Origin of the sequence: Ochrobactrum sp. BTU2 (assembly GCF_024539785.1) — a bacterium.
GTDB lineage: Bacteria > Pseudomonadota > Alphaproteobacteria > Rhizobiales > Rhizobiaceae > Brucella > Brucella anthropi.
The window spans coordinates 1-57,671 of record NZ_JAHWRG010000008.1; the positions used below are offsets into that span (position 1 = coordinate 1).

Below are 57,671 nucleotides of genomic sequence, written 5' to 3' on the forward strand. Positions count from 1 at the left end.
CCCACCCTTGGGGTTATGAGCGCGCTGCGGTGCGTGCGTATAGAACTCGCTTCCGTGCATCGATATTAGGTCGAACGATCTTCTGCGAGAAGCCGGAGCCAGCTCGCAAAGATACGAACATCGGTTATGCTTGAGAGATTTCGTGTATTTTTGTGGGAATTTGGTTGCGGGGGCAGGCTTCAACCGCTGGCATAAAACCGGGTTGCCTTTGGGTTTCCTCGGCTCTGGCGAAGTCGAGAATGCCGAACAACTCGCCGCGTAGGGTAGCATGAACCTCGCCGCGCTTGGCTCCGGGGGTGAGGACGATTTTCCCGATGAGGCTACGCAACGCCTCCGCCGCCTGCCTGCCGCCGTCTGGATCGCTGAGAACGTCGGACAGGCGCTCGACGCGACGGCGATAGAGGTCGGCAAGGTTGGGGTGAATGTCGGGCATGTCCGCAGGCGCTTGCGCAAGGCGGGCAACGATTTCCGCCTTCTGCCGCTCAAGGTCGTCCATGCGGGCTTTCATGCTCGGCTGATACATGCCGTCCTCGATGGCCGCGATAATCCCGGCGATTGACTTCTCTATCTTGGCAAGCGCCTTCCGGTCTGTCTGCGCCTGTGCGCGGCGGTCCCGGTTCAGCCGGTTCATTTCCTCCGTGTAAGCCTTGACAGCCTCGGCAACCGCTTCACTGGAAACAAGCCGCTCTTTCAGGCCGATCAGAACACGCGCCTCGATCTTGTCGCGGGTGATGGAGCGGCCATTGTCGCAGGTGCCGCGACGGTGATGGTTGAGGCAGGCATAGCGGTTCGGCGTGATGATGCCGACCTTGCCGCCGCAGCACCCGCAGGTGAGAAGGCCGGAAAGCAGATGAACCGGCCTGTTCGCCAAATGCACCCGCTTCATGCGCCCTTCCAGCGTGTTGGCCGGGTTCGGCCCGAAGATGGCGGATATTTGCTTCTGACGGGCGCGGGCGGCATTCCACAATTCATCGTCCACGATTCGCAGGTGTGGAACCTCCGTCCTGATCCATGCGGATTCCGGGTTGATGCGCGATACACGCTTGCCGGTGGACGGGTCCTTGATGAACCGCAGGCGGTTCCAGACAAGCACACCCGTATAAAGCTCGTTGTTGACGATGCCGGTGCCGCGCGAGGCATGGCCGCGAATGCTGGTATCTCCCCATGCTCGTCCAAGCGGGCCGGGAATGCCGTCCCTGTTCAGATCGACGGCAATGGCCTTCGGGCTTTTGCCGGAAGCGAACTCGCGGAAGATGCGGCGGATGCTGTCGGCTTCCTCGCGAATTATTTCCCGGTCGCCCCGGATCGGCTCGCCATTGGCGTCCAGCTTCTTCACGACACGATAGCCGTAGCAAAGCCCGCCGCCTGCCTTGCCCTTCTCGACACGCCCGCGAAGGCCGCGATGGGTCTTCATCGCAAGGTCTTTCAGGAACAGGGCGTTCATCGTGCCTTTCAGGCCGACATGAAGCTCGGAGATTTCTCCCTCGGCCAAGGTCACGATGGTGACGCCTGCAAACTTCAAATGCTTGTAGAGGGTGGCAACGTCGGCCTGATCACGGCTGATGCGGTCCAGCGCCTCGGCCAGCAGGATTTTGAACTCGCCGCGCTGCGCGTCCCGCACAAGACGCTGGATGCCCGGACGCAGGATCGTGCTGGAACCCGATATCGCCGCGTCCTCGTAGGAACCGACGATTTGCCAGCGCTCCCGGCCCGCATGTTCCCGGCAAAGCCGGAACTGGTCTTCTATCGACGCCTCGCTCTGGTTGTCAGAAGAATAGCGGGCGTAAAGGGCTGCGCGGGACACAAGTCGGGACATGGGGCAGTTCTCCGTAAAGATCAATCCTCTTTCGCCCCGCCCTCGTCGTCTCCGGCGCTGCGAGGCACATTGTCATTGGCAGTGGCGGCACGCAGCCGCTCGAAGTCTTCGCGGGCCATTTGCCTGCCGATCAGGCGGGCGATATCGAACACCACTCGGTCCAGCCGCTGCCACGGCGCGATATCTGCATCGGCAATATCGCCGTTGGGCGGGGTATTGCCGTTCGCCGGAATGATGGCTTCCGGCCCTGTATGCTTGTCTTCTGGCATGTCGGTCGCTCCGAAACTGTGGATCGACCTGACAAAAGATGCGGACAAACTCCCGATGGGAAGTACAAAAATCGTGTCGTAGGGCTATCGGCGGTAAATACTTGCGCGTTGCGGTTTTGACGTAGGTCGCAAACGGTAGACTCAAGCCTCTCCCCTTGCCCTTGGCGACACGGCAAGCCCAAGAAAAACCAGCATAGCCTGATTGAGTCGCACTATATCTTCGTCGTCCAGCCGTCCGACTCTCTCGCCGATCTTCGATTTCGGGACGGTAGTGATCTTGTCCACCATCAGGCGGGAAGCCAAGCGCAGGCCATTGCGCTCGTTCGGAGCAACGGGAAGCCGAAACAACGGCGCTTCCGTATCATCCGATGTGAAGGCACAAACGGTGATCGAATCCGTCCCGTCGAAACTGTCGTCCTGCACGATCACGACCGGACGCGGTTTTCCCGCGTAATCCTTGCCGCCCGCGACCGTCCAGATATCCCCCCGCCTCATTCATCGCCGCCATTGTCGAAATCAAGGGCGGAGACAGCATCGATGAACGCCTGATCGTCCGCCGCCTGCGCGCTTGCCGCGACCGCAAGTGACTGACGGTGAGCCTCTGCCTTGAATGAGGACGCCCGCACGTCCGGCACCCAAATCTGGATCGGACGCAGACCTTGGGCGCGCAACCGGGCGCGATGCTCGCCCACCTTTACGCGCGTGGGCTTCGGCCTTGATGCAGAAACCATGTTGTTCTCCTTCTGATTTGGTTACATGTAACCTATCATAGGCATGATCCCATGCCAATGATTTTCTGTCGAAAGCGCCGCTGAAACCGCCACCGGCACCAACTCCGCCGCCCGTTCCGTTCGTCGGACGTGGAGCGCCCTGTGCACCCACTCCCGCCTTATTCGGCTTCCCTGCGATTTGTCGGTGCGGAGACGGGCGGTCAAGGCTGGCGCAGCCACCGCGCAGCGGCTTGGCCTTGAGGGGCTGGCTTCGCTCCGGCATGCTTCCCCGAAGCAGACAAGGCTTTCCTCGCTTCGGCAGGACGTGCCCGTTAAGGCTCGCATTCAGCGGCCGCCCTCGTTGTCGTTGTCGGCCCGCCACGCGACGGGGTTTTCAACCCATCGGTTGATGTCGGATTCCTTCCATCCCGCGCCGTTTATGCTGATCTTGAGTTGGGCCGGGAACGTCCCATCGGCGATCTTGCGATAGATGGTAGACTTGGACAGGCCGGTGCGGGAAAGAACGGTGTTCATGCGGATGATACGGTCTGGTGCGGGCATGGTCACGTTGCCTCCTGCTGGTTGTTACTGACGATTGCAGAGACCAGTGGGAGCAATGAATTATTGTTTTGCAATAGATATTTGGGGCGCGTAGTGCTGTAGCGTGCAATCGACGGTAAAAAGGAAAATCTTACAGTTCGAGACCTCGGTCTCCGCCAAGATTTTGCCGGGTGCGAAGGCGAGTTCTCCGCTGCGACGGCGGCCTGATCGATCTGGATGCCGAGTTCAGCCTTGTCGCTGGTGAGCGTTGCACGATCAACGTGGCAACACTGGCTCAGTGGTGTAAGGTTGTTGGACGTTTCGGGATTTTTGCGACATTGGAGTTTTCTGCACTTGTTGAAGCTAGACCACCTTACTGTCATAGCGCCGACTCTGGCCGAAGGGGTTTCGCATGTCAAAAGCTGCCTGGGCCTCGACGTGCCTTTCGGAGCGCGCCATGATTATATGGGGAGCCACAATCACCGGCTTCAGCTCGGAAATTCCGTCTATCTGGAGATCGTTGCGCTTGATCCGGCGGGGATAGAGCCAGATCGGGCGCGTTGGTTCGGCCTCAACAATCAGGAACAGGTTAGAGCGGATTGGGATGCAGGTCGCCGGTTGCGCGGGTGGGTCGCCAACACGGATGCAATGGACGCCGTTGTTTCAACTCATGGCGAGGCCGTTGGCGAAAAGGTTTCCTTGCCAACCGCGGACCCGACATTCGCTTTCACCATCCCAAAAGATGGCTCGCTTCCCTTGGATGGTGCGGCCCCTTCGATCATCGACCACCGAGGCGACACCAGTTATATCGCCACCATTCCCGATCTGGGAGCGCGTCTCCATTCGCTCATCCTTGAGCATCCGGACCCAGCCGGAATTGCAGTGCTCTATCGGGAACTTGCAATCGAAAATCCGCCCGAGATTGTTCAAGGTCTCAAAGTTCGATACCGGGCGCTTATTGAAACGCCAACTGGATTAAAGGAACTTACGTGACAGTGACTGTCGCGTTTTAGATGAGGAAATTCCTTCGGAGGATTTTGTGAACGCCACTTCCATCTGGTTTTTTATCGTGCCTTTTGCGGCCGCGGCCGCAATTCCCGGTCCTGCGCAAGGCGCGCTAATCGGTCAAGTTCTCTCACGTGGCGGCCGTGCCAATGTTCCTTTTATCGCCGGCATGGTTTTGGGAAACGCTGTCTGGCTGATCGTCGCTACTCTTGGACTGGCCGCCCTTGCTTTGCGGTTTGAGGCCGTTTTCATTGCGGTGAAGTGGCTTGGCATCGCCTACCTTTTGTTCGTCGCCTGGAAGCTCTGGACGAAGGACACCTTGCAGAATGAAATCATACCCGTGTCCGGGCGGTCGGTGGGCCGGGGCGTTCTTACGGGATCGTTTCTCACACTCAGTAATCCGAAAGCGGTGATATTCTTTGGGGCCGTGCTTCCTCACGCTTTCGATATGTCAGCCCTGACATTATCCGAGATTGGGCTAATCATGGCATTGGGAATTGGGATAGATCTTGCGATTCAGCTTGGCTATCTGGCCGCCGCCTCAAAGATTCGGAGCACGGTCCGATCTCCAAAGGCTATGAGGCGGGTGAATAGAACCTCAGCCGGGTTGCTGGCCGGGTGCGCCGGCTGGCTCGCGTTTTCACGATGAGTCGCAATAATCCTAAAACCGGCAACAGGCCGGTTCGCCCTGAAAGATCATGGCTTTTCGTGACGCATGTCTTTGCTGCAAGTGGCGAAACACCTGCAATATGATTTGCGACGGGGAGACGGCGACAAAGAGGACGGTTCTACAATCCGAGATTCTGTCCTCTCCCCCTGCCGAGACCAAGACCGAGGGCAAGGTCGTGGCTGACGCCCATGCCTGATTCAAATGAGATGCCGAGATCGCGCTTGCGGCCTTCGAGTAAGGATTCCAGTTGCGGATCGCGTTCGAGGCCCATGACCATGTTACCCATTTCGGCGCGGATGGACCGGTAGCTGGAGATATCACCCGCCGCATACTGGCGCTCGCTGCTCTGCGTAAGTTCCCGGAACCGTTCGACAAAATGGTCGGCGCGCAGGCTGGGGTTCTGGCGCATCTCGGTTTCCAGTTGCAGGGCGCGCCTTGCCGGCAAGGCTCGGTCCCGATCGCCCGAAGCAGCCTCAGCCGCAAGCTCAGGGTTCCTCTTGTAAACAGTCTCGGCATCATGGGAGCCATGAGGCCGCAACTCGTTGAAGGCCGAGCGGGCCTCGTGCAGTTCCTCGATCTGCTCGGGAGTTGCGGCGATGTCCTGCGCCCGCGCCCTGAAGATCGCGTCCACGGCACGGGCATGGCGAACGAACGCCTGCCCACGCGCGCGGCGTATCGCCTGTTCCGGGTCGATCTCCGCTTCTCGCACCCGTATTGCGGCTTCGCGCTCCGCGTCCTTTTCGGCAATCTCCCTTTCCGGCCGCTGCACGGCATCTGTGCCAGGCACACCATCGCCGGGTGAGCGCAGGCTGTCGATGATGTCCTCGATCCTGTCGCGGACATTCTCCGGCACGAGCTTGCGCATGATCTCGGCCACACGGGTGCGGAAGGTGATGCCGCGCCGCTCGGCATAGCTTTGGGCCGGGTCCATCTGCTGTTCATAGTCGGTCGCCATGTCCTTGGACCGGTCACGTGACAGGGTGTTGATGAGCCTGTCCTGACTGGCGAAGTCGTCGCGGCCAAAATGCAGGTCCATGCCGTCACGGTGGCGTGACAGGGCGACATAGCTGCCGTGAGCGTCTATGCCCGGTGTCGCCAGAACATGGGTGCGGTCCACCGTCATGCCCTGCGCCTTGTGGATGGTCGCGGCATAGCCGTGGTCGATGCGGTCGTAATCCTTCAGGTCGAACGAGACATTGCGGCCATCGTCGGTGCGCACCGTCATGCTCTGCGTGCTGACCTCCTCGATGATACCAAGCGTGCCATTCTTCACACCAAGGCCGCGCTCGTTCTGGAGGAACATCACGCGATCCCCGGCGGCAAAGTGGCGCTCGCCGCGTTCGACCATCAGCCGCACATCCTCACCAAGCTCTCCCGCCTCCCGCATTTTCTCCCGCGCCGCCTCGTTCAACTCCCGCACCTCGGCATTGGTGTGGGTGAGGATGATGCGGCTGCTGTCCGGTGCGGCCTGCCGGTCGCGGTCCCAACGGTCGATCAGATCGTCGCGCGCCTGCTCCCGCGTTTCGGCGGCATGCACCATGCCATGACGGTCATAAGCATGGATCGCATTCCCGGTCCTGCCGGTTGCAAGATCGCGGGTGGCGTCCCGCTGCCAGTTTTCACGCTGGCGGCGAACCTCGTGGATTTCGACGCCGCCATGACGTTCGTGGATCGACCGGAATGCCGCGCCCGCTTCTATTGCTTGTAGCTGCTGAGGATCGCCAACCAGCACCACCTTTGCGCCCGCTTCCTGCGCATGGGACAGCACCCGCTCCAACTGCCGCGTGCCGACCATGCCCGCCTCGTCGATGACAAGCACATCGCGGCTGGTGAGCATGCCGCGCCCGTTTTTCCAGCCATGTTCCATGCTGGCGATGGTGCGCGATGCAATGCCCGATCCGCTTTCGAGATTTTCCGCCGCGATGCCGGACAAGGCAACGCCGCGAACCTCGTAGCCTGCCGCTTCCCAAACCTCCCGCGCCACGCCGAGCATGGCGCTCTTTCCCGTTCCGGCATAACCGACGACAATACCAAGATCACGCCCATCGGTAACATGCGCCAGCGCGTCGGCCTGCTCGCCGGACAGCCTTAGGCTGTTCGCTTCAGCCCGCGCCAAAGCGGCATCTCGATCCTCGTCCCTGACAGCGTGGCGTTCGCGCTCCACCATCAGTTCGGCGGCGCGGTGCAGACGCTGTTCCGTCTCGATCATGTCGCGGGTGGTGAAGCGGTCGTTGCCGAAACTGTCCTTGCCGAGTTCGACAAGATCGGGCGCGTTTCCCATCGCGCCCATGACCGCGTTGAACTGCTCGATGCCGTCGCTGTGACGATGCGCGAACATCGCCATGTCGCGGCGCGTGAAGGTCGATTGCTGATGGATGATGGCGTCGAGTGCGATGGACGGATCGGCAATGATCCGCTCGCCATTGTTGCGGGCGATCTCGCGGTGCATCTCGGCGCGATCCGCAACGGAATCCGTGATACCGGCATCCGCCTCCATGCCTTGCCGTTCGATCCGTTGCGCCGGCGCTCCGACCTGCGTTTGCGGTTCCAGTCCGATGCCTTGCGCCTCAAGGCTGCGATGATCGATGCGGGCGTCAATGTCGAGTTCGGCAAGACGTTCGTTGACATGGCTTGCCCAGCGTTCCCGCCAGCGCTCAACCATCTCCGTGCGGTTCCAGTCGCGGACCTTCTGGCCGAAACCGTTCTCGTCCACGCTGCGCATGGTGAGCATGACATGTGCGTGTGGTTTGGGGCTTCCGTCCTCGGCAAAATCCCAATGCACATTCAGGTCGGCAATCATGCCCTGACCGACAAACTCGGACTGAACGAAGTCACGGGCAAGCTCGATACCTTGGCGCTGTGTCAGTTCGCGGGGAATGGCGAATTCCACCTCGCGGGCAAGCTGGGCGTCCTTGCGAACCTCGAACGCCTCCACATCGTTCCAGAGCCGTTCGCGATCGGACCAGACTTCGGGCGCACCGTCCGGCAACATGACTTCGGAATGGACGACGCCGCGTTTGTTGGAGAAGTCCTGCACGCGGTCGATGCGCTCGTCGCGCAGCCGCGAGGCCGAGCGGTAGGCGGCAGACGCCACCGCACTGCTTCCGGCCTTGCGGCCAATGATCTTGACGTGAAGATGATAGATCGCCATGGCGGCAATCATCAGCACGGAAAGCGCCACGTCGGAACGACGTATAAGCGCGCCCTCCCTCGGAAAAATCTCGGGCGGGACCGGCGCGTGCCACACCGTCCCACACACATTACAGCATTCCGCCATGCGCTGGAATATAATGCCTGCATCGACAACAACGGAAACAATGGAGACCGAAATGAGGAAACCACGCGATTACGACGCAGAACTGAAGGCGCTCGAAGACAAGGCGAAAGAGCTGAAGAACCGCAAGGTCCAGCAACTTGGCGAACTGGTGATCGCTACCGGGGCCGATGCGCTCAGCGCAGACGAGCTGGCCGGCGCGCTGATCGTGCTGGCCGAGACGAAGGATACCGGAAAGCGGGAGGCGTGGGCCAAGCGCGGGGCGGCATGGTTTCGGAGCAAATCACGGCGATCTCAACCGGCAAATGATGATGACGCTGGCAGCGATCAAACGCAATCGGGCGGCGCGCAATCGCCATCAGGCGCAGAAGGCGCGGCATGACATGCGAAGCTGGCAGGTCGAGCGACGAAAGCGCACGCGGCATCTGATCGAGCTTGGCGGTCTTGTCGTCAAGGCGGGCATTGTAGACCTGACGGACGATGATCGCACCGTCATTCTCGGCGCGCTCGTTTGGATGGCGGACAAGCTCAACAGCGAAGACGGTGGCCGGGCGCTAGAACTGTGGGCCGAGAAGGGAAAACAGGCTTTCGCAGCCGAGAGGCGACAGAAGGGTTAGCCTTTTAGCCTCGGCGGGATCGGGCGTGACCGATTTGAAATCATAAAATGCTGTCACGTTTGTCGTCCTCCATTGAGGAGTCTAAACCCAATAAGGAATCCGCAACGTGTGACGGCAGGCAAAGTTCTGTTATTGTCAGAATCAGCTAAGATTAGTGCGCCCGTAAGCTGGATTTATTCGCGGCGTTTTAGGAAAAGGCTTATGGAAGAAATTTCGCAAAAACTTCGTATTGCCGTCCTGTTTGGCGGACGCTCAGCCGAGCACGATGTGTCGGTGCTTTCCGCGACCAATGTCATGAATGCGCTTTCACTAGAAAAATATGATCCCGTTCCAGTCTTCGTCACCCACGACGGGCAATGGCTATTGAGCACTTTTGAGAACGGCGCACTTGCAAAACCGTCGAGCGGAACACAATTGACATTGATGCCCGGGGGCCGTGGTCGGGCAATCGCTTTCCCAAAAGATGGGACACCTCACGAATTACCAAAGATCGATGTACTTTTTCCCGTCTTGCATGGCCTGCATGGTGAGGATGGAGCGGTACAAGGAATGGCAGAAGTGGCGCGTATTCCGCTTGCTGGATGTGGCATTACTGGCTCTGCAAATGCGCTCGACAAGGATTTAGCCAAACGTCTGTTTAAAGAGGCCGGTGTGCCAACTGCACACTCGATTACGATTTCTTACGGGAATATACCGACATTTTGTGAACTTGAGAATGCATTGGGCTTGCCAATTTTCATCAAGCCAGCCCGTCAGGGGTCATCGGTTGGTGTTAGTAAAATCTCTTCAAACAAAGACTACGAAGCGGCAATATCAGAAGGCTTTCGCCACGATAGCAAGTTATTAGCTGAAGAGTTCATTCGTGGACGCGAAATCGAGTGCGCTGTTCTGGAAGACATTGACGGAACACTGTTTGTTTCGCGGACAGGGGAAATCGCACCGGCAGAGGGCCATGGTTTCTACACCTATGACGCCAAATACGTTGACTCAGATGGAGCCGTGTTAAATGTACCCGCCGACTTACCGCAAGACGTTGAGGATGAAATCCGCGCTTTCGCCGCTAAAGCATTCCGGGCGCTTGGCTGCGATGGCATGGCGCGCGCGGATTTCTTCCTAACGTCGGATATGCGAATACTCGTCAACGAACTTAATACCATTCCGGGCTTTACCGACATCAGCATGTATTCGAAGGTGATGGCGGCAAGCGGCATCAGTTATCCCGAAATAATAGACCGCTTGGTTGCACACGGAATGACTCGAGCAAGGCAGTCCTCATGCAATAGTTTTTGTGATGCTCCGCGTTCATAGAGAAGACTGTACGAAGGGAGGGCTACACAGCCCAAGCTCGCCCCCGCCAAGATAGATGCCGTTGTGGAAGGCGATTTCCACGCCAAGACTGAGGTTTGTCTGGAATGCAATGTAAGCTCCTGCTTACCAGTCGAGAGCACGGATTCAAGTTGGGGATCGCGTTACAGGCTTTTCGCCATGTCGCCCATCGTCGACCGCTTTACCTCGTAGCTCGGACATATCCCGTCCGCATAGTAGTTGTATTGGCTGACGTGATCGGGCTTTTACTAGTCCCTCTACGAAACGGCCACTCGAAGCGCGGGGTGCTGCCGTATCTCGGTTTCCATCTGCAGGGCCCGTCTGGCAGGCGCGGCACGGTCTGGACCGCTTGACGTGAGCGCCGCCGAAAATTCAGGGTTTCGTTTGTAAACGGCTTTGGCTGGCTTTGGCATCGTAAGAGCGTAACAGCCGTGAAAGCGAAGTTCGTCAAGGCGGCACGCGCCCATGCGCAGTTCCTGCACCCGTTCCGCCGTTGCGGCAATATCTTGCCTCCTGCACTCGGAATATCGCATGGGCGGCGCGACGGCGGAGAATTGTGGCGCGGAAAACGGAAGGAGGCGTTCGGATCAATAAAGCGATTACCCTTTGTCAAGCGAGGACGCCAAGACTGTTTTGATCAATGACCGATATCGCACGGGAACATCATAGCGCGTTTCCGCTATCTTTGATACGATCTGTCATCTCGTTTCCGCCAACATTTGTCTGTTCCTCCAACGGCTTGCGAAATCGCGCCTAATGGGATAGCGGCCAGCGGATCACGAATTTAAGCTGCAATTCCCAATTTGGTAGATTAGCTACAATTGTGTTACCCGTTCCTGTGATACGCAGGATGACCCGTGGAGATCATGTTGAACAGCTCACTTGATAACTTTATTGTCTCGGACAAGCGCCGCCATAAGACTGCGGCCTCGTTTGTAGTTGATGCGTTGAGGCAGGGCATACTCGACGGGACCATCAAGGAAGGAACTCCGCTTCGACAGGACGAACTGGCAGATAAATTTGGTCTGAGCCGTATGCCTATTCGTGATGCGATTCGCCAGTTGGAATCTGAAGGGCTGGTTGTCTTGGAACCCCACAAGGGAGCGACAGTAGCGACAATGACCATAGAGGATATTGTCGAGATTTTCGACATGCGCATCATGGCAGAATGCACCGCGTTAAAGATTGCATTCGGCAACATTGCTGAGAACCACCTGGCAGAATTGAACGATATTGTTGATGCAATGGATGCGACCAAAGACCCAGATCGCCTCAGCAGATTGAATCAAAGATTTCACGAATTACTTTACCAAGGTGCGAAACGCCCGCGATTACAGTCTCTCATAAAGTCTCTACACGAGTCAGTTGATCGCTATCTGCGCTTTCTATTAATCAACTTAGATTATCATAAAAGATCGCAGCAAGATCACAAGCAACTCGCCGAAGCTTGCGCAACAGGTGATCGTGAAACTGCCATTAAAATACTCGAAGCCCATCTGATTGGTGGGCGGGATGAGGTCGTATCATTCCTTAAAGCACGTCACGCGACACAACAGCCGTCATAGGTTCAGCGCCCTTCAACTGAATGGCAATATTCAATTTTTCACGCCCAGCTTAGCAAGCGGGCACCTTGGTCTTGTGAATAAAATCGGCTAGGTGCTGATGCTCGTGGCTTCCTAGATGGCATTCACACGCCCATCCAATATAAATCGGTAACTGATCTTGGGCTTGCTACGGAAGGTCGTTTTTCCTTCCCCCCTCAGCTTTAGGGGCAAACGTTGTTGCCGCTGCGTCAGCGTGCAGCGACAGCTCCTTTTTAGCAACAAATCTAGTTTACCCCGAATTTCGGTGATCCCCTCCTCTCCTTGGTTAAGCCAAACCTCATAAATCGCATCCGGAAGTTGACGAAGTGCGCGTCGTGATCAGCGCTTCTATCGCCGAACCAACCCACCTTAATGGGTTCATTCCTTTTGACCTGCCGTGTCAAATCTATTGCTCTTTATCCTGTATCCAATATACCGTATCCGGACCATGATGCCGGTATAATTTCTCAAGACATGAAACGTCAAGTGACAGGTTTACGGAAGGGAAACTATGGATCACGCAGCCACCGACGGGTACGAAACGGCTAGATACTATCCGAGAGAGAAGCTTGCGGAGTCTCGCCAGCTGCGTACGATAAGAGCCATCGCGGTTTCCGCGCCAGATTGGATAGAGGGCACCAAGTCAGAAAACGCGCTTAACAGCGCCGACCCAGCAAGTCTTTTTAACGCTTGCCGCTATGCTGCCGACCTCGCACAAAGAAAAATTGGTGCTTGGTCCGATAGTAATTGGTCAGCTCCGACTTCCTTACTAAGGGAATGTTTCCTATTAATGTATTCTCTCGATGATATAGATCGGTTCACGGCACTTGTTTTATCGCAGCGACCAAATCTCTTATTACTTGGAGCGATGACACTTTGCATGCCTGGTGCAGTTGAATGCGCCAAGCGGGCAAAGGAACTTCTGGGAGATGAAATTCTCATCGTACTCGGCGGACGACATGTGACGGAAACGATCTATCTACAAAATGAACGTACGAGAGAACCCTCAGCAGTGCGCCATCACAAGGCGTCACCGGGCCGACTTATCAGAGAAAAGACCATACCGCCGATATTCGATATTGTTGTGTCAGGTGACGGCGAGCATATCGTAGCCGAAATCGGTAATGCGCTAAGTAGTTGCCCGCCAAAAGCTCTCAACGACATCGCTGACAAGATAAGACCCGAGGCACCGGGGCGCTGGATTGTCGATTTCCCCGCCATCGATCGGACCCTCATCAGTGTAGGAACGCCGCTGCGTTATGATGATATGCCGTCCATCCCCACAATATTCGGCGTCTCGGCGTCGTTCGATGTTTTCGAGGGTAGGATGACGTCTCATGTTTTTAGCGACACGGGAAGAGGTTGTGTCTACGACTGCGCATTTTGCAGCGAACGGCGGGCCGTAACTGGCGGCATACAAGACATAAAAGGCGCTCCGCGCAGGCTTTATCGTCAGATGCGGGACTCAGCGATGGTAATCGGCAGAGATTCTCCTAACCGTGGCGCGAGTGCATTCGTGGAAGATTCAATTTTTTTAAGCGGCAGCCCTGTGGCCATAAGTCAGTTCTGCGACTTGATGGAGTACGACCCGATAGACATCGTTTTCGGCGGCCAGTTCACCATCGACCAAATCTTGCGTCGCAAAGAATTGATTGAACGTCTTGCCCAAAATGGTCTCCGTTACGTGTTCGTTGGATTGGAAACATTCGAACCTGAAGAAATCGGCGGCATGAGCAAAGATCTCGATAAGGAGGTCAGTTCTTGGCAAGATCGGTTCGCTGAAGCGCTCAGCATCCTTGGAAGTTGCGGTATATCTTGTGGCTGCGCACTGCTGTTTGGGCTTGGAGAAAAGCACGCCAGCCGACTTTCATTGCTTAGAACCTTAATAAAATATCGAAAAACAATCGGACAGCCAGTGGTGGTTAGCGCAAATTGGGCGGTTCAACATCCATTGAAAGATATGCCCGAAGGCGCGAATGAAGACTATTTGCGATGGGGCACTCCAAAAGGCCCATTGCTCAAAGCATTTCACCGATTTGGAGAGGCATCTTTGGAATACCCTATATCAGGCGTTACACCGCCTGGGATTGCGGAGGTCGAAGAAATCATAAAGCTGCTCGATGAGTTGGAAAACATCGATGTCTAAATCAAACACAACTGACTTAGCGCAGATCGGTATTTTCCCAGTGGGAAAGCTTTTTGCGCCACTTGTACCAGCCTTCAATGCCACGACACTCGTCGTCAATCGCTACGAAGAGCTTTCTCCTATAAGCAATTCTAGCCTGACCGAAGGAAACGGAAGTGCTTTTTCCGGGCTTTACTACGGCGGCATTGACACACCAACCACACTTCACTTGGCTCATCAGATCGCCAAAATCGAGAAGGGAACCTTCGCCGTACTGGCACCTTCTGGGCAAAGCGCCATTCACCTATTGCTTGCCGCTTTGATTACACCGGGAGATCATCTCCTCGTTTGCGATACCACTACCTACACGACCTGCTGGCTATTTGAACAACATTTCCGTGCTCTTGGAATAGATATAGAATATTTTTCTCCAGAGGACGCTTGTGTCCTGTCTCACCGAATGCGCGCCAACACCAAGGCGGTTTTTTGGGAGTCCCCCGGCTCATTCACATTCGAACTTGTGGATGGAAAGAGCATCGTGGAAGCGTGCAGAAATCATGCTGTGATGACTATCATGGATAATACTTGGGCCGCTTCAACCTTTTATCATCCGTTGGATGATGGCGTAGACGTCGTTGTGTTGTCACTGACGAAATCCCACGCGGCGGCGGCGGGCATCTCACTCGGAGCGATCATCACGAACAATCGGAGCCATTTCGAAAAGGCTAAATCAGTCACTGCGCTTTTGGGAAGCCATGTAGGGTCAGAAGCTTGTGCGAGCGCGATTCAGTCAATGAGTACCCTTGGCGTGCGGCTCTCCCGCCAGATGGCCACGACGGCTCGGATGCTCAAAGTCCTTCAAGGGATGAATGGAATTAAGCGTGTTTTCCATCCGTCCTTGCAAAATGAAAACAATAATATATTCGATCGTGATTACACAGGCTTCAATAGTCTCGTATCCATAGAATTGGAATGGTCTGTAAGTGAAGTCGTAGAACGATTGAATCGACTGAGCGTTATAAAGCTGGGCTACGGATGGGGAGGCACATTAAGTCTTGCCAATCATTTTGACCCGTCTGGATGGACCTCCGCTCATCGGCTCGGGCTAAGCGACAGCTGCGTCCGCTTTTATTTCGGATTGGAAGATGCCGACGAGATTGAACAAGACCTACACAGGGCTTTCAATTCTTAAACTCCCGTAGGTTTCGACGGCATGCTTTTTTTTCGGTTTTAGCCTCATCATCCGTTGCGGCCTTTGCTGGTTTTGGCCGCACACTCACCCTCATTTTCGCCCCCGCAGAAACGCCCAGTGGCGGCCAAGCCGAAGCGGAAAGTTAGATAAATAGAGATTTGTCTTGCTGTCGCGACGCCTTCGGCGTGGTTGAAAAGCCGCTTTTGCCCACAGTGAGACTAAGTTCCTATGTGAATATCCAATTAGATTCCAGCATGTGCAAATTTCCACTTGCTTTGTTTAATTGGATACCATATCCAATATCCGTAATGATATTGCAGAATGGGGCTGTAGCTCAGTTGGGAGAGCGCGCCGCGAAAGCAGCGAGGTCAGAGGTTCAAGTCCTTCTCAGCTCCTCCAACTCATCCACTTAAGCAACTTCGCGTACTCAGGAGGGGATATGGCCACTGTCGTAAAATCCGAAAGGATCGTATTCTCCGAGACCGAACTGGTTGCGGCAGTGCAAGCCTCAATGGTTGATGAAAAATTCAACGAACTCATCATCATGTGCGGCCATTTTATGCTTTTCTATTCGCCTCACGAACGCCGTCTGGTGCCGGGGATACTTGAGGAGATCGAAGATGATAATCTTCGCCAAGCAGTATCTGACAGAGTTGGTATTTTCCCACTGTATACTTGGGATCTAGGTATTCGAATTGGTGAACACTACAAGGCCACTTTCGAGAAGTCAGTAAAGATTCTCTTGCTAATCAATGATTGGCAATATGTACCCGATCAAGGCGAAGCAGGTGATTATCGTGGCGCATTCTATGACAGCTTTCTGCAGCTTCCATCACTCTATTCCAGCCGGTTACAGGCGTCCACATACTTGGGTGAGCAGGACATACTCCCCAGTAGACGACATAATTTGGCATTTCCTGAGACTTGGCTCCGATATCGATTTCAGAACGCAGCAAAGCGCCTTGTAAAGCAAGGAAAGCTACAGAAGCGCTACCTCCTAGACAAGCCTGGGCAGTCAGAAGTGTCCTTCACGGATGAAAGCGGTACATCCCTACCCTTGATTAGTTGCGGCATCACTGGGTGCGCGGGCGAAATTACTGAGATGATATCGGAGGTTCATCGAAGCGGAGGACGCTATCTGTTGATCCTTGCTCCCGCCGAATGCCACGCTCCGATCCAAGCCGGCGTCGAAATTGCTCTCTCGATTTATGATTTGAGCGGAATGATGGTTCTCGTTGCCGATACGGGGGGAAGTGGAGAAGCGACGGTCGACCATATATTCAGGAATGGTGTGAGTCTCGCCACCTTTGTTTCTTAGGAGAAATAGGATGCGAGCGATTCATGATCTCGATTTCATTTACTTTGATGCAGCAGCCACAACGCCATGCCGACCAGAAGTAGTGGCTGCCATGGAAACTTGCTTGCGCCAAGAATATGGAAATCCATCCTCAGCACACGCAATGGGGACGATGGCAAAGCGTGCGACCGACGCAGCAATTGAGAACATCGCGCAAATCCTGGGGTGCACAGCCGCCGAAATTACGGTCACGTCGGGAGCCACCGAGAGCAACAACATTGTTGTGCTCGGTACGACGAAAAGTCGGGGAAACGAAAATATCGTTATCTGCCCAATTGACCACAAGTCCACGCTCGAAGCCGCAGAGGAGATGGCACGGCGCGGCGTAGAGATACGACGAATGAAAATAGGTGAAGATGGGCGCATTGATCTGGACCACCTAAAATCGTTGATCGACGAGAACACAACACTCGTGAGCCTTGCTTATGTGAATTCAGAAATCGGGGTAATTCAGGACATCGATGGGATCGGAAGAATACTCGATAGTCAAACCGCGCTCCTGCATCTTGATGCAACGCAGGCGGTCGGCAAACTTGCATTGAATGTTGCCAATTCTCGCGTGGATGCGATGTCCATTTCAGCTCATAAGATTGGCGGCCCGAAGGGAATAGGAGCGCTATACGTCCGCAAAGCCAGAATGGCGGAACTAAAACCTATTACGTTCGGTGGCGGGCAATTTCGGCTGAGAAGTGGTACGCTTCCATCACAGTTGATCGTAGGATTTGGTGTAGCAGCAAGGGAGCTATATACATCCGATCTGTCGGAAAGATGGAAGGATGCTCTTTCGCGTCGTGCTGCTCTTATTGACCTGCTCCAAACGAATGGTGTCAAATTTCACTTAAACTCACCAGAAAACTATTCTGTGCCAAACATTATAAATTTCTCGGTTCCGGGTGTCCGCTCGGAGACCGTAATCAAGGGCCTACGCCGGGTGTGCTTATCATCCGGCTCAGCCTGCAACGCCAAGAAACTCGCCCCCTCATACGTTCTCAGAGGTATTGGCCTTGACGATCAAAGGGCAAATGCGGCCCTTCGTGTGTCGTTTGAGCCAGACATGCCTTTTAACGAGTTTAGCGAAGGTGCACGCCTTCTAAGCGAGAAAATATCGCAACTCCAAAATTTGGCAACATGGGAGATTTGACATGTTTGAGCATGAACGTGTGGCCATCGTTACAGGCGGAGATTCGTCGGAACGCAACGTGGGCTTGCTTACAGCGGAAAATGTCAGTGCGTCTTTTGACAGAATGGGAATTACGCACGAAACTTTCGATGTACCAGATTATCAGGGCTTCCTGAATCTGTCATTGGATGGTTTCTCACGGGTCTTCTTGGCTCTCCACGGCGGATTCGGCGAGAACGGGATGGCGCAAAGCTACCTTAAAGGTAGAAATATTCCGCATAACGGACCGTCACCACAAGCCAGCGCGATCTGCATGGATAAGCTCCTCACCAAGCATGTTGCACGCGGCTTGGGTATTCGTGTACCAGAATATATCTTCTACGAAGATGCGTCTTCCGTGTCATTCGATGAGATTACTGATCGCTTTGGAAGCCGGTTCATAGTTAAGCCGAACGGTGAAGGGTGTAGCCAAGGCGTAACACTCGTCCAAGGAAATTTTGGGGCATTTGACGTCGCAGTCAAAACAGCCTCGTCGTATGGGCGCGGCATTCTTGTCGAGGAGTTTGTCAGTGGCCAAGAACTCTCGGTCTGTTATTTTTATGATCGGATGCTTCCCACATTCGCCGTTGGATATACAAGTGAATTCTTTAGCTATGAAGCAAAATATGAATCTGACGATACTCAGACTTGGCTTCTGGAAACAGACGAAAAAATCATGGAAACCGTTAACAGGGACGGTAGTGTCTTCGCTAAAGCTTTAAATCTTCCATATTACCGGGCGGACGTGATTATCAGTAACGGCGCACCGTATCTGATCGAGTTCAATACTCTACCGGGCCTTACTTCGCATAGTTTCTTTCCGCGTGCCTGCGCGGAAATTGGAATCGGGTTCGACGAAATGGTCTTGTATCTAAACAATCTGAAGAAACGACCAAACGAAATCTATAGCTCGCGATAAGACACCCACGTATCCCGCCGCTCATCTCCGGGCGAATTTTGAGAATATTACGAATATGATGCCCACGACGACGACAGCAATCCATCCCCTGAGGATGGGGGTACTAATCATGAGCGCTGCAGCGCTCTTAACACCGTTTTCTGACGCCCTGGCGAAAATTCTCGGGGAGAGTCATTTTGTGTCGGCAAGTGCAATAGCTTTGGTGCGATTCGCACTTCAGACTATCTTCATGTTCCCTCTGATGCTCGTTCTTGGCGGTTGGCAAGCTTTTCGCATTAATCGTCCAATTCAAAATATCCTACGTGGAGCTCTCCTAGCTATAGGCAGCATTTCTTTTTTTGCTGCATTGCGCTACATGGCATTGGCGGATGCCATCGCCATATTTTTTGCGCAACCCTTGCTCGCTGTTGTCTTGTCTGTCGTCTTTTTACGTGAATTTCCAGATCGTCACAGGGTTTCTGCTGTAGGTCTTGGATTTATTGGCGCGCTGATCGTGATCCGACCAAATCTTATGGCATTTGGTGTAATAGCGTTGTTACCTCTCGCTTGTGCCACATGCATAGCTGTCTACTTTCTTCTTGGTCGGCATCTATCAACCGGTAATTCGTCCCTCGCAATGCATTTCTATACCGGTCTCGGCGCGCTCCTAACGCTGCTCGCCGCTATTTCAATTAGTTCACTTTTCCCCAGCGTTTCGCTTTCGTTTTCCATTCCTTCAAATGCCAAGGTGTGGATGCTTCTCGTACTCATGAGCTTTTTGGCCAGCGTCGTACACCTAATGTATATTCAAGCCTACCGGCGAGCACCCGCCGGTCTGCTGGCCCCGTTTAATTACTTGGAGATTGTCTCAGCCGCAGCAATCGGAATAATCCTTTTCGGCGATGTTCCCGATCTCCTAAAGACTATAGGAATGTTAATCATCGTCGCTTCTGGACTATTGCTCGCGTGTAAAGACAAGGCAATCACTCAGAAGATTTCGGAAAATCGAGTCCAGCCTTAATTACACAACTATAGCCAGAAAACAGCAAACCATCCCAGATTGTTATCGTTTCAGGACACAAAACTCCGGTCGCAGAAGCGCCGGGGTTTTGTGTGGTCCACCTGAATCATAGGTGCTTGGTTACACCTGAACGATGAGCGATTTATGCTGGAAATGGTTGCGGGGGCAGGATCTAATCTTCACTTGCGCCCCGAGCAAGTAAAGATGGTTGCGGGGACGGGCAAACATCACAACTTGCTCTTCGAAGCAGACGCATGACCTGTAATATCTGCCCGCGCAACGCGTAGTTGCTACCTTGTCCGCAGTTTTCGAAGGTCAATTCAATACGTCTCAAAACGAGTCGATTACGCTCAAAATTCGTATACAGCCTCATCAAAATCAACCCCGAGCGAGAATAAGGTAAGCGAAATATCCGATGTAGCAGCAGACGAAGCCCGCGCCTTCGGCCCGGGAAAGTCTCTTGCCGCTGAGAAAGGCCGGAACACAAAGCAGCGTGGCCGCCGCCATGACGGGGATGTCGACGGAGATCAGGTTGTCCTCCACCGACATCGGATTGCCTGGAACCAACATGGTCAGGCCCAGGATAACAGCGATGTTATAGAAGCCGCTGCCGAGAAGGTTACCGACGGCGATGTCGCGTTCGTTGCGCATCGTCGAGACGATTGTCGTCACGAGCTCGGGGCTCGACGTGCCGATAGCGACGATGGTCAGGCCGATGCGGGCCTCGGAGACCTGCAGCCGGCGGGCGAGTTCGGTCGATCCCCAGACGAGCCAGTCGGCGCCTGCAACGATTATCGCAATCCCGACAACCATGGCTACTGCGCTGATCGATCCTGCGTGCGGATCCTCCCGCACCCTACGAGGCAGGGCAGGCAACTCTTTCTCGGCCTGGGAGATTCTCTTGCGCGCACTCCGGACGATCAGGATCGTATAGCCGACCCCGCCAAGCAGAAACATGATGCCCTCGGTCCGCGATAGGGAGCCGTCTGCTGCTAAAGCCCAGAAGGCCGCTGCGGCGACAACCATTGCAGGAAGCTCAAACCTGAGCGAGGCGGGCTCCAAGACCACGGGTCTGAGGAGCGCGCACAAGCCAAGGATAAACAGCAGGTTGAAGGTGTTCGTGCCGGCGATGTTGCCGACCACCAATCCTCCCTCTCCTGACAGGGCGGCATCGATGCCAACGGCAAGCTCCGGCGTGCTCGTTCCGAATGCGACGACTGTAAGTCCGATGACCAGCGGTGAAATGCCAAGCTGGCGCGCGAGCGTCGAACCGCCCCGCACCAGCATTTCGGCTCCGCCGACGAGAGCCAGCAGGCCAGCTACCGACCAGATAATTGCGACCGTCACAGCATTCCCTCCGGCGCGAGCGCCGAACGAGCAGCTGAGCTCACGTTCCGGTCTGCGACCACCTCCCGGATCAGCCGATCTCACCCACAGGCTGGATATATGTCACGGTAAGATGATCGGGGAACTTCAACGCCGTTTTGACGGCTGTCCGGTCCACGGTACCCAAAAGGCACGTGCCCAGCCCCTCGGCTGCGCAGAACAGATAGACATTCTGCGCCATGATGGCCGAGTTGACGCGTGCGGCGATGACCAGTTCTTCTGGCGCGGACGTCGCGATATCGCCGGCGGCGGCCGCCAGCTTCTCGCCGTCCGAAACATAGATCAGCACGACCGGTGCACGCCGCACGAACGCCGTGGGGCTGACATCGGCGCGGATATCCGCATCGGACACTTTTTCGAGTGTATTGGCAGCAGAATTGTAGAGGCTGACGCCATCCTCGAGGGCGACATAGATGTCGACGTCCTTCGAGCCGTGCCAGGCGGGTGCTGTGGTCTTGCCTTCGTCCGGGCGGTTCACGCCATTGGCTGCCCACAAGACTTCCAGCACTGTTTCGCGGGGAACGTCGGCACGCCCGAAGCGCTTTGTCGAGCGGCGCTGCTTAAGAGCCTCCTGCACCGAGACACTGGCGGCACCGCCTGCGGGCGTCTGTGCGTTGGCCGCACCGACGATGCCAGCGGATGCGGCGGCACTGGTTCCGGCGAGAAAAAGCCTTCTCGAAAGCTGTTGTGTCATGATCTGTCCTTTCCTTTTTGTGAAGAGTGTCAGCTCATGTCCATTGCCGCGAAAGGGCATTGAGGACGTCGGTACGGCTGATCTGGCCAACAAGGCGGCCATGGCGAACAACGGGGAACCGTCTGAACGAGCTTGCAACGAAACGCTCGCAGGCTTCGACGATATCGATGCCCGCATCGAGCGTTTCGAGCTCGGTACTCATATAGTCGGCGACGCTGCCGCCCCATTGTTTGTAATAGGAGGCGTTGAGCGCGGCCTTCAGGCAATCGCGCTTCGACAGGACGCCGACGAGATCGCCCGCGTCGTCGATCACGCATGCGCCCGACACTTCGTTCTGCATCAGGACGGAGACGGCGCGCACGATTTCCATGTCCGGAGTCAGCGTGATCAGGTCGGTGCGCATATGATCGGCAACCGTGTCGAGCTTCATCGTTTCATTCCTCCGGGTCTTTTGCACGCTTGGCACTTGCCGCCGCAGGCCGCGCCACCGCACGATCCTTTCAGTGGCGCGCGGCCGGCAAGAAGGCCGGCGGACAGCGCCAGCATGGCGACCCCGGTCAGAAGAATGGCGGCGATAACCGTCTGCATGTCTCATGCCCTCCCGTGATCGACGAAGAGCCTGTTGGCTCTGGCCTCAATGCCATCCCCCTGGCGCAGCAGATAAAGCACGGGCAGACGATTGGCGGTGGCGAAGGCAAGGCCGCGTTCGGACCCCATCACCAGAAGCGCTGTCGCAAATGCATCGGCCTCCAGCGCCGTCGGGGCCAGGACGGAAACCGAGGCAACGCTGTTGTGAACCGGCTCGCGGGTGGCGGGGTCGATCGTATGACTGTAGCGGCGGCCGGCAATCTCATAGGCGTTGATGGCGTCACCCGAGGTGGCCATCGCCATGTCTGTCAAGGGAAGTGCCGTATGGATGCCCGTGCGTAGCGGATCTGCAATGCCCACGCGCCAGGGAGCGCCGTCAGGTCTCCGGCCGCGGGCAGAGACTTCACCTCCCACCTCGATCAGGAAACCAAGCACGCCCTGCGCAGCCAGGTGTTCTGCAAGCCGGTCCACGGCGTAGCCCTTGGCAATGCCGCACAGATCGAGCGACAGTTCCGGCTCCGCCTTGGATAGGCCTTCGGCGCCGAGGGCAAAAGCGATATGAGGACCGGATTGCCCCGATGCGATCGGCCCGAAACCGTAACGATGGACATCTGGCCCGACGCCCGGATCGAACGCGCCATCGGTCAACCGCGCGATCTCCAGGGCTTTGCCAGCGACGGTTCTAAATGGAACGGAGACTGCGAACGGTGCAGTGCTCGAGCGATGGTTGAATTGAGAAAGCTCAGAATCGGCGCGAAACGGGCTCATCGACTGATCGATCCCCGCCAGTATTTTTCGCAGGTCCGCACCAAGCCCACCGGCATCGGCGTCAGCGGGTACGGTGACCTGCCATCTCGTGCCGAAGGCGCGACCGGAGATGCGCACCAAATCGCCAGCATCGGCCCACGCGAATGACGCCATGGACATCAGTCCAGCCAGGCCACCCAGTCCAAGCAAAATGTCGCGCCGAGTCTTCATGCTCCTAGATCCCGAAATCGTCATTGAAGATGCTTTCGCGTTCGACGCCGCATTCATCGAGCATCGCGTAGACGGCTTCGATCATCAGTGGCGGTCCGCACAGGTAATATTCGCAGTCCTCCGGCGCCGAGTGATCCTTGAGATAGGCCTTGAAGACGACGTCGTGGACGAAGCCCGTCTCGCCTTCCCAGGCGTCGTTACGGGCAGGCTCCGATAGAGCCGGCACCCAGCGGAAATTCTGGTAGCGTCGCGCAAGCTCATCGAATTCTTCGGCGTAGAACAGTTCACCCCGGCTGCGCGCGCCATACCAGAAGCTGATCTTGCGCCGGCTTCCCTGCCGTTCAAGCATGTCCGTTATGATGGCACGTAAGGGGGCCATACCGACGCCGCCGCCGATGAAGACCATTTCGCGCTCGCTGTCCTGAGCCCCGAAGTGACCGTAAGGACCGGCAACTTCGACGGCGTCGCCTTCGCGCAGCCCGAACAGCCACGACGAAACGATGCCGGGAGACGCCTGCGGTTTGGCAGGCGGCGGCGTGGCCAGACGGATGTTGAGGACGATCAGGCCAGCATCACGGGGCCGGCTGGCGACAGAATAGGCGCGAGAGACCGACTGGGAGCTCTGTGACGAGAGCTTGTCTATGCCGAGCTTCTTCCATTCGGCGGCGTGCTGCGGCTCCAGCGCGATGTCGGAAAAGTCGAGGCGGTAGGCAGGTGCCGTGACCTGAACGAAATTGCCCGCGCGAAAGTCGAATTGCGCACCCTCCGGCAGGGCGAGCACGATTTCCTTGATCAGCGGTGTGACGCTGCGCGATGACGCCACGCGGCATTGCATCGTGGTGATGCCGAGGACCTCGTCCGGCACGGTGACAGCGACATCGTTTCGCACGACGATCTGGCAGGCGAGGCGCGTTCCCGCCCGAACGTCGGCAGGCGAAAGTCGAGCGCGCTCCGTCGGCAGCGGGTCGCCTGTTCCCGAAACCCCGCTCACCCGGCACAAGCCGCAAGTTCCGGCGCCCGCGCAACCCGAGGGTACGGCGACGCCGTTGGCGTTAAGGATGTCGAGCAGTTTGAAGTTAGCCAAAGCCGCGATCTCGCGCTTACCATTGACGGTGACCGCGACAGGCCGTGACGGCAGCAGATAGTCCCGGACCGTATGGACAAGAGCTGCAAGTACGACGAGCAGCACGGAAATGAAGCCGATGCCGAGCAGGATCTCCGTCATAGCACGCGCACTCCCACGAAAGCGGAGAACGCCATCGACAGAAGGCCCGTGACGATGAAGGCGATGCCGAGGCCCTGCAAGCCTTCGGGAACGTTGGCGTAGCGCAATCGCTCGCGGACCGCCGCCAGCGTGACGATCGCAAGCGCCCAGCCGATGCCTGTGCCGACGCCGTAAACCGTGCTTTCGGCAAGGTCATATTGCCGCTCGACCATGAACAGGCTGCCGCCGATGATGGCGCAGTTGATGGCGAGAAGCGGTAGGTAGATGCCAAGCGCGCTATAAAGAGCGGGCACGTAGCGATCGAGCAGCATTTCGATGATCTGCACCATCGCCGCGACGATGCCGATGAAGGTGATGAGCCGCATGAAGCCGAGATCGACATCCGGCAGGCCGGCCCAGCCGAGTGCACCTGCGCTGAGAACATGGGCATGCAGCAGATAGTTCAAGGGGACGCTGATCGACTGCACCACGATCAGCGCCACGCCCACGCCGAATGCCGTTTCCACGCGCTTGGAGACGGCGAGGAAGGTGCACATGCCGAGGAAGAAGGACAGCGCCAGATTCTCTTCGAAAATGGAGCGCTGGAACAGTTCGATCATGTCTCCGCCGCCCTTTCCTGCTCGCGCAGCTCGAACTCGGGCGCTTCCGTCTGGGCCGGTCGCAGGCTGCGAACGGCCCAGACGAGAAGCCCCAGAATGATGAAGGCGCTCGGTGCGAGCAGCATCAGGCGCAGCGGCTGATACCAGCCGCCGTCGGCGACCAGCGGCAGCACGCCGATGCCGAACAGGCTGCCCGAGCCGAACAGTTCGCGGATCGCCGCGACCGTCAGCAGGACGAGGCTGTAGCCCAGCCCGTTGCCGACGCCGTCCACCATGCTGGGTAACACTGGATTGTGCAGCGCATAGGCTTCGGTGCGGCCGAGCACGATACAGTTGGTCGCGATCAGCGACACGAACACCGTCAGCCGCTGGCTCATCTCATAGGCAAAGGCCTGCAGAAACTGGTCGGCGACGATGACCAGGGAGGCGATGATGGTGATCTGCAGGATGATGCGGACGGAGGACGGGATATGGCGGCGGATCGCGCTGATGATGCCGGCCGAAAGGCCGAGCACGACGGTCAGGGCGATCGACATGGTGAGAGCGGTCGACATCGATGTCGTGACCGCGAGCGCCGAGCAGATGCCGAGAATGTGCACGGTGACAGGGTTCTTGTCGACGAGAGGGTCGGTCAGGTTGCGGAAGGCGATCGTCACCGGATTTCTCCTTTCTTCAATTTGTCGAGGAAAGGTCCAAAGCCGTGCTCGCTCATCCAGAATTCGAGCATGTCGGAGATCGCATAGCCGGTGACGCTGGCCCCGGAGATGCCGTCGACCTCGTAGGGGCCGCTGGCATTTCCGCGCACCACGGAAATAGCGAAATCGCCATCGTCGAAGATGCGCTTGCCCGCCCATTGCGCCTGCCAGCCATCCTCGGCGATACGAGCGCCGAGGCCCGGCGTTTCTCCCTGTTCGTAGACAGTGAAGGCGGCGACCGTGTCGAGATCGGCTTCCAGCGCCAGATAGGCGCGGATGGTCGACTGATATCCCGCGCCGCGAACCGGAAGCACGACGAGCGCCAGATCGTCGCCGCGGCGCAGAAGGTAGACGAGCGCGTGATTCTCACGGCGGCCGAGACCCGCGAGGTCGTCCGCGCGTGGTACGGTCGTGCTTCTTTCAGTATCCGCCGCCGCGGCGCGCTGATCGAAGCTCGCCGGGTCGATATCGGCGGCGACCGTTCCGCTGGCGAGGTCGATGACGAGTGTTTCGACGCCGCTCGCGCCGGATTCCTTTAATATCTCGCCGATCCCGGGCAGGTTCTCCAGCATTGCGACCATGCGGCCCTGTTGCTGGGCGGCGATATTGGCCTGCTGGATCGGACGCAGGGTGACAGTCGCGACCGAGACGGTCACGCCGCAGCCGATGGCCACCAGCAGCGACATGCCGATCGTCTTGACGCGATCGGTGTTCGGCCGGTCCAGAAAGCCGCGCCAGAGACCTGATCGACGGCTGCCGGGAGGGGTATCAGCCATATCGCCTCGCCCTCCGTTTCACATGGACGGTCACGACCAGGAAGTCGATCAACGGCGCAAAGATGCTGCTCATCAGGATGGCGAAGATCGCGGCTCCGAAAGCCGAGCCGGCCTGCGAGAAAAGGCCGATGAGCAGGCCGGTCAAGATCCCCTGTGCCCAGCGGCCGGGATTGGTGGCGGCGGAGCAGACCGGATCTGCCGCCAGGAAAAGGATAGCGCAGCCGATGGCGCCCGAGAGCAGGAGAGACGCGACGTCCTGACCCTGCATCCAGCTGGACAAGACCATTGCACCGACAATGGCAAGCAGCAGACGCCATGACGCCTGCCCGCTGAGGAGCAGGAGAAGCGCTGCCGGCGCCAGGGCGGCGACAGGAATGTCGGGACCAGTCCGATAATCGAAATCGGTGAAGGAGAACATCAGGAAAGCCAGTGCCGCGACTGCCGGATGCACGAAATTGCGTCCGCGTCCGCCAAACACCTGTTCGGCGATCACCACGCCGAAGCTGATCCCCAGAGCCAGTTGCCAAAGCGGCGCGTCGACAGGAACGAGGAGCGCGATCAGGGTGGCGGTGATTATGCCGTCGAGCCCGATCCCGATGCCTCGCACGCGGGCGAAAACAAACTGCCAGCCGACCGTCACGACGAGAGCCAGCAATAGCCGTATGGCGAAGGCTGAACCGGCGAAGGAAAGTATGAGCGCAACCGGCGCAATCAGGCCCAGAAGCGCGGGCATAACCGCGCTGGCCAATGGGATATGTGCGAAGCGCCCGGCGCGCAAATCCTGCAGAAAAGCGGTCATATCGCCTTCTCCAGCTCATCGAGCGTCGCCCTCAGCAAGGCTCCGTAATCCGTGCCGGAACCGTCGACATGGCCGAGCAGGGCGAGGTCTTCCTCGACGATCTCCAGCGCCCCGAGTTTCGCGGCCGCTTCCACATCGCCGGTGCTGATAGCGCGCAGAAACGGCGCAGGCAGGATCCCGCAGGGTGCGGCCCGCTCATGGACGGCGTTGGGGATAAGCGGCGCAGGAAACCGCTCACCGGATGAGGTAAGGTAACGGGCGACGAAGGAGCGGCGGGCTGGATGTCCGTGCGGCATGGCAGTGGCCTGCACGTCATAGCGCCGCAGGAAGTGCTCGACCATGCCGCAGAGTGGGGAGCCTGACAACAACTGGACTGCGGGGCTCACGAGCGTGCCCTCGAACAGATCGCGCAGATTGGCTCCTGGAGGCACAAGAGCCAGACGCGGCGTGCGGGTTCCCGGGCCCGTCAGTGCGACGACGCGCTGCGTCCAGATCCGGCCCGTATCCAGAAGACAGCCGATCGCGATCACATCCTGATAGCCGATATGCCAGACCATCCGGGTGGCATCGACAGGGTGAATGTGATGGATATGCGTTCCTGCAAGTCCTGCCGGATGCCTGCCGGAGAAGGCGACCGATTTGGTGCCGTCCACCACAGGTAGCGACGCATCATTGCCATGACAGATGTAAACCGGGCCGTCGGTGAGGTGGCACAGCGCCGCGGCACCCAAACGGAACCATGTTTCGAAGCGTTTTATGACCGGCGCCGGATCGCCCGCCAGCGGCGCCGTGTCCATGGCGGTGAGGAAGATCGCGTCGGGGATTTTTGCGGGATCGGCGATCCGCCCGAACGGGCGAGTGCGAAAGGACTGCCAGCAACCGCTCGTCATCAGAAGCGACTGCATTGCTTCTCGATCCGGCTGCGCGGGCCGGTCGAATCGGATGCCATCATCCCCATCAATATCGATGACGATCGAATCGAGGCTTCTGCGCCGGCCATGTGAGATTGCCCGGACCGTTCCGGAAAGGGGGGCAGTGTAGCTAAGGTCGGGGCGTCGACGGTCCGTAAAAAGCCGCTGCCCCGCTAGCACGCATTGCCCTTCCGCGACGTCGAAGATGGGGCGCAGGTCAGGATAGTCATCGCCAAGAAGCGCAGCCGAGCGAACCGCAACTTCTTCGTCGATCGTCTCTGCCGGTTTGCCTTCCCACCGAAGATCGATGCCGCCTTTTACCCTCACCTGCAATACTGACGCCCCTCCGATTATGTTCAACTCAACCCGGTTTCGCCCGAAACATTGACGGCCTCCGATAAGATTATGGAGGTCGACGGCAGTGCCATTGATTATGATCAATTTGCAAAGCGATCTGGGTAACTGTGATATGCGCTATAGGTCGTATCGCTGCAGGTACCTTTATCCTGCGATCAACCGAGCGGCGCGGGCTCGGTTGATCGTTCACGACAGGGCCGTTCAATATCCGTCAGGAGCCTGTAACCGTTTGCGAAAGTGCGGCTCGCAATTTCTCTTCCTGTTCCGGCGAAAGCGACGTCTTGAGTACACGACCGCGCAACCCCTCGAACTCCGCCAGCACCTTTTCCGGCTGCACCTTTCGGACAAGCACGAACAATGCCGAGGAGTTGTTCGGGATCGTTTCGCCAAGAGATTTGATGAACGTGTCGTCGATGCCATAGTCAGCGAGCGAGCCGGACAAGGCGCCAACACCAGCCCCCGTCAGGCCACCGATGGCGATGCCGGCAAGCGGATTGAGGAACAAAAGCCCCACCAGACCGCCCCACAACGTGCCCGACAGCAGGCCTGACGCCGCCCCAAGGGTTGTCAGATTAAGGCTCTGCTTGAGATGAACCTTGCCTTCGCCGTCACGAACGACGACGACGGCATCCTCCAGATCGACCAGATACTCTTTTCTCAGGGCGGCGAGTTTGAGAAGCACCTTGTCGGCTTCATCAACCGTATCGAAACCGACGACTATCAGATCGGACATGCTTTGTTCTCCTGTGTTGTCATCACTTTTTCCGTAGCTTCCCGGGCCACCTGCCCTGCCCAGCGATAAGTCTTTATCGCGAGAGAAAGATCGGGACTGTCGGGTTGGCCAGAATGGTACGAGTTGCGCTACCGAAAACGAATTCGGTGATCCGGGACTGCCCGTAGGCGCCCATGACCATCATATCGGCACCAAGCTCTTCTGCCCGGGATAGAATAAGATCACCGGCATTGTCGCCTTCCAGTCGGTCAAGCGTCACCCTGATCCCGTGGCGTGCGAGGTGGAGAGCGATATCGCTTCCGGGATCTTCCCCCAGAAGCCTTGCAACCTTGGGCTCGGGAACAACAACAACGTGAACGGCGCGAGCAGTTGTAAGGAATGCCATTGAATCCGCTATGGCGCGGGCCGCTTCCCGGCTGGCATTCCATCCGATCACGATGGTTTCGGGGATGGCGCTGTCACCTGGCCAGGTGGCAGGCAAAAGGATCGAGGGTCGACCGGAGGCAAAGATGATATCCTCCGAAACCGTAAGAGCTGTCTCCGCACGAGCCGGATCTCGCCCCGTTCCGACGATGGCCAGAGAGGCATGCCGGGCGTGCAACATGAGCGCTTCGCCCGTTTCATGAGAACATATCCGCAGTTCGCAGTTTACACCGCTGGCGGAGGCAATCTCCGAAAGGATCTTCCGAAGCTGCTCTTCGGCGTCGTGTCGGCGCTTCTCGAAAGCGGTTATCATGCTGTCGATCGCAGCCCCCCGGGCGAAGCCATGCGAGGGAGTTGCGATCAAATCTTCCGGCACAAAAGCAACAACGACGTGTGCATCCCATACACGTGCAAGTGAAACAGCATAATCAATATAGACCCGGCAGACAGAAGCTTCCGCTGTGTCGATATAAACGACAATATCTTTTGGCGTATTCATTCCATCTCCCCGTCGCCCGCCTGCTTGACCAACTTAACGATCGATTATCATTAGTCAACAGCTGATGATAAGACCGATGGAGATATGTCCCCTGGCTCAGTTCCAGCCTGCATTCAATTCCTGCGCGATCGCGACAGGTGACCGGATGAGGTCTCCTCGGGCCTGATGCCTTCTGGCGCCTCAATCTCGTTCGTCGGGTGAGGCTCTGCGACTGTGCTCGGAGCAGTCCACCCACAATTCGTCTGATGTTTCTGCACCCGGCGCTTCTTCCGCACCTCCACAGTGAACGGCTTTACTTGTTTCATGACGACCTCAGGCTCCGTGTCGTTTATCGATGATCTCGCTTGAAGTCAGCGATCGCCGCAGTGCAAGCGCCAATGCACTCAGGCCGCAACCGGTGATCAGCAGATCGATCGCCAGCAGCGCGCCGATGATCCAGAGGCTGTTGACGGGCCAGCCCATCAGAATGACCATTGAAACGAGCACGGTGGTGGCGCCTGCCGCAACCAGCCAGCCCCAACCCGAAACAGGTCGAACCGCCAGACCTGCGGCAAATCTGACAATGCCTGCGACCAGCAGGCTGAGCGCCATGAGCAGCGTGAGGACGCTGGATGCCAATACCGGATTCCAGAATGTGACAAGGCCCGCCCCAACATACAATGCGCCGATTGCGATCAGCCCCAGCAAATAAGCCCGACGCTCCATTTGAACGGCGAAGACGATATGCGCCGCACCGGCCAGCAGCATCGTAACGCCCAAAAAAAGCACCGAAACGACTGTCGCCAGCAGAAGATTGGACAGGGCGGCAAACGCAATCAAGAGAAGTGCTATGCCTGCGGCCAACAGCCACCGCCATCGCGACCGTAACAGTCGCAGGTCGGTGGCATCGAGCATTCTGAAGTTCATGGTCGTCATGGGTTTTTCCTCCTGGAACTGCGGGTGTTCACGCGTGTCAGTTCCCGCCGACGATCTTGCCAGCCAGTATGAACGGGCTTGAAAGAACCGCACCGGCGGAATTGAACACAAAGGCTCCGGCTTGCCTGATGTTTTGCGGGTCGCCGGCGCCATTGCGAGCCGAGAGTTTCGGATAAAGGGCAGCGAGACCGACGAAGCGATTGTGTCTGAAGCTATCGGACGCCTCGATGTCCGATATATCGATCACCTGTACATTCGCCTTGCGCGTTGCCTCCTCGATTTTAGGATCCGTCACGTCGATCCTGCCCAGACGCTGACGTTCGGTAGATAGAAGTTCCGACACCTGCAGTGCCCTGTCGTCCTTGGACACAAGGATGGTCATGGGCGGGTTGAGTGGCCCTATCGCCGCCAGTTGCGCTTCAAACACGTCGACGTCGATGTCTGGCGCCGCGAGCACCACCTGCAGTCGGCGGATGACCGCATCCTTGCCTGTAAGCCGAAGCTGGCGCACCGCTTCCGTCGTCAGCCATCCTCCCATGCTATGGCCGACGAGCGTGATCAGTCCCTGCGTTTGCTTGGCTGCAAGCGTGGCGAGCAGATCCGCCAACTGGTCGCGCGAAAACGTCACCGCGTCCTTATCCGCGACGTAGCCGCTCAGAGCCCCTTCGGACGGCCAGGCAAACAGAATCGGAGCGGCGCCAGTGCCGGCATCCGCTGCCATTTGTGCGACGCGATAGACGGCCTCGGTGAAATTGGTGTTGTAGCCATGCACAAACACGCCAACGCTTGGCGGTTTGCCGTTGCGTTTGCGCGTGACTTCGGTCTCGAATGTCGCCGCGTCGAGGAGCTGCTGGTCTATGGTGACGAAGTCCGTCTTCGGGTTCGGCTTCGATTTCGGCCATTCGACGTTGCCGGCCTTGTGACCCGGCGGGATAGATATCCTGTAGCGGATGTAGCTGACCTCACGGCTGCGCCCGGACGTGTAGACACCGGCCGCGTCGCGCTTTCGCGTGGTTGCGACATAGACGGTAGTCAGCTTCGCCCCCTGGACGGTTTCAGCCGTTTGGGCAAGCAGTTCCGGGCCTGGACGCCCGGCACAGGCTGAAAGCAGGCTTGCCAGGAGAAGAAATACAAGTCGGAGACTGAATTCACGCATTTACTGAAACCAAACAATGTCAAGTGTTGTGGAACCATCGCGCCTTTCGGAACAACAGCGTTAGGCCTGCCGCCGCAAAAGGCGGCGTCAGTATTTTCGGGGCACCAGATTGTCCCATCCGGCCAGGCCGTGATGTGGAACCCGTTATCGGCGTAGACAACCGAACCGGGGAGCGGCGAGCCGCGCCATCCGGATGAAGGAATGACAGGACACATCCATGGCCAAGGCAAAGCCCTCGGCCGCGCAGCCGGCAGCAATCGACGCTTCGTTGGCGATGCCGACCCCAAGGCCACGTATTCCGAACAGACCGATCGTCGCAGTCATTAATCAGCCTCCCAGAACGCTTGAGGCTTCGGCAGCGATCACCTGTTCCTCGTCGGTTGGGATCACGAGCACGGCGAGGCGGCTTGCCGGGCTGCTGATGACTGTCCGGTTCTCGGCGTTCGCGGCCGGGTCGAGATCGATGCCGAGCCACATCAGCCGGGTGCAGATATCGGCCCTGATCGCCGGCTGGTGCTCGCCGATACCTGCCGTGAACACCAACGCGTCGAGCCCGCCGAGCGTCGAGGTAAGCCGCGAAACTTCACCTGCGACCCTGAAACAGAACAGTTCGATCGCTTCCTTCGCTTCCGGCTCTTCGCTTTCCAGAAGCGCGCGGCTGTCGGCACTGATGCCGGAGACGCCCAGCAGCCCTGACCGGTGATAGAGGAGATCCTCGATGTCGCTGAGATCGCGACCGGATCTCGCCAGATGCAGCACCACTCCGGCGTCGAGCGCTCCGCAGCGTGTTGCCATCGGCACACCGTCGAGCGTCGAAAACCCCATGCTGGTGTCGCGGCTGGCACCGTTGCGCATGGCGCAAAGGCTGGCACCGGACCCCAAATGGGCGACGACGACCTTGCCCGCCGCATGCTCCGGCCAGTTGCGGGCCAGTTCCCCCGCTATCGATCGATAGGAAAGCCCGTGAAAGCCATAACGTTTGATGCCTTCCTCGTGGAGCGCCCTTGGCAATGCGAAGCGTCGCGCGACCTCGGACATGGTGCGATGGAAGGCAGTGTCGAAAGAGGCGGTCTGCCTGAGCTCCGGTCGGAGGCGCGTGATCGCACGGATGAGGCGCAGCGCCTGGGGCTGATGCAGCGGTGCAAGCGGTACGAGCGCCTCCATCTGCGCCATCAGCCGATCATCGATCAGGACGGCACCATCGAACAGATCGCCGCCGTGCACGATACGGTGGCCGATCGCCATGACGCCGGACATGTCGTAATGCCACGAGAGGCGGCCGAAGGCCTCGCTCAAGACATCGTCCAATTCCTCCGCGGCTTCGGCTTCCAGTTCGATGTCGAAGCGATCCGGCCCCTCGGAAAGCTCGAAGCGCAACGGCGTCTTGCGAAAGTCGATCATACCCTTGCCGATGCGTGTGAGCGCACCTTCGGAACGGGTAAAGAGGCCGATCTTGACCGTGGACGAGCCGGCGTTGAAGGTGACAAGCAGTTGCTCGCTCATGGCGTTGCTCCGGTTTGCGGCGCCTGGTTGCGAGCGACGAGGAGCCTTGCGAGCGTTGCCGAGGCGATGCGCGCCGAAAGCGGATCCGAGCGGCTGGTCAGCACGATCGGCACGCGAGCGCCGAGCACGATCCCGGCCGCCGTCGCCCCCGCGAAATAGATCAGTTGCTTGGCAAGCATATTGCCCGCCTCCAGGTCCGGCACGAGCAGAACATCGGCCTCGCCCGCAACCGGCGAGACGATCCCTTTTGTCCTCGCCGCCTCGATATTGATCGCATTGTCGAATGCAAGTGGGCCATCGACGCGCCCGCCGGTGATCTGGCCACGCGCCGCCATTACCGTCAGCGCCGCGGCATCCAAGGTCGACGGCATCTTCGCATTGACGGTCTCGACGGCTGCGAGCACGGCAACGCGCGGCTCCTCGACGCCAAGCGCCCGGAGAAGATCGATGGCGTTCTGGCAGATATCGCGTTTCTGATCGAGCGTCGGCTGGATGTTGATCGCCGCATCGGTAACGATCAGCGGCTTGTCGTAAGCCGGGACATCGAGCGCGAAGACATGGCTGATGCGCCGTTCGGTTCTCAACCCGGAACCGGTCGCGATGACAGCGCCCAGAAGTTCATCGGTATGCAGGCTGCCCTTGACAAGAACCGCGACCTCACCAGCGACAGCAAGCTCCACCGCGCGTGCGGCCGCCGCGTGGCTATGGGCAACATCTTCGATTGCCATATCACCAAGATCGACCTTCGCAGCATCAGCAGCAGCACGGATCTTCGCGACCGGTCCGACCAGCAGCGGCTCGAACAGGCCCTGCTGGCGAACCTCGACTGCGGCCAGGATCGCGCCGGCAGAACAGGGGTGAACGACAGCGGCCCGCACCGGGGGCAGGCTGCGCGCTTCCGCGACGAAGGATTCGTACCGGCTCGCAGATGCCGAGGCCGTGGAGCCAGAGATGGAAGCAGCCTCGGTCCATTCGATGGATTGTTCGGGTGCAAGAACTGTCGCCGTCCCGGTCAAAACAAGCTCACCTTTTTGATTGAAGCAAGTCGTTTCCAGCGCGACCATGCGCGTTTCGGTGTTCTTCTGCCTCACCTTCACGCTTGCCGTGATCGTGTCGCCTGCGGCGACGGGTTTCACGAAGCGGAAGTCCTGCCCGAGATAGATCGTCCCGGGCCCCGGGAATCTTGTGCCGAGGACGAGCGAAACGAGCGCTCCGGTCCAGAGGCCGTTGGCGACGATCTCGTTGAAGAGCGTCGTCGCTTCTGGCGCCGCATCGCAAGAAGCCGGCCAACTCCCGCCAGCCATGGCAGTCAGCAGATCGATATCGTTACGCCCAGCAACACGGGTGAGGCTCGCGGTATCGCCGACCTTGAGATCGGCGAAGGTATGGTTTCTCAGCAAATTGTCCGCCATCGCGCCCTCACTTCTGGAACACATAGGTGCCGGGCGAAGCCGCGATGGGAGGGAGACCCTCCAGTCATCCGTGCCCTCAGCGCCTCGCGCGTCCAATCGATGGTGCGATAGACCTCTGTGCCCAAAGTTTTGTCAGAGATTTGCGTTGCCTCAACGTCCAACCTGCTCAAATCATTCATTGTCGCTCCCGACTGATCGGTAGGGTTGCTGTTGTCTGGCATTCCTTGTCATCGTTCATAAGAAACTCGACGACCTGGGATATCAGGATCGCGAGTTCGTGATCCTTGCCGCTCTTCTGGAGGGCTGACGTGCCGATAACGTCACGAAGGATGCTGACACCGGCCAGGAGAGCGGCGATCATTGACGCGCGCGGCTCGGACACGAGCTGACATTTGGACGCGAACGGCTTGACGAAGCCTTCGTCGATGAGCTCACGAAAGACCCGCGCAGCTTCGGGGCTGGAAAAGGATCGAGCGAGGATGTCGAATGGCCGGATCTCGTTGGCGCCCTTGTCGGCGAGGACGTCCTTTGCCAGTGTCATATGCAACTCGCTCGCCTCTCCGACCAGCCAGACCTCCGGGCGAAGCATCGCCCTGACGGCCTCCCGGAAAAGCTTCTCCTTCGACCCGAAGGATCGATGCACGTAAGCCATGTCGACGCCGACATCGGAGGCAATGTCACGAAGCCCTGTCTCTTCGTAGGAATGTGAGGAGAAGCGCAGGATCGCGGCCTTGAGGATGCGGTCACGCGTTGTGTCTTCCACGACCGGGCGGATAAGTCTGTTGGGCATAATCTCTCCAGATTGACGGTTGAAAGGTTTATCGGCATAAGTGTGGCTAGTCAACAGCGGATGACTTCCCTTTAGCTAACGCTGGAATGTCCTGTTCGTTCCATTCCTGCAAACTCGGAGTACTCACGCCGAATTACTTGGCGGGGATCCGATTCATAGCAATCCTGTTCGGCAGTAACGATCCAAGCGTCGCAACGCCGTCTATCACTTCGCGTCCAATGTCAGGTCAAGATGGAAATCGATGCTTTCTACACATTCACCATTGCTATCACGCTTTTGTTGGTGGGCAAGATCGTCACCTTGAAGACGCCGCTCCTGCGAAAATATTCCATTCCGGAACCTGTGGTTGGAGGACTTCTCTGCACTGTTGTCGTCGCTCTCTTCTATGCAACGTTCGATAGACGCATCACCTTCGATCTGCAGATGCGTGACTTCCTGCTGCTGCTGTTCTTTGCGGGCGTTGGGTTGAAGGCGGATGTCAAAACATTGCTTGCAGGCGGTCGCCCGCTGGCCATTCTGCTCTCACTCGCAATCGCCTTCATCCTCATTCAAAATCTCGCCGGCATTGGCATGGCTACTGTCTTCGGCCTTGAAGCGAAGGCCGGACTGATGGTCGGATCAATTTCGCTGACGGGTGGGATCGGCACGACGCTCGCCTGGGCGCCGATTTTCGTTGAACGGCTCGGTATCTCGAATGCGATGGAACTGGGTGTCGCGGGCAACACCATCGGATTGATCGCAGCCTGCATGATCGGCGGCCCAGTCGCTGCTTACCTGATCAAGCGCCATAGCGTCGCCCCTACTCATTCTGCGGAACTCGACATCGGCGCTTCCAATGACGGTCGGCAATCCAGGCTGGACTATTTCTGTGTCCTTTGGGCGCTCCTCGCCCTGAACCTGGCTCTGATTCTCGGTCTCGGCATCAGTCACATTCTCGCTCTCACCGGTCTCAATCTTCCAGGCTTCGTAAGCTGCCTCATGGCCGGGATCGTCGTCCGGAACCTCATGCCGATTGCTGTCAGTTCCAGGGTGCTCAGACTATGGCCCGGCGTGGATGACGGCCTTGCCCTGATATCAGACCTTGCGCTCGGCCTTTTTCTGACGATGGCATTGATGGGCCTTCAGCTCTGGCAGCTCGACGGGGTCTTTATATTCGTTGCCTGCACCCTGGCCGTTCAAATCGTACTCGCGATCATCTTCACAATCGTCGTCGTCTTCCGTCTTATGGGACGCGACTACGAGGCCGTGGTGATGTCGGCCGGCTTCGGAGGGATAGCTCTCGGGTCGACGGCGACCGCGATCGCCAACATGACAGCGGTCACCCAGCAATATGGCGCATCGCATCGCGCCTTTGTCGTTGTGCCTCTGGTGTGCGGCTTCTTCATTGATATCGTCAATGCCTTGATTATTTCGGCCTTCGTCGGCTGATGAAACCGTTTCGTTTCATCATGTTTGCAGCGGCGAGATGGTTCATGGGAGTTCGTCACCCGACTGGATACGAAGCCGGCCACCGGCACGCCGGCGTATTGGAGGCTTGACCATTGACATGTGTGTCATCAGGTGATGATATGTTCTGAATTTCAAATCACGCGCTGATGATACTGGGGCAAATAGCAGTTCTTCACGCAAACACTCAGGTGGGCAATGAAGAACGCTCCAACAAAACCGCATCTCGCGGCGGCTTCCCAAAGTATACGCCTCGCTTACATGAGGAAAATCAGGTTCAAGGCCTGCCTTGACGACCAATGGCAGGCCCCTGTTGCCCTTGTCAGACTTCGAGAATTTTTCAGTGATCGCATCAGATCGAACTTTCATCGGCAATCCGGTTGGGCAGTCGTGACGTCTCGCGTCCGCCCAAGGGCGTTTTCGCCACCAAATCAGGCTTCTCACTATGACAATGACCTTCTGCACTTTGACATCAGATCGTTTCCGCGGCGAAGCCCAGCTCGCTTATGCAACCGCGCAGGGGGAGCCCGCTCGTGAAATCGCTTAAAAGCTGGATCATTGCGATCGTCGTCATTGCCGGTGTCGCCGGCGCCTATTACGCCCTGCGCATTTACGACCCATCCGGTCTGCCGGCCGGAATAGCCGGCGGAAACGGCCGCATCGAAGCGACCGAAATCGACATTTCCACCAAGACCGCGGGACGCATCAAGGAGATCCTGGTCGATGAAGGCGCGTTCGTGACGGCCGGCCAGGTCCTCGCCGTCATGGATACGCAACAGCTTGAAGCGCAGCGAAAGCAGGCCGAAGCGTCACTGCAGCGCGCCGCCATCAGCATCGATACCGCCCGAAGCCTTCTGTCCCAGCGTGAAGCGGAACGTGAGGCTGCCGCCGCGGTGATCGGCCAGCGGGAAGCCGAACAGGATGCCGCGGAACGCAAACTTGCGCGCACCGAGCAATTGATCCGCACCAACACGACATCGCAGCAGACGTTTGACGACGACCGCGCGTCCGCACAGAGAGCCCGTGCCGCCGTCGCGGCCTCAAAGGCGTCCCTTTCCGCTTCAGAGGCAGCAATCGGCGCCGCCAAGGCCCAGATCGTCGATGCCGAGGCGTCCGTCGTGGCCGCCCAGGCTGCTATTGAAAGCATTGTTGCCGATATCAACGACAGCACGCTGAGATCACCCCGTGAAGGGCGCGTGCAATACCGCGTAGCCCAGCCGGGTGAAGTGCTGTCGGCTGGAGGTCGGGTCCTCAACATCGTCGATCTGAGCGATGTCTATATGACCTTCTTCCTGCCCACCGAGCAGGCGGGCCGCATTCCTTTAGGATCGGATGTGCGTCTGGTTCTCGATGCCGCGCCCCAATATGTCATCCCAGCCAAAGCGAGTTTCGTGGCGGACGTCGCGCAGTTCACGCCAAAAACCGTCGAGACCGAGGAAGAGCGCCAGAAGCTGATGTTCCGCATCAGGGCGAAGATCGCGCCTGAACTGCTGCGCGAGCATATCCAATACGTCAAGACAGGGCTTCCCGGCATGGCCTATGTCCGCATCGCGCAGGATGCCGAATGGCCCGCTCATCTTAACGAGGCGCTGGTGAAATGAGCGGTTCGTTGCCAAGAGAGCAAAATGCGCGAGAGCCCGCTCCTGCGGTTGTGAAGATCGCGGATGTTAGTCTGTCCTATGGCAAGACGCCCGCGCTCGACGCGATCTCTCTCGATATTCCCGCCGGGATCATGGTCGGATTGATCGGTCCCGACGGTGTGGGAAAATCCAGCCTGCTCAGCCTGGTTGCCGGCGCTCATAAGGTTCAGGACGGCCATATCGAAGTCCTGGGCGGCGACATCGCTGACAAGAAGCACCGAGACCGGATCTGCCCGCAGATCGCTTACATGCCGCAGGGGCTCGGCAAGAATCTCTACCCGACGTTATCGGTATTCGAGAACATCGAGTTTTTTGCGCGTCTGTTCGGCCAGGACAAGCGTGAGCGCGAGCAACGCATCGACGATTTGCTCAAGCGCACGGGCCTCGCCCCCTTTCCTGATCGACCGGCCGGCAAACTGTCCGGCGGCATGAAGCAGAAGGTCGGGCTTTGCTGCGCTCTGATCCATGACCCCGATCTGCTCATCCTCGACGAGCCGACCACCGGTGTCGACCCGTTGTCGCGCCGCCAGTTCTGGGAATTGATCGACGATATCCGCCGCGACCGCCCGTCGATGAGCGTGATCGTTGCGACCGCCTATATGGAAGAGGCGCAACGCTTCGACTGGCTGGTCGCCATGGACGGCGGTAGGATTCTCGCCACAGGCACGCCGTACGAACTGCTCGCCCGCACGGAAACGGCGAACCTCGATGCGGCTTTCGTCGCTCTTTTGCCGGAAGAAAAGCGGCGCGGCCACCATGAAGTCGCCATTCCGCCCCGGCCAGCCGGCGGAGAGACGGAATTCGCCATCGAGGCCGAGCACCTTACCATGCGTTTCGGCGACTTTACAGCCGTCGATAATGTCAGCTTCCAGATTCCACGCGGCGAGATTTTCGGCTTTCTCGGCTCGAATGGCTGCGGCAAGACCACGACCATGAAAATGCTGACAGGTCTTCTGCCGGCGAGCGAGGGAACGGCTAAGCTGTTCGGCCACGAGGTGGATCCCAACGATATCGAGGTACGCCGCCGGGTGGGCTATATGAGCCAGGCCTTCTCGCTCTATACCGAGCTTACGGTTCGCCAGAATCTGGATCTGCACGCACGCCTGTTCAATCTGCCGCTCAAAGAGATTCCAGCGCGCATCGAGGAGATGGCGGAGCGCTTCGATCTTGCCGGCATCATGGATTCTCTGCCCGACGCACTGCCGCTCGGAATTCGGCAGCGGCTGTCGCTCGCTGTCGCCATGATCCATGCGCCCGACATTCTGATCCTCGATGAGCCGACCTCCGGCGTCGACCCCGTGGCGCGCGACGGCTTCTGGCAAATCCTGTCCGACCTGTCGCGCAAGGACGGCGTCACCATCTTCGTATCGACCCACTTCATGAACGAGGCCGAGCTTTGCGACCGCATTTCCCTCATGCACGCCGGCAAGGTGCTCGTCAGCGATACGCCGCGCGGCATTATCGAGAAGCGTTTCTGCGAGACGCTGGAGGAAGCCTTCATTTCCTATCTCGAAGAGGCCATCGGCGAACAGGCTTCACCTGCGTCCGCCCCACTCACGCAGCGTGAAGAGGCGGATGAAGCCGCTGCGCCCCCGCCGGCTTCATCCGCCAACTCCGTCTTCAATCTTCGCCGGATGTTCGCCTATACGCAGCGCGAGTCGCTCGAACTGCGGCGCGATCCTATTCGCGCGACGCTGGCGATCCTCGGCAGCGTCATTCTGATGTTCGTCATTGGTTTTGGCATCAATATGGACGTGGAGAACCTTTCCTTCGCGGTGCTCGATCGCGACGACACGACGATCAGCCGCGACTACACGCTTCAGATCGCCGGATCGCGCTATTTTACAGAGAAAGCGCCGATCACGGATTACAACGACCTCGACCGTCGGATGCGCAAGGGTGAACTCAGTCTGGCGCTGGAGATCCCGCCCGGTTTCGGGCGCGATGTCGCGCGCGGCAGGAAAGTCGAGATCGGCGCCTGGATCGACGGCGCGATGCCGGCGCGCGCCGAGACGGTGCGCGGCTATGTGCAGGGGATGCACCAAACCTGGCTTACGCAGAAGGCGCGCGAACTCTATGGGGACGCGGCGACCGTCGGGGATTTCCAGGTCGCTCTTCGATACCGCTACAATCCGAGCGTGGAAAGCCTGAAGGCCATGGTGCCGGCGGTCATCCCGCTGCTGCTGATGATGATACCCGCCATGCTGGCCGTGCTGAGCGTCGTGCGTGAGAAGGAACTTGGATCGATCATCAACTTCTATGTGACGCCCGTGACGCGGCTCGAATTCCTGCTCGGCAAGCAACTGCCCTACATTGCGCTCGCCATGCTGAACTTCTTCATGCTGACGGGGTTCGCGGTCTTCATATTCAGGGTGCCGCTGACCGGCAGTTTTCTGACATTGACCGCTGCCGCACTTCTCTACGTCACGGCGGCGACCGGGCTTGGCCTGCTGATCTCCACCTTCATGAACAGCCAGATCGCCGCGATCTTTGGCACAGCGCTCATCACGCTCATTCCGGCCGTCCAGTATTCCGGCATGATCGATCCGGTCTCCTCGCTGCAGGGTGCGGGCGCCTTTATCGGCCAGGTTTATCCAACGACCTATTTCGTGACGATCGCGCGCGGAACGTTCTCGAAAGCGCTCGAATTCAAGGATCTGGCCGCCTCCTTCATTCCCCTGCTGATCGCTGTTCCGGTTCTGCTCGGAAGCGGAGTGGCGCTCCTCAAGAAACAGGCGGGCTAACCCATGCGCTTGGCGAATATCGCTCAGCTCGGCGTCAAGGAACTGCGCGGCCTCGCCCGCGATCCGATGCTTGTGATCCTGATCCTCTATGCCTTCACCCTGTCGATCTACACGGCGTCGACGGCCATGCCGGAGACGCTCAACAAGGCTGCCATCGCCATCGTCGACGAAGATCAGTCGCCCGTCTCCTCCCGCATCCTGACGGCCTTCTATCCACCCTATTTCTCCATTCCGACTCTCATCTCGCCGCACGAGATGGACAAGCGCATGGATGCAGGCATCGACACCTTCGCGCTCGACATTCCGCCAAACTTTCAGCGCGACTTGCTCGCCGGGCGGTCGCCGACGATCCAGCTCAATGTCGATGCGACCCGCATGTCCCAGGCGTTCAGCGGCGGGGGGTATATCCAGTCGATCGTCACCAGCGAGGTCAGCGAATACCTCAATCGCTACAGAGGCGGAACGGAGGTTCCCGTCGACCTCGCATTGCGCGCACGGTTCAATCAGGAACTTGACAAAGGCTGGTTCGGTGCCATCAACAACGTGATTTCGTCGATCACCATGCTATCGATCATCCTGACCGGCGCCGCTCTTATTCGTGAACGCGAACACGGAACGATCGAACATTTGCTCGTGATGCCTGTCACGCCGGTCGAGATCATGCTGAGCAAGATCTGGTCGATGGGGCTGATCGTGCTTATCGCATCGGCGATCGCCATCATATTCGTTGTGCAAGGCGTCCTCAAAGTCCCAACCCAGGGCTCGGTAACGCTGTTCCTGACCGGTGCAGCTTTGCACCTGTTCGCCACGACGTGCATGGGCATATTTCTCGCAACGGTCGCTGGGTCCATGCCGCAGTTCGGCCTGTTGCTGATGCTCGTCCTGCTGCCGTTGCAGGTCCTGTCAGGCGGCGTCACGCCCCGCGAGAGCATGCCTCAGGTCATCCAGGACGTCATGCTGGCCGCGCCGAACACACATTTCGTCATCCTCGCCCAGTCGATCCTGTTTCGCGGGGCGGGCCTCGATGTGGTGTGGCCGCAGTTGCTGGCGCTCGTTTTGATCGGGGCGGCACTGTTCGTATTCGCGCTGCGCCGCTTCCGAAGCTTCCTACGATAGGAGCGGGTACTCTGCAGTGGACCGAACCGCTCGATCGAAGGGTAACAACTATAAATCCGTATCAGGAGATAATGACCATGCAAGAACTGATGAAAGCTGCGGTCGTTCATGAATTTGGGAAACCGCTGACCATCGAAAGCGTCCCGATTCCAGTGCCGGGCCCCGGGGAACTGCTGGTTAAGGTCATGGCGTGCGGCGTCTGCCACACGGACCTGCATGCTGCTTCCGGCGACTGGCCGGTCAAGCCATCGCCGCCCTTCATTCCCGGCCACGAAGTCGCCGGCACGGTTGCTACCATCGGCCCGGGCGTCACGGATTTTGAGATCGGCGATGCCGTCGGCATCGCATGGCTCCACGATGCGTGTATGCGTTGCGAACACTGCGAAACGGGCTGGGAGACGCTCTGCGAACATCAGCACAATACCGGCTACAGCTGCGACGGAGGCTTTGCGGAATACGTGATCGCCAACGCCGCATTCGCGGCAAGATTGCCTGACAACGTTGATTTCAAAGCGGTCGCGCCCATTCTGTGCGCCGGGGTCACGACATACAAGGGGCTCAAGGAAACCGAAGTGCGCCCCGGCCAGTGTGTGGCGATCTCGGGCATCGGCGGGCTGGGACAGGTTGCGATCCAGTATGCGAAAGCCATGGGGTTGAAGGTCGTTGCGCTCGACGTGTCGCCTGAAAAGCTCGCTTTGGCCAGGCAAACCGGCGCCGACCTGGCTCTTGATGCGCGGTCATCCGACGCGGTCGCCGAGGCCGTTCAGACAACAGGCGGCGGAGCCCATGGCGTGCTCGTCACGGCCGTATCGCCGCCAGCGTTCTCACAGGCACTCCAGCTCGTTCGGCGAAAAGGTACGGTCGCCCTGGTGGGATTGCCCCCCGGTGAATTCGCGACCCCCATCTTCGACGTCGTGTTGAAGCGGATAACAGTGCGTGGCTCAATCGTCGGCACGCGCCGGGATCTCGACGAGGCCATCGCCTTTTTTGCCGAAGGCAAGGTCAAGGCGCATGTCACCGCTGCGCCCCTCGAAGACATCAACCGGATATTCGATGACCTGAAGGCCGGCCGTATCGAAGGCAGGATGGTTCTTGATATGGCCGTGACGACGGCCTGACCGCACTCGATGCCGGGCCTAAAGGAGGCGAGTATGATTACGTCTGACATCATGACGCGCGATGTTGCCACGATCAGTGTGGATGCTCACGTGCGTCATGCCATTTCCCGGATGCTGGAGCGAGGTGTCAGCGGTCTGCCGGTGACGGATGGTGATGGCAACCTTGTCGGGATCATTACGGAAGGCGATCTGATGTCCCGCAGGGAGATCGGAACGACCTTGCTCGACAGGCAGGACCATCCGATGACTGATGAACAGGATCTCGCAAACTACATTCATTCCAACAGCTGGCGCGTCGCCGACGTCATGACAGCGAAGGTCAGGACCGTGGAACCTGGCACGCCGTTGACCAAGTTGGCGCAAGCGATGCTCACCCTCAACGTCAAACGGCTTCCCGTGATCTCGAATGGTGCGGTTGTGGGTATCGTCAGTCGCCGCGATCTCCTGAGGGCAACATCCTTTTCCGGAATCGAACAGATTGCGCGGGGAGATGAAGGCATCAGGGTTGCAGCGTCGGCGCGCATCCGCAACGACCTCGGCTTCGGCCCTGAGCTACTTCAGGTCGATGTCAATGAGGGGACGGTGACGGTTGTGGGAGCGGACTTGACGGAACTTCAGCTGCGCGCTGTGCAATGCGTCGTGGAGGGAATTCCGGGTGCGAGTTTTTCCCAGTAAGCGGCCTGAGGTACCGAGGTCGTTGCTTACCGGCACCTGGAAACGGCGCGCGGTAGTCCGCACCGACTAAGAAATATCTCAAGAAAACGAGGCGTGCCCGAACACACCCGCAGGGTCTGTTCTACTGGATTGGGCGGCGAAAGCTTACACTAAACGCACCAGGGGCTCCCAGCAGAAAGGCAAGATCGCACCAAATCGATCTTGATGGTCATCAGTTGTTGACTCCCTGTGATCAATCAGCCTAATAATTGGCCAATTGTTCCATCGCCAGCCGTCAAAGCGCGATGATGCCTCTCGTTGTATGACGATACTTGCAGCGGAGCGCGCGAAATTCATTGCAGATTTCGGTATTTCCGTGGAGGGGGTAAATGAGCATTGACACAGACGCATCCAAGGAAGGCAGCTTCCGGTTTCCGACAGCCTTCACCATCCTGTTCGGCCTGATCGTTCTGGTCGCGGCGCTGACATGGATCATTCCAGCCGGTCAGTATACGCGCGTCCAGAACGCTGCCTTGAACAAAGAGGTTCCCGTTGCGGGAACGTATGCTGCCACCGAGTCGGCGCCCCAGGGAATCGTTGAGGTCTTCATGGCGCCGATCCGCGGGTTCTACGATCCCGCTGCCGGCACGGCAAATGCCATCGACGTCGCTCTCTTCGTCCTGGTGATCGGTGGATTCATTGGGGTCGTGACCGCCACCGGCGCCATCAACGCCGGTATCGAGCGAGCCATGAGGGGTCTGAAGGGCCGCGAGAAATGGATGATCCCATTCCTGATGGCGTTGTTCGCCTTTGGCGGCACGACCTACGGCATGGCCGAGGAGACACTCGCGTTTTATATGCTTCTGATCCCGATCATGATCGCGGCGCGCTATGATGCAGTAACCGCCGTTGCCATCATCCTGCTGGGAGCGGGCGTCGGCGTTCTCGGCTCGACCGTCAATGCGTTCGCCACTGTCATCGCTTCGGATGCCGCAGGCGTGCCGTTCACCCAAGGGCTCGTGCTGCGTATCGTCATCCTTGGCCTTAGCTGGCTTGCCTGCGTTGCCTATGTAATGCGCTATGCGGAAAGGGTGCGGCTCGATCCCACCAGATCGCTGGTCTACGACATGAAGGCTGACAACGAGAGACATTTCCTCAGCACGCATCATGATGGAGCCGAGTTCACCACGACCCACAAGCTGGTGCTTGCCCTCTTTGCTCTCACCTTTGTCGTGATGGTGTGGGGAGTGCTCAAGGGCGGCTGGTGGATGGGCGAAATGAGTGGCCTGTTTCTCGCGTCCGCCATTGTGGTCGGCCTCATAGCCCGAACGGGTGAGAAGAATTTCACGGATGCCTTCGTCAATGGCGCGCGCGACCTTCTCGGTGTCGCCCTGATCATCGGTCTGGCGCGCGGCATCGTTGTCATCATGGATGCAGGCAAGATCACCGACACCATCCTGCACTGGGCCGAAGGCTCTGTCGCTGGCCTGGGCAAGGTCGCCTTTATCAACGTGATGTACTGGCTTCAGGTACTGATGTCATTCTTCGTGCCCTCTTCATCGGGTCTTGCGGTTCTGTCCATGCCGATCATGGCACCGGTCGCGGACTTCGCCGGCGTCGGCCGCGACCACGTCGTTACCGCTTACCAGTCCGCCAACGGCCTGGTGAATCTCATCAACCCGACCTTCGCGGTCGTCATGGGAGCGCTCGCCATCGGCCGCGTGCCCTACGAGCGGTGGTTGCGCTTCATGTGGCCTCTGCTGGTGATCCTCACCGTCATCATCCTGGCGAGCCTCAGCGTCGCCACCGTCATCGCATAAAGGAGATTTCCAATGGCCCTCACCTATGGCGTTCACTCGGAGGTCGGAAAGCTTCGACGTGTTCTGGTCCACCGGCCTGGCGCAGCACTGGCCCGCCTGACCCCTTCCAATTGCCATGAACTGCTTTTTGACGACGTCATCTGGGTCAAGCAGGCTCGCGTCGAGCACCTGACATTCGTCGACGCCATGCGCCATCGCGGTGTCGAAGTTGTCTTCCTTCGGGAGATGCTGGCGGAAACGCTGCAGATCCCAGAGGCGCGCCAATGGCTCCTTGAACGACGTGTCACGGACGACACCGTAGGCGTTGGTTTTGCCGACGATCTGAGGGCGCATCTGATGGAAATCGAGGCGGACGCACTTTCGCTTATCCTGATGGGCGGCCTGAGCAAGGCGGAGTTGCCGATCGAGAGCGGCGGCCTGCTCTCGGAGACCTTGCGCCCGGAGGACTTCATCCTGCCGCCGCTACCTAATCACCTGTTCACACGCGACACGACCTGCTGGATTTATGGCGGCGTCACGCTCAATCCGATGCGCTGGAATGCGCGCAAGCTCGAAACCGTCAATATCGCTGCCATTTACCGCTTCCATCCGGATTTCCGCGATGCCGGCTTCCCGGTCTGGTGGGGCGATCCCGACAAGGACCACGGCCTCGCCACGCTGGAGGGCGGCGACGTCATGCCGGTCGGCAAGGGAACCGTTCTCATCGGCATGGGCGAGCGCACGACACCACAGGCGGTCGGTCAGCTTGCGCGCTCCCTGTTTGCGCAGGGCGGAGCGGAAAGGGTGATCGCCTGCAAACTGCCGATCGAGCGAGCGTCCATGCACCTCGATACCGTCTTCAGCTTCTGCGACCGCGATCTCGTGACGCTCTTTGCGGACGTGGCGCACAAGATCGAACCCTATTCCATCCGCCCGGGCGAGAGCGAAGGTACGCTCGACGTGCGCAAGGAAGAGCGGCCGCTTGTCGAGGTCGCCGCCGAGGTGCTGGGGCTGAAGCAGTTGCGCGTGGTCGAGACGGGTGGCGACGCTTATGTGGCCGAGCGCGAGCAATGGGATGATGGCAACAACGTCGTGGCGCTCGAACCTGGCGTCGTCGTCGCCTACGACCGCAATACCTATACCAACACGCAACTACGCAAGGCGGGCGTCGAAGTGATCACCGTACCGGGCGCCGAACTCGGCCGGGGACGTGGCGGCGGTCATTGCATGACCTGCCCGCTCGTCCGCGATCCAGTTTGAAGGAGGTCTGTCATGCCCGTGAACCTGAAAGGTCGCAGCGTCCTGAAACTGCTCGACTTCACGCCCGATGAGATCCGATTCCTGCTCAAACTGTCAGCCTCGCTCAAGCAGGCGAAATATGGCGGCTACGAAGAGCAGCGCCTCAAAGGCAAGAACATCGCGCTGATCTTCGAGAAGGATTCGACGCGTACGCGAACCGGCTTCGAGGTGGCCGCTTATGACCAGGGTGCCCATGTCACCTATCTCGGCCCGACCGGCACCCAAATCGGCAAGAAGGAGTCGATGAAGGACACTGCACGGGTCCTCGGTCGCATGTATGACGGCATCGAATATCGCGGCTTCGGGCAGGAACAGGCCGAAACGCTGGCGGCCTATGCCGGCGTCCCGGTCTATAACGGACTGACCGACGAGTTTCACCCAACGCAGATTCTCGCTGATTTCCTGACCATGCGGGAATACACACGCAAACACCTGTCGCAGATCAGTTTTTCCTTCCTTGGTGATGCCGGAAACAATATGGGTAACTCGCTGCTGGCGGGTGCGGCGCAGATCGGCATGGATGTGCGCCTTGGCGCACCAAAGGCCTGCTGGCCCGAGGACGATCTGGTGCTGTCGTGCCGGGAGATCGCAGCCAGGACCGGCGCCAAGATCACCCTCACCGAAGACCCCGCCGAAGCCGTCAACGGCTGCGATTTCGTCTACACCGATGTCTGGGTGTCCATGGGCGAACCGGATTCGGTCTGGAAAGAGCGCATCGAACTGCTCACACCCTATCGCGTCACCGCCGAGATCATGGCGGCGACTGGCAATCCGCATGCGAAGTTCATGCACTGCCTGCCCGCCTTCCACAATCGCGAGACCGAGATCGGCGAAAAGATCTTCCGGCAATACGGCATCGACAGCATGGAGGTGACGGAAGAGGTCTTTGAATCGGAAGCCTCCATCGTCTTCGACCAGGCCGAAAACCGGATGCACACGATCAAGGCCTTGCTTGTCGCCACGCTGGGGTCCTGACATGAGGATAGTGGTAGCACTGGGAGGCAACGCGCTGCTCAAGCGCGGCGAGCCGATGACCGCCGACGTCCAACGCGCAAATGTTCACAAGGCGGCGATCGCGCTCGCGGATCTGGCGCGAGATCACGATATTATCGTCGCGCACGGAAACGGGCCACAGGTCGGACTTCTGGCGCTCCAGGCGGCGGCATTTGCGGATGTCGATCCTTATCCTCTCGATATTCTCGGGGCGGAAAGCGTCGGCATGATAGGCTATCTCGTCGAGCAGGAGTTGACCAATGCCATGCCTGCGGGATCGAGGATCGCGACACTGCTGACCCAGATCGAGGTGAACCGGGACGATCCAGCCTTCGCAGGGCCGGAAAAACCGATAGGGCCGGTCTATAATCAGGAAGAGGCGGCCAAGGCGAAGAAGGCGCATGGCTGGCCGATGGTGGAGGAAGCGCAAGGACGATGGCGGCGGGTCGTGCCCTCCCCGCTACCCGCGCGCATCACTCAGATCGAGACGATCCGGCTGCTCGTGGACGCCGGCGTCACGGTCATATGCGCCGGCGGCGGCGGCATCCCCGTGGCGCGTGACGAGAATGGCATGCTTCATGGCCTTGAGGCCGTCATAGACAAGGACAGAGCGGCCGGGTTGCTCGCCAATGCGCTCGGCGCTGACGCTTTCCTGATGCTCACCGACGTGGATGCCGTCTACCAGGGCTGGGGCACAGCGGTGTCGCGACCGATCAGGAAAGCTGCGCCCGCCGAATTGGACAGCGGTGTTTTTGCTGCCGGATCCATGCGGCCAAAAGTGGAGGCGGCGTGCGCCTTTGCAAACACGGGCGGGCTCGCGGGTATTGGCCGGCTTGAAGATGCGCGTGGGATTCTCGAGGGGCGCCAGGGCACATTGGTCAAGCTGTAGACGAGGGGTTTTTCAGACAAGCGCCCAACCAATTTTCAGGGGAGGTTTTGGCAGGTTCTCCGTCGCTCATAAAAAGGTGTTTGAACTCAGGTGCTGACGCATAGGTCGCGAGGAGAAGTAAGGTGTCGAACACTGGACAAACGGTAATCGGATTGGACCAGGCGGTTGCGCTGGTGGTGCCGCGGGAAATGCGGGACGCTTTGTTCATTGCCGCCGCTCATGCCTGGAACACCGGCGAAGTCACGTTCGATCATGAGCTCGCCAAGGCTGTCGATGCCGTGGCGGACGTTCTTGCCCTCTCGCGCGACGAAGTTGTCGAACTGATGATAGAGGAATGGCTGCACGCCTCGGAGGGTTTCGTTTTGATCGAGGACAGGCCGAGCAAGACTTTCCGGCCTTCGCGCATTCGTGCTGGTGCGCAGGCTCCCATTCCTGCACACCAGCCGATTGATGGTGAAGGGCGAGCTGTTCGCGGACTGTAGCTGAGGAAGATTATGAAGCACCGCCATCCGAAGCATATCATTTTCGCAACGGATTTCTCGGCCCAATGTGATCGGGCACAGGTTCGCGCCATTCAGTTGGCTCTTCAGTGACAGGCCCGGCTGACTGTGATCCATGTCATCGAAAGCGACGATGGGGCTCTCGAACAGCCGGAAACGCAGTCCCTTCCCCGCGCCGTTGCGCACAGCTCCACCCTCCTGCGTGAGGAGCTTTCGGCTATTGAGGGGCTCAACAGTGCGGTCGTCGTGAGACGAGGTCGTCCCATTGTCGAGATTAACGAAATAGCTTTATGGGACAAGACTGATCTGATTGTCACGGGTATATCGCGAAACGAAGTTGACGGTCGGTCGTTGCTGGGGAGCACGACGACGTCACTTCTACGGGAGAGCGGACTGCCTGTGCTTGTGGTGAAAAAGAAGCCAGACGACACACGCGACCGTATTGTCGCCGCAATCGACCTGTCGCCTGCAGCGTCGGGAGTGTTCGAAACGGCTGTCAGGTTCTTTCAACCCGAAAGCCTCGTTGTTTTCCATGCGTTCGAGCCACCGTTCAAAAACTGGGTTGGCGACAAGGAAGCCTACAGCCGGCAGTTCTCGAAAGATGCCGTCAAGCAGGCCAGAATACTATCCAACCAATTTACCCAACGAGGTGGAGTTTGTGACATTCAAATCGTCACGCTCGAGGGCGATCCTGCGCGGCAGCTGGCCGTATATGTCGATGAGAACGACATTGATCTGGTCGTGGCCGGGACAGATGGGAGGCATGCCATCATGAACTTGTTTGTTGAGAGTGTCGCAGGGCAAATTCTTCATGAAGTTCAGTGCGATATCCTGATAGTTCCAAGTCATGCGCAAAACTGAAACCAGAAGCCATATCAATCAGGCGGTAATGGCATTCGGGCCAGACGGATGGTACCGGCGGCTGATCCACTTGCGGATTTCGCTGAACCAAAGAACGCTGCTGCTCATCGCCACACAGAACAGCCATTGATCCAGCGAAAGTGGCAGCGTTCCGAAGGCGGTGTTGAGGAAGCTCAGATTGACGACGGCGATCTGTAGGACCACAGACAGGCCGACGGCCGCCCAAAGCCATTTGTTGGAAAACAGATGGCTGAACGCGCTCTTGAATTCCGATCGGGCGTTGAAGCAGTTGAACAACTGAGCGAACACCAGCACCGTGAACGCCGCTGTGCGCGCCCGCTCCAGGTTCTGCGAGCCTTCTATCAGTCCGCTGGGCAGATAGAAGTCGATCGTCAGCAGCGTCGCCAGCGCCATCACCAGGCCGGTTCCGGCGACGCTTCGCCACATCCGGGCATCGATCGCATGCTCGTCGGGTCTGCGGGGCGGACGCGCCATGACACCGTCGTCCTGCGGGTCGATCCCCATTGCAAGAGCAGGACCGGAATCGGTTATCAGATTGATCCAGAGAATCTGGGTCGCCAGCAAAGGCAGCACCAGTCCCCCGCCTCCGACGTCGGTCAATCCAATCACGCCGGCTCCGACGACGCCGAGAAAGACGGTCAGCACCTCTCCGATGTTGGACGATAGCAGGTAGCGCAGGAATTTCCGGATATTGTCGAAGATCCCGCGTCCTTCACGCACAGCCTCGACGATGGTGGCGAAATTATCGTCGGCCAGGATCATCCTCGCCGCCTCCTTCGTCACCTCGGTTCCGGTGATCCCCATGGCGACGCCGATATCGGCGGCCTTCAGCGCGGGCGCGTCGTTGACGCCGTCCCCCGTCATCGCCACCACATTGCCGTCGGCCTGAAGGGTATCGACGATACGCAGCTTGTGCACGGGCGCCACGCGGGCATAGACGGAAGTCGTGCGGACCGCAGCAGCGAAGGCGGCCTCGTCCATGGCGTCGAGCTCGGCACCGGTCAGTGCCCGCGCGCCATGATCGACGATTCCCAGCAGCGCGGCTATGCGCGATGCGGTGCGGGGATGGTCGCCGGTGATCATGATGACGCGGATCCCGGCGCGCCGGGCCTGCGATATGGCGACCGCCGCCTCCTTCCGGGGCGGATCGATGATCCCGACGGTCCCCACGAAGATCAGATCATGCTCCAGACCCTCGCCGTGCTCGATGCCTTCGGTGTCGGCCATCGGACGATAAGCGACTGCGAGAGTTCGCAGGGCCTCGTCGGACAACCGGTCGACGTCAGCGGTGGCGCGCGCACGCTGCACGGCGTCGAAGGGGACCACGTCCATGCCGACCCGCACATGCGTGCAACGGGTCATCAGAACATCCGGCGCGCCTTTCGCGATCAGGACACGCGCGCCGCCATGTTCATGGTCGCGCTCGACCGTCGACATCATCTTGCGGTCCGAGCTGAAGGGGATCTCGGCGATGCGTTCGAAGCGGCGCTTTCGGCGCTCGTCGATGCCGAGCTTGCGCTCGGCGACAAGGAACGCGGCTTCGGTCGGGTCGCCCTGGATCTCCCAAACTCCCGCCTGCCCTTGATTCAGAGCGGCATTGCCTGCCAGGCTGCCACCGCTCAGGACGACGATCTGCTCGGCGCGCATGGCCGCGCTAGGAGCCTTGCCGTCGTCAACCTCCAGATCGCCGAAAGGCGCATAGCCCACACCGCTGACACGGGTGCCACCCGATGCTGTCATAATGTGCTCGATCGTCATCTCCGACCGCGTCAGCGTTCCGGTTTTGTCGGAGCAGATGATCGAAGCCGAACCGAGTGTCTCCACGGACGAGAGCGCCTTGACCACCGCCTTGCGGGTCGCCATGCGTTGGACGCCAAGTGCAAGCACCAGCGACAGGATGGCGGGAAGTCCTTCGGGGACCGCTGCTACGGCCAGCGAGACCCCCATCAGCAGCACGGAAATGACGTCCGATGGGCCATCGATGTCGGAGACGAGCAGCACAGTCGCAACGACAATGAGAGCGATCGCGATCACCGCAGCGCCGAGCGCGCGGCCAACTCTCGCGACTTCCTTCTGCAAGGGGCTGATATCTTCCTTACTGGCGTCGAGCATTTGAGCGATCGCGCCGATCTCGGTCCGCATCCCTGTCGCCGTGACGATGGCGCGTGCGGTTCCCTGTACGACCGCCGTGCCTTTGAACACCATGCAGAACCGCTCGGCCAGCGGCGCAGGCTTACGCAGCATGGCCGCATCCTTGAGGACAGCCTCGCTTTCGCCGGTCAGCGAGGCTTCCTGAATTCTAAGGCTTGCGGCGCTGATTAACCGACCATCGGCGCCGACGGCGTCTCCTTCCTCGAGCAGCATGATGTCGCCTGGCACGAGATCCGCGCTGGGAATGCGGATTCGCTCGCCGTCGCGCAGAACGGAGGTGTTCGCGGCTGTCATCCGCGCCAGCGCGGCGACGGCATTAGCCGCCTTGGCGTCCTGCACAAAGCCGAGGATGGCATTGGCCAGAACCACCATGGCGATGACGACCGCATCGATCGGCCAGCCGTGGCGGCCTTCTATGACCCAGGCCGCCAACGCTATGATAATCGCTCCGAGCAGCAGATAGACCAGTGGATCCTGAAATTGCGCGAGCACGCGTCGCCAGACCGGGATCGCCTTGGCTGCCCGCAATCGGTTGTGGCCATATTCCGCAAGCCGCCGCGCGGCTTCCGCTTTCGTCAGACCGCGCTCGGCATGGCTGGCAAGAACGTCTACGACATGCGCAGCAGCATTTTGCGAATAGTCGGTCGGCGCCGGGATTACGGCTCCAACTGGATTTGCATCGCCCTTCATCCGGCATTCCTTTCCAGCGATCTGTGAGCATCCCACGAATGGCCGAGGATAAGCCCGGCGGCGATTGGGAGAGCAGCCAAAGGCGCGTGAAAAGTCAGGCGGAATACCGCTTCGCAAGTTTTTCGAAGTCCACTTGCCCGAACATTCCCCGGCGTCCTGAGGGATTCAGGGATGAGGCCACGTCCAATCTCGAATCTCGGGCATGTCCTCGCCATGCTCGCGGACAAAGGCCTTGTGGAGGACGAGCTTTTCGTGCAGTGCCGCGATGATCTCCGCGCCCTTGTCCTTCAGGACCGGCAGGCGCTCGACGGCCTCGATGGCGAGATGGAAACGGTCCAGTTCGTTGAGAACGGCCATGTCGAAGGGCGTCGTCGTCGTGCCCTCCTCGATGAAGCCGCGTACGTGGAAATTCGGATGGTTGGCGCGTTTGTAGACCAGCCGATGGATGAGGTAGGGATAGCCGTGATAGGCGAAGACGACGGGCCGGTCGCGCGTGAAGATGCGGTTGAACGCCTCGTCCGACAGTCCGTGCGGGTGATGCTGCGGCGATTGCAGGGCCATCAGGTCCACGACATTGACGACGCGGATGCGCAGATGCGGCAGGGACTGCCGCAAAAGGTCGACGGCGGCCAGCGTCTCCATGGTCGGCACGTCGCCGGCGCAGGCCATCACGATATCCGGCTCCAGTCCGTCCTCGGTGCCGGCCCAGTCCCAGATGCCGAGGCCCGCCTCGCAGTGCTTCTCGGCCTCCGCCATGCTCAGCCATTGCGGCGCCGGCTGCTTGCCGGCGACGATGACGTTCACGCGGTCCCAGGTCTTCAGGCAGTGGTCGCCGACCCACAGCAGCGTGTTGGCGTCCGGGGGCAGGTAGACGCGCACGATGTCCGCGCTCTTGTTGGCGACGAGGTCGACGAAGCCGGGGTCCTGATGGGAAAAGCCGTTATGGTCCTGCCGCCAGACATGGGAGGTGAGCAAATAGTTCAACGAGGAGATCGGCTTGCGCCATTCCAGCTCCCGCGAGGTCTTCAGCCATTTGGCGTGCTGGTTGAACATGGAATCGACGATGTGGATGAAGGCTTCGTAGCAGGAGAATAAGCCGTGCCGACCGGTGAGCAGATAGCCTTCGAGCCAGCCCTGGCAGAGATGCTCGGACAGCACCTCCATCACCCGCCCGTCGGGTGACAGATGATCGTCGCTTTCGAGCGTTTGCGCCATCCAGACCCGGTCCGTCGCCTCGAACACGCTACCCAAGCGGTTGGACGCCGTCTCGTCAGGCCCGAACACGCGGAAATTCCGTTCGGCCTCGTTCAGCCGCAGCACGTCGCGCAGATAGTCGCCGAGAACCTTCGTCGCCTGCGCCTCCGTCGCGCCGGGGCGCTCCACCGCGACGGCATGGCTGCGGAAATCGGGTGTGTACAATTCCTTGCGCAGGAGGCCGCCATTGGCGTGCGGGTTGGCGCCCATGCGGCGCGTGCCTGTCGGCGCGAGCGCCTTCAGCTCGGGCTTCAGCGCACCGTCGGCATCAAAAAGGTCGCCGGGATCGTAGCTGCGCAGCCACTCTTCCAGGATCGCGCGGTGGCCGTCATCCTCGCGGCAGTTCGCGACCGGCACCTGGTGGGAGCGCCAGTGGTTCTCGACCATCTTGCCGTCCACCACCTTCGGACCGGTCCAGCCCTTCGGGCTCCGGAGCACGATCATCGGCCAGCGCGGCCGCTCAGTGGACGACGCGGCCTTCTCGCGGATCGCCGCCAGCCGGTCGAAGACCGTGTCGAGGGTCGCCGCCATCTGCCGGTGCATGTCGGCCGGCTCGCTGCCCTCGACGAAGAACGGCTCGTAGCCGTAGCCGACGAAGAGATGCCGCAGTTCCTCGTCGGACAGGCGGGCCAGCACGGTGGGGTTGGCGATCTTGTAGCCGTTGAGATGCAGGATCGGCAGAACCGCGCCGTCGCGGGCGGGGTTGATGAACTTGTTCGAATGCCACGCGGCCGCGAGCGGCCCGGTCTCCGCCTCGCCGTCGCCGACCACGCAAGCCACGACCAAGCCCGGATTGTCGAAGGCGGCGCCGAAAGCGTGCACCAGCGCGTAACCCAGCTCGCCGCCCTCATGGATCGAGCCCGGCGTCTCGGGCGCGACATGGCTGGGGACGCCGCCCGGAAATGAGAACTGCTTGAACAGCCGCTTCATCCCGGCTTCGTCCTCGCCGATCTCGGGATAGGTCTCGGAATAGACGCCTTCCAGCCAGGTGTTGGCGACCATGCCGGGGCCGCCATGGCCGGGTCCGCAGATATAGAGGATATCGGCATCGCGATCGGTAATGATCCTGTTCAAGTGCGCATAGATGAAGTTCAGGCCCGGCGTCGTGCCCCAATGGCCAAGCAGGCGCGGTTTGACGTGCTCCGGCTTAAGGGGTTCGCGGAGCAATGGATTGTCCATCAGATAGATCTGGCCAACGGATAAATAGTTTGCCGCACGCCAGTAGCGATCGACCAGCAACAAATTCCCGGCACCGAATGCCATAAGTTTCTCCTCGCCTTAATCATAGGTTAGGGGTCACGAAAGGACACGCCCCCAAGAAAAATCGATGGGCCATTTGTGCAAACGCGACGACCAATGCGGCGGCTGCTACCCCGTTTCCGCAAGCTACATTTCCCAGTCATGACAGTCAACGGTTGATGACAACCGGCAAGTTAACGAGGCGCGCGTGAAACGATGAAGGTAGTCTACTCGCGTTCGTTCGCGAACAGCCACTCCTCCCGCGCGGAGCTTCCAGGACACCAACGACGCTAGCGTGTCCGAGTGCGAGAGGCGCGAGTCTCGCGGAACCGCACCGATGGAGTCAGCGCGGTCGTCGTGAGATCCAACTAGATCTGAGCCCGGGAACGGGACCTTAATCTTCTCCTATGGGCTCAGGAACTATCGCGGTGAACTGGCTCTGAGCGCCTTGCCATATGCTTTTGGCTCTTTGCTTTTAACAAAAATTCCTTGACACGCAACGACCGATGGAGTTGTCATCGGCTGATGACAGAATCATCAACGGCGGATGACTAGTTTTAACTGCAAGTCAAATTCCGACAACATGTAGTTTTTGTCTTTTGGAGCAAGAATTGGATGCCGCCCCGGATGTCTAGTGGATATATTCCAGTAATACAAAGAACATATTCAGTAATTGAGCGCGGGCATCTATTTGATGCAGACCGAGAAACGCGAGCGGCGTCGACTGCACCATTTTCGATCTCCAAGGTCAGTTCTCCGCAAATCGCGGAGTGTATCCGCCCGCAGCGTTTGGAGCGGCGCCAAAAAGAATATGCCACCTCTCCTCAAGACGGCTCGGGCCTCTCCTCCCGCCGAGGCATAGCTGCAAATCCAAATCCGTCTCGCCACCGATCTCTTCGCATTTTCAAATCCGGCTCACCGTGCGGTGAAGACGGTCCCATCGGGCCATCGCTGAGATGGCCCCGATAATCGCCCAAAGGGCAGGTCCAAACAGAAGGAAGATGATGATGACCGTCGACACCGTACCTTTGAAACTCCACAAAGCCAATCTTGAACTCCAGATCCAGATTAACCGCCTCATGCAGGAAGGGGGCAAGCGCTGGCTCGAGGTTGCTTCCCAGGCGAGCAACGAAGGGATCACCGAGGCCCTGGCGGAAATCGAGGCCCTGCGGAAGGCTGAAAATTGGCAGACCCTCGCGACACTGCCCGGCGAGTCGTTCTGGCGTGTGCTGCAGCAACGTGTCGGCGACACCCAG

51 protein-coding genes, 1 tRNA gene and 1 pseudogene (1 of these 53 running past the window's edge) are annotated in these 57,671 nt (G+C 58.9%); 26 read left to right on the forward strand and 27 right to left on the reverse strand.

What is annotated here, in order from left to right:
- Nucleotides 1–124 precede the first annotated feature (124 nt).
- The 5 genes from KWJ32_RS20755 to KWJ32_RS20775 form a co-directional block, all read right to left on the reverse strand.
- A complete protein-coding gene (locus KWJ32_RS20755) occupies nucleotides 125–1,816 on the reverse strand; it encodes a recombinase family protein (RefSeq protein ID WP_210251630.1) in 1,692 nt (563 codons plus the stop codon).
- Between the two features lie 20 nt (nucleotides 1,817–1,836).
- Entirely contained in the window at nucleotides 1,837–2,085 is a 249-nt protein-coding gene (locus tag KWJ32_RS20760) for a hypothetical protein (protein WP_151610416.1), read from the reverse strand.
- Between the two features lie 141 nt (nucleotides 2,086–2,226).
- Complete coding sequence (locus KWJ32_RS20765) at nucleotides 2,227–2,580, reverse strand: type II toxin-antitoxin system PemK/MazF family toxin (protein WP_151610417.1); 354 nt, start codon at nucleotides 2,578–2,580, stop codon at nucleotides 2,227–2,229.
- Nucleotides 2,577–2,816, reverse strand: coding sequence for an antitoxin MazE family protein (locus tag KWJ32_RS20770; protein ID WP_151610418.1), 240 nt, complete (start codon nucleotides 2,814–2,816; stop codon nucleotides 2,577–2,579). The genes KWJ32_RS20765 and KWJ32_RS20770 overlap by 4 nt, the downstream gene beginning before the upstream one ends.
- A gap of 324 nt (nucleotides 2,817–3,140) precedes the next feature.
- The gene (locus tag KWJ32_RS20775; protein ID WP_151610488.1) at nucleotides 3,141–3,356 is read right to left on the reverse strand and encodes an AlpA family phage regulatory protein; all 216 of its coding nucleotides are present in this window, start codon (nucleotides 3,354–3,356) and stop codon (nucleotides 3,141–3,143) included.
- Nucleotides 3,357–3,689: 333 nt separating this feature from the next.
- Between KWJ32_RS20775 and KWJ32_RS20780 the strand changes: the two genes are divergently transcribed.
- Nucleotides 3,690–4,328: a VOC family protein gene (locus tag KWJ32_RS20780; protein ID WP_151610419.1), complete on the forward strand. Its 639-nt coding sequence runs from the start codon at nucleotides 3,690–3,692 to the stop codon at nucleotides 4,326–4,328.
- Nucleotides 4,329–4,374: 46 nt separating this feature from the next.
- The gene (locus KWJ32_RS20785) at nucleotides 4,375–4,989 is read left to right on the forward strand and encodes a LysE family translocator (protein ID WP_151610420.1); all 615 of its coding nucleotides are present in this window, start codon (nucleotides 4,375–4,377) and stop codon (nucleotides 4,987–4,989) included.
- Between the two features lie 139 nt (nucleotides 4,990–5,128).
- Here KWJ32_RS20785 and traA read toward each other — a convergent pair whose 3' ends face one another.
- A complete protein-coding gene (gene traA, locus KWJ32_RS20790; RefSeq protein WP_151610489.1) occupies nucleotides 5,129–8,161 on the reverse strand; it encodes a Ti-type conjugative transfer relaxase TraA in 3,033 nt (1,010 codons plus the stop codon).
- Between the two features lie 178 nt (nucleotides 8,162–8,339).
- Here traA and KWJ32_RS20795 point away from each other — a divergent pair, with 178 nt between their 5' ends.
- The 11 genes from KWJ32_RS20795 (at nucleotide 8,340) to KWJ32_RS20845 (ending at nucleotide 19,562) form a co-directional block, all read left to right on the forward strand.
- Nucleotides 8,340–8,666, forward strand: a complete 327-nt coding sequence (locus KWJ32_RS20795) for a conjugal transfer protein TraD (protein WP_172873651.1) — start codon at nucleotides 8,340–8,342, stop codon at nucleotides 8,664–8,666.
- A 1-nt stretch (nucleotide 8,667) separates the two neighbouring features.
- Entirely contained in the window at nucleotides 8,668–8,901 is a 234-nt protein-coding gene (locus KWJ32_RS20800) for a conjugal transfer protein TraD (protein WP_151610422.1), read from the forward strand.
- A 201-nt stretch (nucleotides 8,902–9,102) separates the two neighbouring features.
- Nucleotides 9,103–10,209: a D-alanine--D-alanine ligase family protein gene (locus KWJ32_RS20805; protein WP_151610423.1), complete on the forward strand. Its 1,107-nt coding sequence runs from the start codon at nucleotides 9,103–9,105 to the stop codon at nucleotides 10,207–10,209.
- An 887-nt stretch (nucleotides 10,210–11,096) separates the two neighbouring features.
- Complete coding sequence (locus tag KWJ32_RS20810; protein ID WP_210268631.1) at nucleotides 11,097–11,792, forward strand: GntR family transcriptional regulator; 696 nt, start codon at nucleotides 11,097–11,099, stop codon at nucleotides 11,790–11,792.
- A 529-nt stretch (nucleotides 11,793–12,321) separates the two neighbouring features.
- Nucleotides 12,322–13,956 carry a B12-binding domain/radical SAM domain-containing protein gene (locus KWJ32_RS20815; protein WP_151610424.1) on the forward strand — a complete coding sequence of 545 codons (1,635 nt, stop codon included), beginning with the start codon at nucleotides 12,322–12,324 and terminating at the stop codon, nucleotides 13,954–13,956.
- Nucleotides 13,949–15,127: a PLP-dependent transferase gene (locus tag KWJ32_RS20820; protein ID WP_172873653.1), complete on the forward strand. Its 1,179-nt coding sequence runs from the start codon at nucleotides 13,949–13,951 to the stop codon at nucleotides 15,125–15,127. The genes KWJ32_RS20815 and KWJ32_RS20820 overlap by 8 nt, the downstream gene beginning before the upstream one ends.
- A gap of 323 nt (nucleotides 15,128–15,450) precedes the next feature.
- Nucleotides 15,451–15,526 (forward strand) — tRNA-Phe (locus KWJ32_RS20825).
- A 40-nt stretch (nucleotides 15,527–15,566) separates the two neighbouring features.
- Nucleotides 15,567–16,445: an LPD16 domain-containing protein gene (locus KWJ32_RS20830; protein ID WP_151610426.1), complete on the forward strand. Its 879-nt coding sequence runs from the start codon at nucleotides 15,567–15,569 to the stop codon at nucleotides 16,443–16,445.
- Nucleotides 16,446–16,455: 10 nt separating this feature from the next.
- Nucleotides 16,456–17,625, forward strand: a complete 1,170-nt coding sequence (locus KWJ32_RS20835) for a cysteine desulfurase family protein (protein WP_151610427.1) — start codon at nucleotides 16,456–16,458, stop codon at nucleotides 17,623–17,625.
- Between the two features lies 1 nt (nucleotide 17,626).
- The gene (locus KWJ32_RS20840) at nucleotides 17,627–18,562 is read left to right on the forward strand and encodes a D-alanine--D-alanine ligase (protein WP_151610428.1); all 936 of its coding nucleotides are present in this window, start codon (nucleotides 17,627–17,629) and stop codon (nucleotides 18,560–18,562) included.
- Between the two features lie 94 nt (nucleotides 18,563–18,656).
- Complete coding sequence (locus tag KWJ32_RS20845) at nucleotides 18,657–19,562, forward strand: DMT family transporter (protein ID WP_255487933.1); 906 nt, start codon at nucleotides 18,657–18,659, stop codon at nucleotides 19,560–19,562.
- 378 nt (nucleotides 19,563–19,940) lie between these two features.
- Here KWJ32_RS20845 and KWJ32_RS20850 read toward each other — a convergent pair whose 3' ends face one another.
- The 19 genes and pseudogenes from KWJ32_RS20850 to KWJ32_RS20940 form a co-directional block, all read right to left on the reverse strand.
- Nucleotides 19,941–20,909, reverse strand: coding sequence for a calcium/sodium antiporter (locus KWJ32_RS20850; RefSeq protein ID WP_112585299.1), 969 nt, complete (start codon nucleotides 20,907–20,909; stop codon nucleotides 19,941–19,943).
- Nucleotides 20,910–20,979: 70 nt separating this feature from the next.
- A complete protein-coding gene (locus KWJ32_RS20855) occupies nucleotides 20,980–21,642 on the reverse strand; it encodes a nitroreductase family protein (protein ID WP_162707404.1) in 663 nt (220 codons plus the stop codon).
- A 34-nt stretch (nucleotides 21,643–21,676) separates the two neighbouring features.
- Nucleotides 21,677–22,072 carry a CBS domain-containing protein gene (locus tag KWJ32_RS20860; protein ID WP_112585295.1) on the reverse strand — a complete coding sequence of 132 codons (396 nt, stop codon included), beginning with the start codon at nucleotides 22,070–22,072 and terminating at the stop codon, nucleotides 21,677–21,679.
- The gene (locus KWJ32_RS20865) at nucleotides 22,069–22,230 is read right to left on the reverse strand and encodes a hypothetical protein (protein ID WP_192799859.1); all 162 of its coding nucleotides are present in this window, start codon (nucleotides 22,228–22,230) and stop codon (nucleotides 22,069–22,071) included. The genes KWJ32_RS20860 and KWJ32_RS20865 overlap by 4 nt, the downstream gene beginning before the upstream one ends.
- Before the next feature lie 3 nt (nucleotides 22,231–22,233).
- Nucleotides 22,234–23,208: an FAD:protein FMN transferase gene (locus KWJ32_RS20870; RefSeq protein WP_192799860.1), complete on the reverse strand. Its 975-nt coding sequence runs from the start codon at nucleotides 23,206–23,208 to the stop codon at nucleotides 22,234–22,236.
- 4 nt (nucleotides 23,209–23,212) lie between these two features.
- Complete coding sequence (nqrF, locus tag KWJ32_RS20875) at nucleotides 23,213–24,433, reverse strand: NADH:ubiquinone reductase (Na(+)-transporting) subunit F (protein WP_112585291.1); 1,221 nt, start codon at nucleotides 24,431–24,433, stop codon at nucleotides 23,213–23,215.
- Nucleotides 24,430–25,032: an NADH:ubiquinone reductase (Na(+)-transporting) subunit E gene (gene nqrE / locus KWJ32_RS20880; RefSeq protein ID WP_112585289.1), complete on the reverse strand. Its 603-nt coding sequence runs from the start codon at nucleotides 25,030–25,032 to the stop codon at nucleotides 24,430–24,432. Before nqrE ends, nqrF begins: the two co-directional genes overlap by 4 nt.
- Nucleotides 25,029–25,688: an NADH:ubiquinone reductase (Na(+)-transporting) subunit D gene (locus KWJ32_RS20885; RefSeq protein ID WP_112585287.1), complete on the reverse strand. Its 660-nt coding sequence runs from the start codon at nucleotides 25,686–25,688 to the stop codon at nucleotides 25,029–25,031. Before KWJ32_RS20885 ends, nqrE begins: the two co-directional genes overlap by 4 nt.
- Entirely contained in the window at nucleotides 25,685–26,503 is an 819-nt protein-coding gene (gene nqrC, locus KWJ32_RS20890) for an NADH:ubiquinone reductase (Na(+)-transporting) subunit C (protein ID WP_112585285.1), read from the reverse strand. Before nqrC ends, KWJ32_RS20885 begins: the two co-directional genes overlap by 4 nt.
- Nucleotides 26,496–27,302 (reverse strand): RnfABCDGE type electron transport complex subunit D, encoded by an 807-nt coding sequence (locus KWJ32_RS20895; protein ID WP_112585283.1) that lies wholly within the window; start codon nucleotides 27,300–27,302, stop codon nucleotides 26,496–26,498. The genes nqrC and KWJ32_RS20895 overlap by 8 nt, the downstream gene beginning before the upstream one ends.
- A complete protein-coding gene (locus tag KWJ32_RS20900) occupies nucleotides 27,299–28,654 on the reverse strand; it encodes a hypothetical protein (RefSeq protein ID WP_256886217.1) in 1,356 nt (451 codons plus the stop codon). Before KWJ32_RS20900 ends, KWJ32_RS20895 begins: the two co-directional genes overlap by 4 nt.
- A 127-nt stretch (nucleotides 28,655–28,781) precedes the next feature.
- On the reverse strand, nucleotides 28,782–29,303 hold the full coding sequence (locus tag KWJ32_RS20905) for a DUF1269 domain-containing protein (RefSeq protein WP_077548383.1): 522 nt from the start codon (nucleotides 29,301–29,303) through the stop codon (nucleotides 28,782–28,784).
- Between the two features lie 73 nt (nucleotides 29,304–29,376).
- Complete coding sequence (locus tag KWJ32_RS20910) at nucleotides 29,377–30,225, reverse strand: universal stress protein (protein WP_112585277.1); 849 nt, start codon at nucleotides 30,223–30,225, stop codon at nucleotides 29,377–29,379.
- Nucleotides 30,226–30,537: 312 nt separating this feature from the next.
- Nucleotides 30,538–31,140, reverse strand: coding sequence for an HdeD family acid-resistance protein (locus KWJ32_RS20915; RefSeq protein WP_151610432.1), 603 nt, complete (start codon nucleotides 31,138–31,140; stop codon nucleotides 30,538–30,540).
- A 37-nt stretch (nucleotides 31,141–31,177) separates the two neighbouring features.
- Nucleotides 31,178–32,296, reverse strand: coding sequence for an alpha/beta fold hydrolase (locus KWJ32_RS20920; RefSeq protein WP_151610433.1), 1,119 nt, complete (start codon nucleotides 32,294–32,296; stop codon nucleotides 31,178–31,180).
- Between the two features lie 168 nt (nucleotides 32,297–32,464).
- A pseudogene (locus KWJ32_RS28290) lies at nucleotides 32,465–32,542 on the reverse strand (enoyl-[acyl-carrier-protein] reductase FabI); the annotation flags it as partial.
- Between the two features lie 81 nt (nucleotides 32,543–32,623).
- Nucleotides 32,624–33,799, reverse strand: coding sequence for an acetate/propionate family kinase (locus tag KWJ32_RS20930; protein ID WP_151610434.1), 1,176 nt, complete (start codon nucleotides 33,797–33,799; stop codon nucleotides 32,624–32,626).
- Complete coding sequence (locus KWJ32_RS20935) at nucleotides 33,796–35,211, reverse strand: bifunctional enoyl-CoA hydratase/phosphate acetyltransferase (RefSeq protein WP_112585275.1); 1,416 nt, start codon at nucleotides 35,209–35,211, stop codon at nucleotides 33,796–33,798. Before KWJ32_RS20935 ends, KWJ32_RS20930 begins: the two co-directional genes overlap by 4 nt.
- Nucleotides 35,212–35,386: 175 nt before the next feature.
- Entirely contained in the window at nucleotides 35,387–36,001 is a 615-nt protein-coding gene (locus tag KWJ32_RS20940; protein WP_077548376.1) for a TetR/AcrR family transcriptional regulator, read from the reverse strand.
- Nucleotides 36,002–36,232: 231 nt separating this feature from the next.
- Between KWJ32_RS20940 and gltS the strand changes: the two genes are divergently transcribed.
- The 12 genes from gltS (at nucleotide 36,233) to KWJ32_RS21000 (ending at nucleotide 51,060) form a co-directional block, all read left to right on the forward strand.
- Nucleotides 36,233–37,429: a sodium/glutamate symporter gene (gene gltS / locus KWJ32_RS20945; protein WP_151610435.1), complete on the forward strand. Its 1,197-nt coding sequence runs from the start codon at nucleotides 36,233–36,235 to the stop codon at nucleotides 37,427–37,429.
- A gap of 524 nt (nucleotides 37,430–37,953) precedes the next feature.
- The gene (locus KWJ32_RS20950; protein ID WP_151610436.1) at nucleotides 37,954–39,048 is read left to right on the forward strand and encodes an HlyD family efflux transporter periplasmic adaptor subunit; all 1,095 of its coding nucleotides are present in this window, start codon (nucleotides 37,954–37,956) and stop codon (nucleotides 39,046–39,048) included.
- Nucleotides 39,045–41,831, forward strand: coding sequence for a ribosome-associated ATPase/putative transporter RbbA (rbbA, locus tag KWJ32_RS20955; RefSeq protein WP_151610437.1), 2,787 nt, complete (start codon nucleotides 39,045–39,047; stop codon nucleotides 41,829–41,831). Before KWJ32_RS20950 ends, rbbA begins: the two co-directional genes overlap by 4 nt.
- 3 nt (nucleotides 41,832–41,834) lie before the next feature.
- The gene (locus KWJ32_RS20960) at nucleotides 41,835–42,947 is read left to right on the forward strand and encodes an ABC transporter permease (RefSeq protein ID WP_151610438.1); all 1,113 of its coding nucleotides are present in this window, start codon (nucleotides 41,835–41,837) and stop codon (nucleotides 42,945–42,947) included.
- 71 nt (nucleotides 42,948–43,018) lie between these two features.
- On the forward strand, nucleotides 43,019–44,065 hold the full coding sequence (gene adhP / locus KWJ32_RS20965) for an alcohol dehydrogenase AdhP (protein ID WP_151610439.1): 1,047 nt from the start codon (nucleotides 43,019–43,021) through the stop codon (nucleotides 44,063–44,065).
- Nucleotides 44,066–44,098: 33 nt separating this feature from the next.
- Nucleotides 44,099–44,740, forward strand: coding sequence for a CBS domain-containing protein (locus tag KWJ32_RS20970; protein ID WP_192799861.1), 642 nt, complete (start codon nucleotides 44,099–44,101; stop codon nucleotides 44,738–44,740).
- A gap of 368 nt (nucleotides 44,741–45,108) precedes the next feature.
- Nucleotides 45,109–46,539, forward strand: coding sequence for a YfcC family protein (locus tag KWJ32_RS20975; protein WP_151610441.1), 1,431 nt, complete (start codon nucleotides 45,109–45,111; stop codon nucleotides 46,537–46,539).
- 12 nt (nucleotides 46,540–46,551) lie between these two features.
- On the forward strand, nucleotides 46,552–47,778 hold the full coding sequence (gene arcA, locus KWJ32_RS20980; protein ID WP_151610442.1) for an arginine deiminase: 1,227 nt from the start codon (nucleotides 46,552–46,554) through the stop codon (nucleotides 47,776–47,778).
- A gap of 12 nt (nucleotides 47,779–47,790) precedes the next feature.
- A complete protein-coding gene (gene argF, locus KWJ32_RS20985; protein ID WP_151610443.1) occupies nucleotides 47,791–48,792 on the forward strand; it encodes an ornithine carbamoyltransferase in 1,002 nt (333 codons plus the stop codon).
- A 1-nt stretch (nucleotide 48,793) separates the two neighbouring features.
- A complete protein-coding gene (gene arcC / locus KWJ32_RS20990) occupies nucleotides 48,794–49,699 on the forward strand; it encodes a carbamate kinase (RefSeq protein ID WP_112585273.1) in 906 nt (301 codons plus the stop codon).
- 122 nt (nucleotides 49,700–49,821) lie between these two features.
- Nucleotides 49,822–50,181, forward strand: coding sequence for a hypothetical protein (locus tag KWJ32_RS20995; RefSeq protein WP_077548366.1), 360 nt, complete (start codon nucleotides 49,822–49,824; stop codon nucleotides 50,179–50,181).
- Between the two features lie 120 nt (nucleotides 50,182–50,301).
- Complete coding sequence (locus tag KWJ32_RS21000; RefSeq protein WP_275982718.1) at nucleotides 50,302–51,060, forward strand: universal stress protein; 759 nt, start codon at nucleotides 50,302–50,304, stop codon at nucleotides 51,058–51,060.
- 18 nt (nucleotides 51,061–51,078) lie between these two features.
- On the opposite strand, the gene KWJ32_RS21005 is transcribed toward KWJ32_RS21000, so the two are convergent.
- Together KWJ32_RS21005 and KWJ32_RS21010 are read right to left on the reverse strand one after the other, a co-directional pair.
- Nucleotides 51,079–53,922 (reverse strand): cation-translocating P-type ATPase, encoded by a 2,844-nt coding sequence (locus KWJ32_RS21005; RefSeq protein ID WP_151610445.1) that lies wholly within the window; start codon nucleotides 53,920–53,922, stop codon nucleotides 51,079–51,081.
- A gap of 165 nt (nucleotides 53,923–54,087) precedes the next feature.
- The gene (locus tag KWJ32_RS21010) at nucleotides 54,088–56,439 is read right to left on the reverse strand and encodes a phosphoketolase family protein (RefSeq protein ID WP_151610446.1); all 2,352 of its coding nucleotides are present in this window, start codon (nucleotides 56,437–56,439) and stop codon (nucleotides 54,088–54,090) included.
- Nucleotides 56,440–57,422: 983 nt separating this feature from the next.
- On the opposite strand from KWJ32_RS21010, the gene KWJ32_RS21015 reads away from it, so the two are divergent.
- Nucleotides 57,423–57,671 carry the 5' portion of a phasin family protein gene (locus KWJ32_RS21015; RefSeq protein WP_151610491.1) on the forward strand. The gene runs 204 nt beyond the window's last position, so the window shows 249 of its 453 coding nt (coding positions 1–249); the start codon lies at nucleotides 57,423–57,425; its stop codon lies off the right edge, out of view.

Bases quoted from the DNA above. Each gene is read 5' to 3' on its own strand.
- KWJ32_RS20960 (WP_151610438.1), top strand. From the start codon at position 41,835: ATGCGCTTGGCGAATATCGCTCAGCTCGGCGTCAAGGAACTGCGCGGC.
- KWJ32_RS20930 (WP_151610434.1), bottom strand. From the start codon at position 33,799: ATGAGCGAGCAACTGCTTGTCACCTTCAACGCCGGCTCGTCCACGGTC.
- KWJ32_RS21010 (WP_151610446.1), bottom strand. From the start codon at position 56,439: ATGGCATTCGGTGCCGGGAATTTGTTGCTGGTCGATCGCTACTGGCGT.
- KWJ32_RS20765 (WP_151610417.1), bottom strand. From the start codon at position 2,580: ATGAGGCGGGGGGATATCTGGACGGTCGCGGGCGGCAAGGATTACGCG.
- KWJ32_RS21005 (WP_151610445.1), bottom strand. From the start codon at position 53,922: ATGAAGGGCGATGCAAATCCAGTTGGAGCCGTAATCCCGGCGCCGACC.
- nqrF (WP_112585291.1), bottom strand. From the start codon at position 24,433: ATGACGGAGATCCTGCTCGGCATCGGCTTCATTTCCGTGCTGCTCGTC.
- KWJ32_RS20950 (WP_151610436.1), top strand. From the start codon at position 37,954: ATGCAACCGCGCAGGGGGAGCCCGCTCGTGAAATCGCTTAAAAGCTGG.
- KWJ32_RS20815 (WP_151610424.1), top strand. From the start codon at position 12,322: ATGGATCACGCAGCCACCGACGGGTACGAAACGGCTAGATACTATCCG.
- KWJ32_RS20845 (WP_255487933.1), top strand. From the start codon at position 18,657: ATGGGGGTACTAATCATGAGCGCTGCAGCGCTCTTAACACCGTTTTCT.
- KWJ32_RS20800 (WP_151610422.1), top strand. From the start codon at position 8,668: ATGCGAAGCTGGCAGGTCGAGCGACGAAAGCGCACGCGGCATCTGATC.
- KWJ32_RS20920 (WP_151610433.1), bottom strand. From the start codon at position 32,296: ATGCGTGAATTCAGTCTCCGACTTGTATTTCTTCTCCTGGCAAGCCTG.
- KWJ32_RS20860 (WP_112585295.1), bottom strand. From the start codon at position 22,072: ATGAAGCTCGACACGGTTGCCGATCATATGCGCACCGACCTGATCACG.
- KWJ32_RS20870 (WP_192799860.1), bottom strand. From the start codon at position 23,208: ATGAAGACTCGGCGCGACATTTTGCTTGGACTGGGTGGCCTGGCTGGA.
- KWJ32_RS20835 (WP_151610427.1), top strand. From the start codon at position 16,456: ATGCGAGCGATTCATGATCTCGATTTCATTTACTTTGATGCAGCAGCC.
- rbbA (WP_151610437.1), top strand. From the start codon at position 39,045: ATGAGCGGTTCGTTGCCAAGAGAGCAAAATGCGCGAGAGCCCGCTCCT.
- gltS (WP_151610435.1), top strand. From the start codon at position 36,233: ATGGAAATCGATGCTTTCTACACATTCACCATTGCTATCACGCTTTTG.
- arcC (WP_112585273.1), top strand. From the start codon at position 48,794: ATGAGGATAGTGGTAGCACTGGGAGGCAACGCGCTGCTCAAGCGCGGC.
- KWJ32_RS20970 (WP_192799861.1), top strand. From the start codon at position 44,099: ATGATTACGTCTGACATCATGACGCGCGATGTTGCCACGATCAGTGTG.
- arcA (WP_151610442.1), top strand. From the start codon at position 46,552: ATGGCCCTCACCTATGGCGTTCACTCGGAGGTCGGAAAGCTTCGACGT.
- KWJ32_RS20865 (WP_192799859.1), bottom strand. From the start codon at position 22,230: ATGCAGACGGTTATCGCCGCCATTCTTCTGACCGGGGTCGCCATGCTG.
- KWJ32_RS20795 (WP_172873651.1), top strand. From the start codon at position 8,340: ATGAGGAAACCACGCGATTACGACGCAGAACTGAAGGCGCTCGAAGAC.
- KWJ32_RS20895 (WP_112585283.1), bottom strand. From the start codon at position 27,302: ATGACCGCTTTTCTGCAGGATTTGCGCGCCGGGCGCTTCGCACATATC.
- nqrC (WP_112585285.1), bottom strand. From the start codon at position 26,503: ATGGCTGATACCCCTCCCGGCAGCCGTCGATCAGGTCTCTGGCGCGGC.
- KWJ32_RS20830 (WP_151610426.1), top strand. From the start codon at position 15,567: ATGGCCACTGTCGTAAAATCCGAAAGGATCGTATTCTCCGAGACCGAA.
- KWJ32_RS20775 (WP_151610488.1), bottom strand. From the start codon at position 3,356: ATGCCCGCACCAGACCGTATCATCCGCATGAACACCGTTCTTTCCCGC.
- KWJ32_RS20915 (WP_151610432.1), bottom strand. From the start codon at position 31,140: ATGACGACCATGAACTTCAGAATGCTCGATGCCACCGACCTGCGACTG.
- KWJ32_RS20840 (WP_151610428.1), top strand. From the start codon at position 17,627: ATGTTTGAGCATGAACGTGTGGCCATCGTTACAGGCGGAGATTCGTCG.
- traA (WP_151610489.1), bottom strand. From the start codon at position 8,161: ATGGCGATCTATCATCTTCACGTCAAGATCATTGGCCGCAAGGCCGGA.
- KWJ32_RS20910 (WP_112585277.1), bottom strand. From the start codon at position 30,225: ATGAATACGCCAAAAGATATTGTCGTTTATATCGACACAGCGGAAGCT.
- argF (WP_151610443.1), top strand. From the start codon at position 47,791: ATGCCCGTGAACCTGAAAGGTCGCAGCGTCCTGAAACTGCTCGACTTC.
- KWJ32_RS20905 (WP_077548383.1), bottom strand. From the start codon at position 29,303: ATGTCCGATCTGATAGTCGTCGGTTTCGATACGGTTGATGAAGCCGAC.
- KWJ32_RS20755 (WP_210251630.1), bottom strand. From the start codon at position 1,816: ATGTCCCGACTTGTGTCCCGCGCAGCCCTTTACGCCCGCTATTCTTCT.
- KWJ32_RS20975 (WP_151610441.1), top strand. From the start codon at position 45,109: ATGAGCATTGACACAGACGCATCCAAGGAAGGCAGCTTCCGGTTTCCG.
- KWJ32_RS20770 (WP_151610418.1), bottom strand. From the start codon at position 2,816: ATGGTTTCTGCATCAAGGCCGAAGCCCACGCGCGTAAAGGTGGGCGAG.
- KWJ32_RS20935 (WP_112585275.1), bottom strand. From the start codon at position 35,211: ATGGCGGACAATTTGCTGAGAAACCATACCTTCGCCGATCTCAAGGTC.
- KWJ32_RS20855 (WP_162707404.1), bottom strand. From the start codon at position 21,642: ATGACACAACAGCTTTCGAGAAGGCTTTTTCTCGCCGGAACCAGTGCC.
- KWJ32_RS20820 (WP_172873653.1), top strand. From the start codon at position 13,949: ATGTCTAAATCAAACACAACTGACTTAGCGCAGATCGGTATTTTCCCA.
- KWJ32_RS20940 (WP_077548376.1), bottom strand. From the start codon at position 36,001: ATGCCCAACAGACTTATCCGCCCGGTCGTGGAAGACACAACGCGTGAC.
- KWJ32_RS20760 (WP_151610416.1), bottom strand. From the start codon at position 2,085: ATGCCAGAAGACAAGCATACAGGGCCGGAAGCCATCATTCCGGCGAAC.
- KWJ32_RS20805 (WP_151610423.1), top strand. From the start codon at position 9,103: ATGGAAGAAATTTCGCAAAAACTTCGTATTGCCGTCCTGTTTGGCGGA.
- nqrE (WP_112585289.1), bottom strand. From the start codon at position 25,032: ATGATCGAACTGTTCCAGCGCTCCATTTTCGAAGAGAATCTGGCGCTG.
- adhP (WP_151610439.1), top strand. From the start codon at position 43,019: ATGACCATGCAAGAACTGATGAAAGCTGCGGTCGTTCATGAATTTGGG.